52 protein-coding genes (2 of these 52 only partly in view) are annotated in these 57,671 nt (G+C 52.0%); 11 read left to right on the top strand and 41 right to left on the bottom strand.

Going from position 1 to position 57,671, the window contains the following annotated elements; translation table 11 throughout:
* Nucleotides 1-136 carry the start of an NADH-quinone oxidoreductase subunit A gene (locus tag B880_RS0100545; RefSeq protein ID WP_026042334.1) on the bottom strand. The gene continues 302 nt to the left of window position 1, outside the view, so 136 of the gene's 438 nt are visible here — the first part of the coding sequence; it begins with the start codon at nucleotides 134-136; the stop codon falls past the left edge of the window.
* Between the two features lie 658 nt (nucleotides 137-794).
* Nucleotides 795-1,718, bottom strand: coding sequence for a transcriptional regulator LrhA (gene lrhA, locus B880_RS0100535; RefSeq protein ID WP_017345430.1), 924 nt, complete (start codon nucleotides 1,716-1,718; stop codon nucleotides 795-797).
* 962 nt (nucleotides 1,719-2,680) lie between these two features.
* On the opposite strand from lrhA, the gene B880_RS0100530 reads away from it, so the two are divergent.
* Entirely contained in the window at nucleotides 2,681-3,898 is a 1,218-nt protein-coding gene (locus tag B880_RS0100530) for a pyridoxal phosphate-dependent aminotransferase (protein WP_017345429.1), read from the top strand.
* Nucleotides 3,899-3,964: 66 nt separating this feature from the next.
* The gene (gene yfbR / locus B880_RS0100525) at nucleotides 3,965-4,564 is read left to right on the top strand and encodes a 5'-deoxynucleotidase (protein ID WP_017345428.1); all 600 of its coding nucleotides are present in this window, start codon (nucleotides 3,965-3,967) and stop codon (nucleotides 4,562-4,564) included.
* A gap of 59 nt (nucleotides 4,565-4,623) precedes the next feature.
* On the opposite strand, the gene yfbV is transcribed toward yfbR, so the two are convergent.
* The gene (gene yfbV / locus B880_RS0100520; RefSeq protein WP_017345427.1) at nucleotides 4,624-5,076 is read right to left on the bottom strand and encodes a terminus macrodomain insulation protein YfbV; all 453 of its coding nucleotides are present in this window, start codon (nucleotides 5,074-5,076) and stop codon (nucleotides 4,624-4,626) included.
* A gap of 333 nt (nucleotides 5,077-5,409) precedes the next feature.
* Here yfbV and ackA point away from each other — a divergent pair, with 333 nt between their 5' ends.
* Both ackA and pta read left to right on the top strand, forming a co-directional pair.
* Entirely contained in the window at nucleotides 5,410-6,612 is a 1,203-nt protein-coding gene (ackA, locus tag B880_RS0100515; RefSeq protein ID WP_017345426.1) for an acetate kinase, read from the top strand.
* A 68-nt stretch (nucleotides 6,613-6,680) separates the two neighbouring features.
* The gene (pta, locus tag B880_RS0100510; protein ID WP_071524356.1) at nucleotides 6,681-8,834 is read left to right on the top strand and encodes a phosphate acetyltransferase; all 2,154 of its coding nucleotides are present in this window, start codon (nucleotides 6,681-6,683) and stop codon (nucleotides 8,832-8,834) included.
* 41 nt (nucleotides 8,835-8,875) lie between these two features.
* Here pta and B880_RS0100505 read toward each other — a convergent pair whose 3' ends face one another.
* The 5 genes from B880_RS0100505 to yfcF all read right to left on the bottom strand — a co-directional run bounded on the left by B880_RS0100505 (nucleotide 8,876) and on the right by yfcF (nucleotide 16,008).
* Nucleotides 8,876-10,933: a hypothetical protein gene (locus B880_RS0100505; protein WP_157060477.1), complete on the bottom strand. Its 2,058-nt coding sequence runs from the start codon at nucleotides 10,931-10,933 to the stop codon at nucleotides 8,876-8,878.
* Nucleotides 10,934-10,944: 11 nt separating this feature from the next.
* Nucleotides 10,945-12,978, bottom strand: coding sequence for a hypothetical protein (locus tag B880_RS0100500; protein WP_157060476.1), 2,034 nt, complete (start codon nucleotides 12,976-12,978; stop codon nucleotides 10,945-10,947).
* A gap of 33 nt (nucleotides 12,979-13,011) precedes the next feature.
* The gene (locus tag B880_RS0100495; protein ID WP_157060475.1) at nucleotides 13,012-14,556 is read right to left on the bottom strand and encodes a hypothetical protein; all 1,545 of its coding nucleotides are present in this window, start codon (nucleotides 14,554-14,556) and stop codon (nucleotides 13,012-13,014) included.
* Between the two features lie 177 nt (nucleotides 14,557-14,733).
* Complete coding sequence (gene yfcD, locus B880_RS0100490) at nucleotides 14,734-15,252, bottom strand: NUDIX hydrolase YfcD (protein WP_017345421.1); 519 nt, start codon at nucleotides 15,250-15,252, stop codon at nucleotides 14,734-14,736.
* Nucleotides 15,253-15,366: 114 nt separating this feature from the next.
* Entirely contained in the window at nucleotides 15,367-16,008 is a 642-nt protein-coding gene (yfcF, locus tag B880_RS0100485; RefSeq protein WP_017345420.1) for a glutathione transferase, read from the bottom strand.
* A 164-nt stretch (nucleotides 16,009-16,172) separates the two neighbouring features.
* On the opposite strand from yfcF, the gene B880_RS0100480 reads away from it, so the two are divergent.
* Nucleotides 16,173-17,075 carry a TIGR01777 family oxidoreductase gene (locus tag B880_RS0100480; protein ID WP_017345419.1) on the top strand — a complete coding sequence of 301 codons (903 nt, stop codon included), beginning with the start codon at nucleotides 16,173-16,175 and terminating at the stop codon, nucleotides 17,073-17,075.
* A 6-nt stretch (nucleotides 17,076-17,081) separates the two neighbouring features.
* On the opposite strand, the gene B880_RS0100475 is transcribed toward B880_RS0100480, so the two are convergent.
* The 16 genes from B880_RS0100475 to B880_RS0100400 all read right to left on the bottom strand — a co-directional run bounded on the left by B880_RS0100475 (nucleotide 17,082) and on the right by B880_RS0100400 (nucleotide 33,430).
* Complete coding sequence (locus B880_RS0100475) at nucleotides 17,082-19,166, bottom strand: hypothetical protein (RefSeq protein ID WP_017345418.1); 2,085 nt, start codon at nucleotides 19,164-19,166, stop codon at nucleotides 17,082-17,084.
* A 158-nt stretch (nucleotides 19,167-19,324) separates the two neighbouring features.
* Nucleotides 19,325-20,098, bottom strand: a complete 774-nt coding sequence (hisP, locus tag B880_RS0100470) for a histidine ABC transporter ATP-binding protein HisP (protein WP_017345417.1) — start codon at nucleotides 20,096-20,098, stop codon at nucleotides 19,325-19,327.
* Between the two features lie 8 nt (nucleotides 20,099-20,106).
* Entirely contained in the window at nucleotides 20,107-20,823 is a 717-nt protein-coding gene (locus tag B880_RS0100465; protein WP_017345416.1) for an ABC transporter permease, read from the bottom strand.
* Nucleotides 20,820-21,506, bottom strand: coding sequence for a histidine ABC transporter permease HisQ (locus B880_RS0100460; protein WP_017345415.1), 687 nt, complete (start codon nucleotides 21,504-21,506; stop codon nucleotides 20,820-20,822). The genes B880_RS0100465 and B880_RS0100460 overlap by 4 nt, the downstream gene beginning before the upstream one ends.
* A 171-nt stretch (nucleotides 21,507-21,677) precedes the next feature.
* The gene (argT, locus tag B880_RS0100455; RefSeq protein ID WP_026042333.1) at nucleotides 21,678-22,460 is read right to left on the bottom strand and encodes a lysine/arginine/ornithine ABC transporter substrate-binding protein ArgT; all 783 of its coding nucleotides are present in this window, start codon (nucleotides 22,458-22,460) and stop codon (nucleotides 21,678-21,680) included.
* Between the two features lie 251 nt (nucleotides 22,461-22,711).
* Nucleotides 22,712-23,278 (bottom strand): UbiX family flavin prenyltransferase, encoded by a 567-nt coding sequence (locus B880_RS0100450; protein WP_017345413.1) that lies wholly within the window; start codon nucleotides 23,276-23,278, stop codon nucleotides 22,712-22,714.
* Nucleotides 23,279-23,445: 167 nt separating this feature from the next.
* On the bottom strand, nucleotides 23,446-24,963 hold the full coding sequence (gene purF / locus B880_RS0100445; protein WP_017345412.1) for an amidophosphoribosyltransferase: 1,518 nt from the start codon (nucleotides 24,961-24,963) through the stop codon (nucleotides 23,446-23,448).
* Nucleotides 24,964-25,000: 37 nt separating this feature from the next.
* Nucleotides 25,001-25,486, bottom strand: coding sequence for a colicin V production protein (gene cvpA, locus B880_RS0100440; protein ID WP_017345411.1), 486 nt, complete (start codon nucleotides 25,484-25,486; stop codon nucleotides 25,001-25,003).
* Nucleotides 25,487-25,730: 244 nt separating this feature from the next.
* Nucleotides 25,731-26,504, bottom strand: coding sequence for a cell division protein DedD (gene dedD, locus B880_RS0100435; RefSeq protein ID WP_017345410.1), 774 nt, complete (start codon nucleotides 26,502-26,504; stop codon nucleotides 25,731-25,733).
* Nucleotides 26,494-27,759, bottom strand: a complete 1,266-nt coding sequence (gene folC / locus B880_RS0100430) for a bifunctional tetrahydrofolate synthase/dihydrofolate synthase (protein ID WP_017345409.1) — start codon at nucleotides 27,757-27,759, stop codon at nucleotides 26,494-26,496. The genes dedD and folC overlap by 11 nt, the downstream gene beginning before the upstream one ends.
* A 65-nt stretch (nucleotides 27,760-27,824) precedes the next feature.
* Nucleotides 27,825-28,736, bottom strand: a complete 912-nt coding sequence (gene accD, locus B880_RS0100425) for an acetyl-CoA carboxylase, carboxyltransferase subunit beta (protein ID WP_017345408.1) — start codon at nucleotides 28,734-28,736, stop codon at nucleotides 27,825-27,827.
* Between the two features lie 135 nt (nucleotides 28,737-28,871).
* Nucleotides 28,872-29,534 carry a DedA family protein gene (locus B880_RS0100420; RefSeq protein ID WP_017345407.1) on the bottom strand — a complete coding sequence of 221 codons (663 nt, stop codon included), beginning with the start codon at nucleotides 29,532-29,534 and terminating at the stop codon, nucleotides 28,872-28,874.
* A 25-nt stretch (nucleotides 29,535-29,559) separates the two neighbouring features.
* Nucleotides 29,560-30,363, bottom strand: a complete 804-nt coding sequence (gene truA / locus B880_RS0100415) for a tRNA pseudouridine(38-40) synthase TruA (RefSeq protein ID WP_017345406.1) — start codon at nucleotides 30,361-30,363, stop codon at nucleotides 29,560-29,562.
* Nucleotides 30,363-31,373: an aspartate-semialdehyde dehydrogenase gene (locus B880_RS0100410; protein ID WP_017345405.1), complete on the bottom strand. Its 1,011-nt coding sequence runs from the start codon at nucleotides 31,371-31,373 to the stop codon at nucleotides 30,363-30,365. The genes truA and B880_RS0100410 overlap by 1 nt, the downstream gene beginning before the upstream one ends.
* An 83-nt stretch (nucleotides 31,374-31,456) precedes the next feature.
* Complete coding sequence (pdxB, locus tag B880_RS0100405) at nucleotides 31,457-32,593, bottom strand: 4-phosphoerythronate dehydrogenase PdxB (RefSeq protein WP_026042332.1); 1,137 nt, start codon at nucleotides 32,591-32,593, stop codon at nucleotides 31,457-31,459.
* A 57-nt stretch (nucleotides 32,594-32,650) separates the two neighbouring features.
* A complete protein-coding gene (locus B880_RS0100400; RefSeq protein WP_017345403.1) occupies nucleotides 32,651-33,430 on the bottom strand; it encodes an AraC family transcriptional regulator in 780 nt (259 codons plus the stop codon).
* 94 nt (nucleotides 33,431-33,524) lie between these two features.
* Here B880_RS0100400 and B880_RS0100395 point away from each other — a divergent pair, with 94 nt between their 5' ends.
* Nucleotides 33,525-34,427, top strand: coding sequence for a DMT family transporter (locus B880_RS0100395; protein ID WP_017345402.1), 903 nt, complete (start codon nucleotides 33,525-33,527; stop codon nucleotides 34,425-34,427).
* Nucleotides 34,428-34,535: 108 nt separating this feature from the next.
* On the top strand, nucleotides 34,536-35,564 hold the full coding sequence (flk, locus tag B880_RS0100390) for a flagella biosynthesis regulator Flk (protein ID WP_017345401.1): 1,029 nt from the start codon (nucleotides 34,536-34,538) through the stop codon (nucleotides 35,562-35,564).
* Between the two features lie 4 nt (nucleotides 35,565-35,568).
* Here the strand turns inward: flk and B880_RS0100385 are convergent, their stop codons facing one another.
* Nucleotides 35,569-36,012, bottom strand: coding sequence for a rhodanese-like domain-containing protein (locus tag B880_RS0100385; protein WP_017345400.1), 444 nt, complete (start codon nucleotides 36,010-36,012; stop codon nucleotides 35,569-35,571).
* 88 nt (nucleotides 36,013-36,100) lie between these two features.
* On the opposite strand from B880_RS0100385, the gene pdxR reads away from it, so the two are divergent.
* Nucleotides 36,101-37,537 (top strand): MocR-like pyridoxine biosynthesis transcription factor PdxR, encoded by a 1,437-nt coding sequence (pdxR, locus tag B880_RS0100380; RefSeq protein ID WP_017345399.1) that lies wholly within the window; start codon nucleotides 36,101-36,103, stop codon nucleotides 37,535-37,537.
* Here pdxR and B880_RS0100375 read toward each other — a convergent pair.
* Together B880_RS0100375 and fabB are read right to left on the bottom strand one after the other, a co-directional pair.
* The gene (locus tag B880_RS0100375) at nucleotides 37,500-38,684 is read right to left on the bottom strand and encodes an MFS transporter (RefSeq protein WP_017345398.1); all 1,185 of its coding nucleotides are present in this window, start codon (nucleotides 38,682-38,684) and stop codon (nucleotides 37,500-37,502) included. The genes pdxR and B880_RS0100375 overlap by 38 nt on opposite strands.
* A gap of 297 nt (nucleotides 38,685-38,981) precedes the next feature.
* Nucleotides 38,982-40,202 (bottom strand): beta-ketoacyl-ACP synthase I, encoded by a 1,221-nt coding sequence (gene fabB / locus B880_RS0100370; RefSeq protein WP_017345397.1) that lies wholly within the window; start codon nucleotides 40,200-40,202, stop codon nucleotides 38,982-38,984.
* 153 nt (nucleotides 40,203-40,355) lie between these two features.
* Here fabB and mnmC point away from each other — a divergent pair, with 153 nt between their 5' ends.
* Nucleotides 40,356-42,362: a bifunctional tRNA (5-methylaminomethyl-2-thiouridine)(34)-methyltransferase MnmD/FAD-dependent 5-carboxymethylaminomethyl-2-thiouridine(34) oxidoreductase MnmC gene (mnmC, locus tag B880_RS0100365; RefSeq protein ID WP_017345396.1), complete on the top strand. Its 2,007-nt coding sequence runs from the start codon at nucleotides 40,356-40,358 to the stop codon at nucleotides 42,360-42,362.
* 65 nt (nucleotides 42,363-42,427) lie between these two features.
* Here the strand turns inward: mnmC and B880_RS0100360 are convergent, their stop codons facing one another.
* The 6 genes from B880_RS0100360 to prmB form a co-directional block, all read right to left on the bottom strand.
* On the bottom strand, nucleotides 42,428-42,709 hold the full coding sequence (locus B880_RS0100360; protein WP_017345395.1) for a YfcL family protein: 282 nt from the start codon (nucleotides 42,707-42,709) through the stop codon (nucleotides 42,428-42,430).
* Between the two features lie 33 nt (nucleotides 42,710-42,742).
* Nucleotides 42,743-43,288, bottom strand: a complete 546-nt coding sequence (locus tag B880_RS0100355) for an elongation factor P hydroxylase (RefSeq protein WP_017345394.1) — start codon at nucleotides 43,286-43,288, stop codon at nucleotides 42,743-42,745.
* Between the two features lie 66 nt (nucleotides 43,289-43,354).
* Nucleotides 43,355-44,152: a TSUP family transporter gene (locus B880_RS0100350; protein ID WP_017345393.1), complete on the bottom strand. Its 798-nt coding sequence runs from the start codon at nucleotides 44,150-44,152 to the stop codon at nucleotides 43,355-43,357.
* Nucleotides 44,153-44,160: 8 nt separating this feature from the next.
* Complete coding sequence (gene mepA / locus B880_RS0100345; protein WP_017345392.1) at nucleotides 44,161-44,985, bottom strand: penicillin-insensitive murein endopeptidase; 825 nt, start codon at nucleotides 44,983-44,985, stop codon at nucleotides 44,161-44,163.
* A 4-nt stretch (nucleotides 44,986-44,989) separates the two neighbouring features.
* Entirely contained in the window at nucleotides 44,990-46,075 is a 1,086-nt protein-coding gene (gene aroC / locus B880_RS0100340) for a chorismate synthase (RefSeq protein ID WP_017345391.1), read from the bottom strand.
* A 44-nt stretch (nucleotides 46,076-46,119) separates the two neighbouring features.
* Nucleotides 46,120-47,052 carry a 50S ribosomal protein L3 N(5)-glutamine methyltransferase gene (gene prmB / locus B880_RS0100335; protein WP_017345390.1) on the bottom strand — a complete coding sequence of 311 codons (933 nt, stop codon included), beginning with the start codon at nucleotides 47,050-47,052 and terminating at the stop codon, nucleotides 46,120-46,122.
* Between the two features lie 161 nt (nucleotides 47,053-47,213).
* Between prmB and smrB the strand changes: the two genes are divergently transcribed.
* Nucleotides 47,214-47,762, top strand: a complete 549-nt coding sequence (gene smrB / locus B880_RS0100330; RefSeq protein WP_017345389.1) for an endonuclease SmrB — start codon at nucleotides 47,214-47,216, stop codon at nucleotides 47,760-47,762.
* 7 nt (nucleotides 47,763-47,769) lie between these two features.
* Here the strand turns inward: smrB and sixA are convergent, their stop codons facing one another.
* The 3 genes from sixA to fadI all read right to left on the bottom strand — a co-directional run bounded on the left by sixA (nucleotide 47,770) and on the right by fadI (nucleotide 51,889).
* Entirely contained in the window at nucleotides 47,770-48,252 is a 483-nt protein-coding gene (gene sixA, locus B880_RS0100325) for a phosphohistidine phosphatase SixA (RefSeq protein WP_017345388.1), read from the bottom strand.
* Nucleotides 48,253-48,452: 200 nt separating this feature from the next.
* Nucleotides 48,453-50,579 carry a fatty acid oxidation complex subunit alpha FadJ gene (gene fadJ / locus B880_RS0100320; RefSeq protein WP_017345387.1) on the bottom strand — a complete coding sequence of 709 codons (2,127 nt, stop codon included), beginning with the start codon at nucleotides 50,577-50,579 and terminating at the stop codon, nucleotides 48,453-48,455.
* A complete protein-coding gene (fadI, locus tag B880_RS0100315) occupies nucleotides 50,579-51,889 on the bottom strand; it encodes an acetyl-CoA C-acyltransferase FadI (RefSeq protein ID WP_017345386.1) in 1,311 nt (436 codons plus the stop codon). The genes fadJ and fadI overlap by 1 nt, the downstream gene beginning before the upstream one ends.
* 394 nt (nucleotides 51,890-52,283) lie before the next feature.
* On the opposite strand from fadI, the gene fadL reads away from it, so the two are divergent.
* A complete protein-coding gene (gene fadL / locus B880_RS0100310; protein ID WP_017345385.1) occupies nucleotides 52,284-53,564 on the top strand; it encodes a long-chain fatty acid transporter FadL in 1,281 nt (426 codons plus the stop codon).
* A 50-nt stretch (nucleotides 53,565-53,614) separates the two neighbouring features.
* On the opposite strand, the gene mlaA is transcribed toward fadL, so the two are convergent.
* The 5 genes in view from mlaA to B880_RS0100285 are tightly spaced (at most 33 nt apart) and all read right to left on the bottom strand, a layout consistent with a single transcriptional unit that may run on beyond the window.
* Nucleotides 53,615-54,382, bottom strand: a complete 768-nt coding sequence (gene mlaA, locus B880_RS0100305; RefSeq protein WP_017345384.1) for a phospholipid-binding lipoprotein MlaA — start codon at nucleotides 54,380-54,382, stop codon at nucleotides 53,615-53,617.
* Between the two features lie 33 nt (nucleotides 54,383-54,415).
* Nucleotides 54,416-55,627 (bottom strand): c-type cytochrome biogenesis protein CcmI, encoded by a 1,212-nt coding sequence (gene ccmI, locus B880_RS0100300; protein WP_017345383.1) that lies wholly within the window; start codon nucleotides 55,625-55,627, stop codon nucleotides 54,416-54,418.
* The gene (locus B880_RS0100295) at nucleotides 55,624-56,082 is read right to left on the bottom strand and encodes a cytochrome c-type biogenesis protein (protein ID WP_017345382.1); all 459 of its coding nucleotides are present in this window, start codon (nucleotides 56,080-56,082) and stop codon (nucleotides 55,624-55,626) included. Before B880_RS0100295 ends, ccmI begins: the two co-directional genes overlap by 4 nt.
* Nucleotides 56,079-56,636 (bottom strand): DsbE family thiol:disulfide interchange protein, encoded by a 558-nt coding sequence (locus B880_RS0100290; protein WP_017345381.1) that lies wholly within the window; start codon nucleotides 56,634-56,636, stop codon nucleotides 56,079-56,081. The genes B880_RS0100295 and B880_RS0100290 overlap by 4 nt, the downstream gene beginning before the upstream one ends.
* Nucleotides 56,633-57,671, bottom strand: partial view of a heme lyase CcmF/NrfE family subunit gene (locus B880_RS0100285; RefSeq protein ID WP_017345380.1) — the 3' portion only. It continues 917 nt past the right edge of the window; the window shows 1,039 of its 1,956 coding nt (coding positions 918-1,956); its start codon lies beyond the right edge, outside the window; it ends in the stop codon at nucleotides 56,633-56,635. Before B880_RS0100285 ends, B880_RS0100290 begins: the two co-directional genes overlap by 4 nt.

Genomic DNA, 57,671 nt, shown 5'->3' with positions numbered 1-57,671 from the left:
TGTTTTTGTATCTGGCGCGGGCTTTACCACCGAGTAACCAACCGCCGGTTAACATGAAAGCACACAGGCCGAACGCAATAACAATAAATACGACAAACGCCCAATGATGAGCGATTACTTCGCTGGTAGTTGACATTGTCTCTGCTTCTTTTTCAAAAGTGATGTCCGCTTCCTGCTCGTTACACTGGCAGTAAACCCACCACATCAATTCAAGGGAAGGAAATAACCTTGTACTTTTTGCTGTCATTAGCGATTAAGCAGCAATTTTGTGTGGTTATTTACCTCTTTCCATAACCTTTTGTCAACTTAGACAAATGCAATTAAACAAAAACTAACATTTGCAACCCACAGTTAACATCAAGAGCGCTATCGTAACGCTAAATCGCTTCAGTTTGTAGGGTTAATAACAGTGTAGTTGTAAATCAGATGCCTGCATCGTGCATTTAGTAATCATATTCTGGCAGGTATCCGGCAGATTTCCTCCCTTTTTTCAGGGGTATTTTTTGATCCAGAACACAGATTGGGATTTATTGCACAAAAAAACACCATGAAAACCGCTGGCTTTATGGCATTCGCACTGAATTATGGAAATCTTTATTCCAAATGTGAATAAAATGAAATTTATTGAAGTACCGTATTTTGAGGGAGATCTGAATGGCGTTAAAAATGGCGAAAAAACAGCAAGAAAAGATAAAAAAACAGGCCTCAGAGTGAAGTAATCACACCTGAGGCCCGTTATTTACAGTTTTAACAATTCAAGCGTCGCTTAAAGAACAAGCAAAGACTTATTGAATTTACTCTTCGTCGTCCAGCAGCAGGCTGTCTTCAGGATTGGCACTGAGGTTGTACGGGTCATTACTGGACTGCATCGCATTGAAGATCGCCAGAGCCAGCTCATTATCGCTATCTGGGTTACGGCACAGCAGATACTGCGTATCTGGCAATACCGGTAAACCTTCAGCAGCCCCCATCACGCGCAATTCCGGGCTCATCATTTCCACTGGACGTGCCGTCACACCCAAGCCCGCTTTCACCGCAGCACGAACCGCAGCCAAGGTTGAAGCGACGTACGAAATACGCCACGGGATGCCCGCTTCGTTAAGATGATCGATAGCCATGTCACGGTACGGACTTGGTTCATCCAGCAACACCAATGGAATCGCTTCACCGCGCTGGAAAATGTAATCCGCTGCGCAGTACCACAGTGTTGGTGAAGTACGCAGCACCTGGTGGGTAAAGTTACCCGGACTTGAGGTGGTGACAACCAGATCAACTTCACCCTGGTTCAGCATCTCCATCATAAATGGATTACGCTTCACACGAACATCGATGGCCAGTTTTGGATAAACAGAGGTCACGCGGTTCAGCAAGAACGGGAGAATGGTATCGGATGTGTCATCAGACGCACCAATGGTCAGCACGCCCTGGATATTGCTGTACATCAGAGAGGTGCAGGCTTCGTCGTTGAAGCGCAAGATTTTTCTGGCATAGCCCAGCAGTTGGATGCCGTGTTCCGTGAGAAGTTTATTACGTCCATGTCTGGCAAACAGCTCTTTACCTACCAACTGCTCGAGACGTTGCATCTGCTGGCTCACTGCAGATTGTGTTCTGCACACGGCAGCAGCGGCTGCTGCAAACGTATTCAAATCAGCAACAGCAACAAATGTTCTCAGCAGATCGAGATCGAGATTAAGTATCGGACGATTTGCATTAGTCATGTTTTTTTCTTCACTTTATAAGATTTGTAAAAACTACTACCCTGGTGTTATTACACGAGTTATCAAAGAGATAAGTCGCTATGGTGTTCTTTGGCTGCGCGAAGAGAGCACTAAACAAGTTGCCGGTGTTAAACCGACGAGCACATTGTCCCAGAACGGAGGACAACCGCAATACAGGCAGGAACAACTTCTGAAGCCGTCGCGAAAACGATCGACTGCGAGCTGTGAATTTACCTGGCGCCTCGTTTAAAAAAATGACCATACGAGACAATATAAAACGCTTCCGGATAAGCTATCCGTTAGCGATAAGCAACTTCAAATAGTAAATTATACTTAATCATTTTTACCCGGAAAATGGAAATTATTTTGCGTCAATTATCGCAAATTTTGACCAAATGTGATTTTTCGCACATCCTGGCACATCCCTGTTCCGATTTTAAGCCCTCCTTACCTTAAATACCGTGAAAACACACCAAGACCAGGCTTGAATGCGAAAAAACGCCGACTAAACCGTATGGCAAGGTTTACCATATTCAGGGCTGTAAACGCAGGGAGATTTGGCTGAAAACCTGCACGCTTAAGCACATAATGGCAACCCCCGTAAACGCAGCATCGTTTAGCGGTAATCTATAAAAAAATGCTTAACTATTTCGTAGAGTTTACACCTGTATTCAGCGGGGGAAACCCTTGAAAAACTACTTAATTTGCGAGTTAACTTGCGGATAAAATCGTTTACAATACTGCAACGCCACTAAAAGTATAAAAAACGCCAAAAAAGACAAAAAAAAGATAATGAATTTACAAAATCACATTTAGATAAAATTATAATCCATTTTTTTCAAAAAAACAGGCTGAAATGCATAAAACACCCCGTTACCCTTCTTTTGTGGCATGCAGAAGAGTACATTGTCCTGATCGGTGTTGTGCCTGTATCAAGACATGATGTGTAAGGCGAATTAAGAATGAATTTTCAAATAGATAAATCAGGTAAGCTGGAAAACGTCTGCTACGATATTCGTGGTCCGGTATTAAAAGAAGCAAAACGTCTGGAAGAAGAAGGCAATAAAGTTCTCAAACTCAATATTGGCAACCCTGCGCCATTTGGTTTTGAAGCGCCCGATGAAATTCTGGTCGATGTCATCCGTAACCTGCCAAGTGCACAGGGATATTGCGATTCAAAAGGCCTCTATTCCGCACGTAAAGCGATCATGCAGCACTACCAGGCGCGTGAAATGCGCGACATGACGGTAGAAGACATCTATATCGGCAACGGTGTTTCAGAGTTGATTGTGCAGGCGATGCAAGCCTTGCTCAACAGCGGTGATGAGATGCTGGTGCCAGCACCGGATTATCCTCTGTGGACGGCGGCCGTGTCGCTCTCCAGCGGAAAAGCCGTGCACTATCTGTGCGATGAATCCGCTGGCTGGTTCCCGGATCTTGACGATATCCGCAGCAAAATCACCCCACGTACCCGTGGTATTGTGATTATCAACCCGAATAACCCAACGGGTGCGGTATACAGCAAAGAGCTGCTGCTGGAGATCGTTGAGATCGCCCGCCAGCACAACCTGATTATCTTCGCCGATGAGATCTACGACAAAATCCTGTATGACGAAGCACAGCACCACTCCATTGCCGCACTGGCACCGGATCTGCTCACCGTCACCTTTAATGGCCTGTCAAAGACTTATCGCGTTGCCGGTTTCCGTCAAGGCTGGATGGTACTCAACGGACCGAAAAAACATGCTAAAGGTTACATTGAAGGCTTAGAAATGCTGGCTTCAATGCGCCTGTGCGCCAATGTTCCTGCGCAACATGCCATTCAGACCGCGCTTGGCGGCTATCAAAGCATCAGTGAATTCATTGTGCCTGGCGGTCGTCTGTATGAGCAACGTCAGCGCGCCTGGGAACTGATCAATGAAATTCCTGGCGTCAGTTGCGTCAAACCGCAGGGTGCGTTGTATATGTTCCCACGCATTGATGCGAAGAAATTCAATCTGATGGATGACCAGAAGATGGTGCTAGACTTCCTGTTGCAGGAAAAGGTCTTGCTGGTACAGGGCACGGCATTTAACTGGCCGTGGCCAGATCATGTGCGCATTGTAACGCTGCCACGTGTTGACGATCTGGAAATGGCGATCAGCAAATTTGGCCGTTTCCTGGAAGGTTATCGCCAGTAGTCACCTGCGCCAGTTCGCCATGTTTATGGGGAGGTCGATCCTCCCCAACTACGCACAGGATAACGCATGATTCAAAGCCACTTTTTTGCCAATCTCTCCCGCTTAAAACTGATCAACCGCTGGCCGCTAATGCGTAACGTACGCACAGAAAACGTCTCAGAACATAGCTTACAGGTCGCGATGGTGGCCCATGCGCTGGCGGTCATTAAAAACAAAAAATTCTCCGGCAACGTCAATGCCGATCGCATCGGAATGTTGGCGCTCTATCACGATGCCAGCGAAGTGCTGACCGGTGATTTACCCACACCGGTGAAGTATTACAACGCGCAAATCGCCCACGAATACAAAAAGATTGAAAAAATCGCCCAAAAGAAGCTCATTCAGATGTTACCCGAGGAGCTACAGGATATCTGGAGTCCATTACTGGATGAACATCAAGCCAGTCGGGATGAGCACGCCGTAGTCAAACAGGCTGATGCTCTTTGTGCTTATGTGAAATGCCTTGAAGAGCTGTCAGCGGGAAATAATGAATTTTTGACGGCAAAAGCGCGGTTGGAAAAAACACTGCAAGAGCGGCGCTCCCCTGAGATGGACTACTTTATGGAGGTGTTCATCCCAAGCTTTAGCCTCTCTCTGGATGAGATTTCGCAAGATACCCCACTCTAATCGTTCCCAGGCCGGGCCCACTAAACGCGGAGCATAGGCCTGGGAATGGTGACTGGCTTTCAGAGGTCGTCGAGGAAAGTACGATCGAGCTGCTTAAAGGCTCGCTTCAAAACATCGGCCAGCGCCTGATAGGTCGGTTTTCCTTCCACGGGGGCAATAGCCTGTCCCGCCTGTTCGAGTTTAGCGCGCACTTCATGGAACCAACTCAGCAGTGTTGGCGGCAATGGTGTTACCGAGCGCTTACCCAACCACCAGAGTCCCTGCATCGGGAGAGTACAGGCAAACAGCGCCGTTGCTACTGCCGGGCCAAGCTGTCCACCCAGAGCTATTTGCCACGCCATGGCAAATACCGCCAACGGCGGCATGAAGCGAACGGCAAAACGCGTAGCGGTGATAACCCGGTTTTCGGGAAACACCGGAGCCAGGCGCTTATCGTTCGGCCAGGTCTTCATATAGTGTTGTCCACGCTGGAAAATTTGAAACCAACCGTGTGTGCGGGAGTCATTCGCCATTACATACCTCAACTAAAACCACAATAAATAAACTGTTTTTACAGCTACACAACTTTACGTGACATCTTTCAATTATTTTTGCTTTTTAACAGCAACACCCGCTATTCTGTCGCAGTTTTTTAACAATCACTCGGCAAAAGTTGCCAGAAAAACCGTGAAGGCGGGTACTCAAGAACACAAATCAAAATTTCACGTAAAATTTATAAATTTTTTTGCATTGTCGCCGCAAAATCGCTGGCGCATGATGTCCGTCATTATTTTAACTGCGCACATGCTCTACCCTGCTAGGCTGATTGCGCCAATTTTCGCCACACTTAATCAATAGGTACTTCCATGTCGAGTAAGTTAGTACTGGTTCTGAACTGCGGTAGTTCATCACTCAAGTTTGCCATCCTCAATCCTGCGAGTGGCGACGAGTATCTGTCTGGTCTGGCAGAGTGCTTCCATCTCCCGGAAGCCCGTATTAAATGGAAGCTGGAAGGCCAGAAGCAGGAAGCACCGCTAGGTGCTGGCGCTGCGCACAGTGAAGCACTGCACTTCATTGTTAAAACTATTCTGGCACAAAAGCCAGACCTTTCCGCACAAATCGCTGCGATTGGTCATCGCATCGTACACGGTGGCGAAAAATACACGGAATCCGTGCTGATCACCCCTGAAGTGATCCAGGGCATTAAAGATGCCTCCTCTTTCGCCCCGTTGCACAATCCTGCCCATCTCATCGGTATAGACGAAGCGCTGAAAAATTTCCCACAGCTCGCCGACAAAAATGTCGCGGTTTTCGATACGGCTTTCCATCAGACAATGCCGGAAGAGTCTTATCTCTATGCCCTGCCCTACTCACTGTATAAAGATCACAGCATTCGTCGCTATGGCGCACACGGCACCAGCCACTACTACGTCACTCAGCAAGCCGCTGAGTTCCTGAACAAGCCGGTAGACACGCTGAATATCATCACCTGCCATCTTGGTAACGGTGCATCCGTTGCCGCAATCCGTAACGGTATCTGTGTCGACACCTCAATGGGCCTGACGCCGCTGGAAGGTTTGGTCATGGGCACCCGCAGTGGTGATATCGATCCGGCCATCATCTTCTTCCTGCACGATACGCTCGGCATGACCGTTGATGCTATCAATAAGCTGCTGACCAAAGAGTCCGGCCTGCTCGGCCTGACCGAAGTCACCAGCGATTGCCGCTATGCCGAAGATAACTACAACGTGAAAGAAGATGCCAAACGCGCAATGGACGTCTTCTGTCATCGCCTCGCGAAGTACATTGGCAGCTATGCAGCACTGATGGATGGTCGTCTTGATGCCGTGATCTTTACCGGTGGCATCGGCGAAAACGCCGCACTGGTACGTGAACTGGCGTTGAAAAAACTGGCGCTGCTGGGCTTTGAGGTGGATCATGACCGTAACCTGGCGGCGCGCTTTGGCAAAGCCGGGTTTATCAATACAGACGGCACGCGTCCAGCGGTAGTGATCCCTACCAATGAAGAGCTGGTGATCGCACAGGATGCCGCGCGCCTGACCGCCTGATTATCTATACCGTCAGCATCTGGCTGACGGTGTTGTTTTGACACCCTGTAAAACCGGAGAGGTTAACCGTGTCACGTACAATTATGCTCATTCCGACCGGAACCAGCGTCGGCCTGACCAGCGTAAGTCTTGGTGTAATTCGCGCGATGGAGCGCAAAGGCGTGCGCCTCAGCGTGTTTAAACCCGTTGCACAGCCACGCAGTGGCGACGACAGCCTGGACCAGACCACCAGCATCATCCGAAAAAATTCCGCTATCCCAGCCGCCGAACCGATCCGCATCTCGCGCGTCGAGTCCCTGCTGGGTGCAAATCAGCAAGATGTCTTGATGGAAGAGATCATTGCTAACTATCACGAAAATGCTAAAGATGCAGAAGTCGTGTTGGTTGAAGGCCTGGTACCTACCCGCAAACATCAGTTTGCCAACGCGCTGAACTATGAAATCGCTAAAACCCTCAACGCAGAGATCGTGTTTGTCACCGCACTGGGCAACGATTCTCCCGCGCAGTTGAAAGAGCGTATTGAGCTGACACAAAGTGGTTTTGGCGGACGTAAGAATAAAAACATCACGGGTGTGATCATCAATAAGTTGAATGCCCCCGTAGACGATCAGGGGCGTACACGTCCGGATCTGTCGGAGATCTTCGACGAATCAAACAAGGCCAGCGTGGCCAATATCGATCCTAAGCAGCTGTTCGCTAACAGTCCGCTGCCGGTGCTCGGCTGTGTGCCATGGAGTTTTGATCTGATCGCCACCCGTGCGATCGACATGGCCAACCATCTGAAAGCACGCATCGTGAACGAAGGTGAGATTCATACGCGCCGTATCAAGTCTGTGACTTTCTGCGCGCGCAGCATTCCGCATATGTTGCAACTGTTCCGCCCAGGCTCACTGCTGGTCACCTCGGCTGACCGTCCTGACGTTATTGTTGCCGCATGCCTCGCCGCCATGAACGGCATTGAGATCGGTGCCATTCTCCTGACGGGTGGTTATGACATTGACGACAATATTGCGCGTTTGTGTGAGCGTGCCTTCCAGACTGGTTTACCGGTATTTGTGGTCGATACCAATACCTGGCAGACCTCCCTCAGCCTGCAGAGTTTCAATCTTGAAGTGCCGCCAGACGACACACAGCGTATTGAGAAAGTGCAGGAATACGTTGCCGGCTTTATTAGTCCTGAATGGATTGAGTCGCTGACCGCCACTTCAGAGCGTAGCCGTCGCCTCTCACCACCCGCGTTCCGATATCAGCTTACAGAGCTGGCACGTAAGGCCGGTAAGCGTATCGTTTTGCCAGAGGGCAACGAGCCGCGTACGGTCAAAGCTGCCTCGATCTGCGCTGAGCGTGGTATCGCGACCTGCGTCCTGCTGGGTAATCCAGAAGAGATACAGCGCGTCGCTGCGGCGCAGGGTGTGGAACTGGGCAAAGGCATCGAAATTGTTAACCCAGAAGAGGTACGTCAGCACTATGTCGCGCGTCTGGTTGAGCTGCGCAAGAGCAAAGGCATGACTGAAGTGGTGGCTGAGGAGCAGTTGGAAGACAACGTAATGCTCGGCACCATGATGCTGGAACGGAATGAAGTGGATGGTCTGGTATCAGGTGCGGTTCATACCACCGCGAATACCATTCGTCCTCCGCTACAGCTCATCAAGACCGCGCCAAATAGCTCCCTGGTGTCTTCGGTGTTCTTCATGCTGCTGCCAGAGCAGGTGCTGGTCTATGGTGACTGCGCCATTAACCCCGATCCTAATCCTGAGCAACTGGCCGAAATCGCCATTCAGTCGGCTGATTCAGCGAAAGCATTCGGGATTGATCCACGGGTTGCGATGATCTCCTACTCAACGGGTAACTCCGGCGCAGGCAGTGACGTGGAAAAAGTGCGTGAAGCTACGCGTATCGCGCAGGAAAAACGCCCTGACCTCGTTATTGATGGCCCACTGCAATATGACGCGGCGATCATGGAAGATGTGGCAAAATCTAAAGCGCCAAATTCGCAGGTTGCTGGACGCGCCACGGTATTCATCTTCCCTGATTTGAATACCGGTAATACCACCTACAAAGCAGTACAGCGTTCAGCCGATCTTATCTCAATCGGCCCGATGCTTCAGGGGATGCGTAAACCGGTGAACGATCTGTCACGCGGCGCACTCGTCGATGACATTGTCTATACCATCGCGTTAACAGCCATTCAGTCGCAACAGGCTGAGGATGCTGGCGTGTAACTCATTGACCGGGATAACTCAGTTGAATTATCCCGGTTTCTTCATACAATCTCATGCGGAACCTGTACCATCCCTCGCGCATACAGCCTATCCTGAATTTCATTCAGACTATAAGTGCTATTGCTCTTCAAACCAAAATCCCGCGCGAAGCGTAAAGCCTCGATACTATTCTGCGAAGCAACCTGTAATTTATCTTTAGCGGCTACGAATTTTAATGTGCCATCACGGGCACGGTGGTCGCTAAACTGTAATTCCCCATCCCGGAATGAAAAACAGGAACCGCACCATACACTGACATGTTCTCGCCCCGTAAGGCTGACCGTTTCAGTATCATTATCAACATGTTTAGATTCGCTACTTTCAATATAGAATCCTGGGGAATATAAAATACGCGGCGATTTTCCATTCAAGTCAAACGGCGTTATATTTTTAGCATTCAGAAGTTCAATGACCTCTGGTAGCAGGTAATTTTTACCTGCCGTGGCTCCCAACTGGAAAAGGAATGATTGCTCAGGAAAAGGAGGTGAAACCAGCTGTCGATCTGCTGAGGTTCCAACCGGCAAAAATTCCAGTCTGCCGGGTCGGCCACTGTCATCAACATAGCGCAAACAGTCACCATCCAGTAAATAGCAGTTGCGATACAGAACAGGGGCGCTATCACATGGACCCGCTTCAATTTTCACAGGAGATAAGAAGCTCAGCGAATTATCAATCTTAATTTGTCCATAGGGCGGACGGGAACGTTTGGCCGCCTCTTCGCGAATGAAGATATGCCTTGCATCAGTAAAAACAGATCTCTCTTGTTGCGAATAAGACAGACTCGTTTCTAGTCGCGGAAGCGTATTCGCATCAGGGCGAAACGATAGTCCCGTCAAACGCTCCAGCCCGATAATGAATTCTTCAATGTCGGCAGATAAAAAATTGAACCCAGATTCACTATCATTGATTATAAACTGATTCCACTGTTTTTTTATTTCATGAAATCCAGCATTGATGGCATTATCACCGATTGACTGATAGCGAAAAAATGCGATGAATAACCTGTCCGTATTATCTAACTCCTTTACCCTTATAATTTTAAAACTGTTTTGTGCCAGAATCTCATTTCCGGGGATATTTTCATCAATAAGTTTCCTGGTGGGTAGAACCTCTAATGAGATTAATGAACATATTCTGTCACTACCTAGTGCCTCAACATTCATCGATGTTTTATTAATCATCTGATTTAACCCACGAAACTTATTAAATGAAGCCCGTTTAAATTCCAGTGGGAATATTTCATTTACCACCATGCTTGCCATGATATTGGTGTTCTTCCCCCCAAGGTCAGTCAAAGGGTAAGTGAATAAATACTCAAAAAGGGGAACTGTATTAGCAGGAACACAAATACGGATAGCAGGTGAATGAAATTTCATTTTTTTCATCTGCAACTGCAAAGTTTCTACATTGTGAAACCGTAGACAACTCGGTTCTGCAAACGTAACAGGGTGATTTTCTTTGGTCAACCTCCCATCTAACTCTGGTAGCTGAGATGAAGAGTTGTTGAATTCCAACCATTCTGGCAAGCTGCTGTTTTGACTAACAGGCGTAATAATATCGCTATTTAATTTTGGTTGGGCAGTGGTTGTGACTCGGCTATCCGGTAAAAAACGTTTGCTGTTACCCGAGTCACGGCTAAATGAACGCCCTGACATCAGAGCCTCTTTATTATCATTGTTTTTAGCAGGACTGCTGTTTACTGACTCATGGCCCGCCACGGCAACGCTCTTTTGATTCGCACGACTACGCTGCAGCAAACGTAGGCGCGAAATGCTACGCTCAGGTAGACGACTGAGCGGTTTTTGGGCGACTGGAGCTTTAACTTTCGCAGCGCTTGCTACGGTTTTACTGGCTTTTTTAGCCTCTGCCCCTGGAAATGGCCATGCGTCATAATTTTTCAGATTCTCTTCGGCTCTGTGTGCATGGAATGTTCGCGGAAAATCACGCTCTAATTTATTAACTTTAACTTCACCCACGTTTTTTTCATTTAACCTCTCTCCTGAATAATAAAACCCCAATGACAAATGACCGGATCCCAGAAATGATGACGATATTTTCATAACACTCCTATTTATATTACATTCGCATTATCTTGATCATTTTCGCTTTCCAAAACCAAATCAGGAACTTTAATCATTTTCATTCCATACAAAACATCATCAATATCAACAAGCTGATAATATCTATTTTTATCTAACCCAATACGCTGAAAGAAAACCACATCCTCATTTCTGTTAACTGAGGAAATTTGGAAATAACCAGGATTATAAATATCCCTTGTGATATTCAAACTGTGAAAGTCACCGGTTTCTGAGATAGCATCCAGTCTATTATTAATCAGAGAAAAACAGGCGTTGTATTTCGGCCTGGGTAATGAGTAATTGTTATAATCAACACTTAACCCCTCTTCTACTAATGCCGTCTCACCGGCTAAAACCTCAAAAAAGGTTCTGTTGCTATACCCTGTAATGCTTTTATCATCTATAACTTGCAGCATGCCATGTTCAGTTAGTCGTGATGATATCTCCTGCAAAGAATAAGAATCTCGGGCTATAAATAAACTTTCCAGATCACCAGGCTGACTGCTGTTCGAATCCAGATGAATTTTATATTGCTCGTTGCCATCGGGTAGAAAGTTTATTATCCCCCCTTCGCCATCTTGTGATGCATAAATTACAGTATTATTTCTGATGGCAAACGTATTTTTATACAGAACCAATGACTCCTGGCTATTATGCGGATGAAAATACACCGGAGAGAAAACATTGATATTTTTATTGATAATGATTTCTCTGTTACTGTCTTCACCGTCAATCAGCAACTCCTTTTCCATAAACAACATTGTGGTTGTCGTTGCAAATGAGGTCGAATTAGCTATTAACTCACTATGGTTCCCTGCTGAAAGGCTTAAGCCAGTTAACAACTTTAAACCATCAACCAGAGAGTTTAAATCTTTGGCTTTAAAAGAGTACCCTGTCTTTTTATCAGTCAGACTAAATTCCCCATCCTTATTCTCATTGATAGGAACAATATCAGCATTAACTTCAGTATAAACATCACCTGCTAGTATGCAATAAGCAAAATAGAACATATCCTTACCGTCCAGCTGATTGTTTTTTATCACTTTGAACGATCCTGGCGAAAGGATATTTTCCGGATATATTTTCATTTCTTTTATTTTATTTTCTGTCAGGACTGCGAGATTTAGCACAGAGTAGATGCTGTCTTGACCGATGGTTGTATTTCGACCAGTATCACCCTTAAGAAACTGTCCCATCCCCCTAAATTTATTAAGTTCAACCTGTTGAGCATAATCAGGTAACTCTTGTCTGACAGGAAGAGACAACACCATATCATTGTTTATCGATAAAGATTGAGTGAAAAAATATTCAAATATTGCACATGCCTTTTGTTCGACGCAAAACGGAAGGTTAAACTGCATTTTCCTCATTTTGCTCATTTGCAGGCTGGCCTTTTCGACATCATGAAAGTAGAGACATGAAGGGATGATACCAATGCTATCGCCATCACCCGAAAGGGAGATATTAGTTTCATTTATTAAACCACGATTTAACCCGCTGTAAACCATCTTGTTTCTTGATTCTTTTATTTTTGATAAGGTGCCGAAACGATAATTAGCCTCCTTAACTTTGACATACTTTTCATTATCCGCATCGCTTTTATTTTTAACTCTGGTTTTCTTACGATCTATATTTTTCCTGTTCATTTTCCCCATTGAATGATGATGCCCCTCCTGATGTTCTCCAACGGTTCCATGAGAAAGCCCCTGACTGATTGAGGTACTCTGAGCCGGGGGGCGATTCACTAATGAATTAATATTTCTCCTGCCTGAATTTTTGTTTGCTTGCAAACCCGACACTGTGTTTTTTTTATTTATAACACCGGTATTCTTCGCGGATGAAATCTTCGAGTGAACTCCCTGAACGGCTGTACCCTTACCTTTCCTCGCCAGCGGCTGCGGTAAAATCTCACCGTGAAAGTTACCCTCAGTCATTCGGTTATTATCTTCAGGAGAAACTTCACTCTCTACCTGATCGGAAGCAGTTCTATATAGGACAGATGAGTAATTTGAGGTTATATTCAAAATGGTTTCTCTAAATTTTATATTCGATTTTTTTCACTGGCTAACCAATGGTTCAGAAATGTAAAAATTATCTAACCTTGGCACACTATTGGTTTTTCCCACATCGTCACCTATTGCTATATAATAATAGTCCGTCAATATATTACTTATTTCCTCTTTACTGTAAAAATATCCTCTTAAAATACCTTTTTTACTTAAAAAATCTTCCGCTTCGCCATGACTATCATAACGTAAAAGCAGAGGGTTTCTGGGGTGAGTGCGGAAATTTAGTTCCCCTTCAATACCTTTTAGATCGATGTAATTAATTTTATCCCCGGAAAACTTAAAGCACCCCCTGTAAATTAAATCGCCTGATTTTTTATTTGCAGCATCAACCGAAGTAAAGAGATCATCAGCTTCGTTGATCCTTAAGTCCAATAACTCACTACTCGACTGGCTGGTGTCATTTGCGCTAATAAAAAAGTTCCTGTTTGAATTCAACGCTATTTCATATCTGACAGCATATCCTGCAGTATGCTCTACTGGGGTTTCGCTATCAAATTTTAACCCGGTAACACGTTCGATACACGCAATAAAATCATTGAGATTATCACTGGTGAAGTTATATCCCGTATTCTTATCTGTTAATTTATATTTTCCTTTTTCAGTCATAATTTCAGTAATTGCTGCACTACTTCCTCCATCCGCTTGAGAACGATAGCGATACCACACCAGAAGAAGGTTGGTATCCTCCTGACGCCCGCGATATTCAACAAGTTTAAAACTATTTTTCTGCAATATACTGTTATTTGATAGATTGTACTGCTTTAATTTTTTCATACTCACTGCCGAGATAGTCATTGCAGAATAAACACTAGCAATGGTACTACCTGGAATATGATTTTCCCGATCGCGCGGATGGCTATCTTCGCATAAAGCCTGAAAAAAAACGATATCTCCATCATGAATAGTCGCACTGTTTACTGGGAAACTGAAATACATTTCAAATGGAGGAGATAGATTAACCGGAACATTAAAATAGAGCTGCTCTCTACGCCATCGCGAGGCCTGAATCATAGCCAATGTGGTATCTGCGTTGACAAAAGTAGAAAGTCGAGCTGATGGTTGAGCTGAAACAGAACCTGTTTTTTTTTGCTCCGCCATAGAGATAGTTTCACCAGATGAAATCTCAGATTTATCACCGGTAATTTTATGATCATTAAAGTTAGATCCAATAATATTTTCAGCATTTTTATTTTTTGGTCTGTGGATGCTTACAGGGCTTTTTATTTTAATTACGCCAAAAACATCTGAACGGGTAGACATAAGACTTTCTCTGGCTGGTTCCTCTTTTCGGTCGTGTACTTTGGCTACGTCCCGGTTCATCCCTGGTACTTTCCTGCTGCCCGTACGAATCACCATGGGCTTTTGTCTCGATTTAGACAGGAATCGATCTGCATTCTTTACCCTGATCGGCTTTTTATACCCACCACTACTTTTTCTGGCTAATGGTACAGGGAGTATTACCCCATTTTCGTCAGGTATAGAAGTGGTATAAAAAGAGGCGTTAAAACCTGAACTAACTCCCGATAATGACATTGACTTACCTATTTATTGTGGTGATTTTTATATTAAAAATCACATTGAGAACAGAATTATTCATTCGTCACTGTCTCAATAATATAGTTCAAGTTTATAATCAGGGGATTTTGTGACTGAGTAGAAAACAAGACAGAGGGAAAAGGCTGCCGGAGAAGACCGGCAGCAGAAATAGTATCAGGCTTCGCCGTTACGGCTCAGCCAAAGCGCTAAGGCTTTGAGTGAATCATCAGTAAATTCATCGCAGCGTGCAGTAATCTCTTCAGGGGTCATCCAGATAACCTCATCGACCTCCTCTTCCTGCATAGCAAACGGCCCATGAGACACGCAGCTGAACAGTCCGCCCCATACGCGGCAGTGTTCATCCTCAAAATAGAACTTACCGTGATCGGCAAAGGGAACACCAGCAATCCCCAGTTCTTCTTCTGCTTCACGCCGGGCGGACTCGAGCATATCTTCACCGCTTTGCACCACACCACCAGCAGTGGCATCCAGCATGCCCGGCATAAAGTCTTTAATTTCAGTGCGGCGCTGCACCAGAATCTTGCCCATACCATTATGTACTACGATGTAAGTCGCACGGTGGCGTAGGGTCTGTGCACGCATTTGTGCACGGGTTGCTTGTGCGATGACTTCATCGTCTTCGCTGACAATATCAACCCACTCAATACCATCACCGGTTGTTTGATCCGCCATCCTGTTTTTTCCCGTCAGACTGCGCTCCGCTTATCATGCGGGTTAGCGAGTTTATTAGTCGTGTGATGCGTAAGGTAATCACTTCCGCAATTATGTACAAGCCTGGAAAAATCCTCAGCCGTTTCTTCCAGGCTCAGACAGCCACAGTTGTATAGAAGCACGTTGCCACTGGAAAGCTGCATAATCACTCAGCCGCTGTGGTACCGGATCGCCATGCAGTGCCAGTCTGTTTAGCATCACCGCCAGATCGACATCTGCGATTGACCATTCACCAAACACGTTCTGCTGCCCTTCTGGTAACAGTTTTAATGCTGCATCAATCAGTTTTTTTGCCGCTAACGAGGCTGCTTCACTTAAAGGGGCAAAGCGTGCCGCAGCAAAAATCACTGACGTTGGCCGCTCCTCACGTATTGGCAAAAAATCACTGCGTAACCATGCCTGTATCTCTCTGGCACGTGCGCGCTTTTCTACATCACGCGGATAGAGGCGTTCATACTCAGGCGCAGGAAAACGTTCTTCAAGATACTCAGTGATAGCCGAAGACTCACTCAACAGAAATTCCCCCACCTGCAGGCTGGGAACCCTACGCGTCAGTGAAACCGCACGATAGCTGTCTGAGGTTTGTTGCTGGCTTGACAAGTCAACGGAACGTAGCTGGAAATCCAGGCCTTTCTCTTTTAAAGCAACATAAGCGGAAAGGGCATAAGGGCTAAAAAAATCACTATCAACCCACAACGTGATGGCAGGGTAATCCATTGGCGACCTCAGTTGGATAGTTATCAACAGGTTCATCTTTACCCGTTTTTTCTGGCTCAGGCAATCGGCCTTTCCATGTGAAGAGAGAAAAAAACGGATAGCGCACAAACACGTCAGGCAGACTCTTCTATGCTGAAGCTATAACAAGAGCAGGAGAACCGCTAATGCATATTTTACTCACCGGAGGCACTGGGCTAATTGGTCGCCATCTTATCCCGGAACTCTTACAGCAGGGACATCAAGTCAGTGTTGTCACCCGTGACGTAGCAGCAGCACGTGCTGTTCTGGGCGCACAGGTGGCGCTCTGGTCCGGGCTGGAGCAACAGACTGATTTGAATAGCGTCGATATGGTGATCAATCTGGCGGGTGAGCCGATTGCCGATAAACGCTGGAGCGAAAGCCAAAAACAACGTTTATGTGACAGCCGCTGGCAGATAACCGAACGTTTGGTCACGCTGATTAAAGCCAGCTCCCACCCTCCAGCATTGCTGATTTCCGGTTCAGCAATCGGCTTTTATGGCAACAGTGGTGACCTGGTCTTAACGGAAGAGGATGCCGGGCACAACGAGTTTACCCATCAGCTTTGTGCGCGTTGGGAGCAAATTGCGTTGAGAGCACAAAGTGCCGAAACCCGGGTGTGTTTGCTGCGTACCGGCATTGTGTTGACTCCACAAGGTGGTGCCTTAAGCAAAATGACCCTTCCCTTTCGCCTCGGTATTGGTGGTCCGATTGGCAGTGGTAAACAGTACCTCTCATGGATTCATATTGAAGACTGGATTAGCGCGGTGCTCTGGTTGATAACACATCCGCAACTGAGTGGCCCCGTTAACCTTGTTTCACCTTATGCTGTGCGCAACGAACAGTTCGCCGCCATTTTAGGCCAGGCGTTGCATCGTCCGGCCTTTATGCGGACACCTGCAATGGCAATCCGATTAATGATGGGTGAATCTTCCGTCCTGGTTTTAGGTGGTCAGCATGTGTTACCACAAAAGCTTGAAGCGTCTGGTTTCCAGTTCCGCTGGCACAATCTGGAGACATCAATCAGTGATTTACTGAATAAACGGTAATTTTTATCACTCTGACAATGCCATGTTTTGGTAATTAATAAAGTTAGCACTTTCAAGCCTGGTATGTATTTCACTAGCATTATAGTGTACTCCGGGTTTGATATTTACCTCTTGCAAAAAAACACTTTGTGTTATCGAGAGATCGTAATCAATTTTTAAAAGGCCACTCTGCTGAGGAGTAAAAAAAACCTCATCATATTCGCCATTATCATCATAATACTGAAGCAACCCATGCTGAAATGAAAAACAACGGGACAGACACTTATTATACGTAATTGATAAATCTGGTTCTGTGGTCGTCACTTCAGTTTCTGTGGTATTTTCCTGCATTGGCTGTTCCTCACTCGACAACTCAATATCCATATAGAAACCATCGAGTTTCGCTGAGAAATCAATATCATTATTAAATGACAGGTAATTCATTCCTTTTGCCTGCAATTGTTCAATTAACATTTGACGCGTGTAGTTCTGCCCATGTAAAAAACCAGCCTGACTATAATGCCTTGCGTCACCCAAAAGCTGAGGTGAAAGTGAATAATATGAGCTATTTTTTCCTGTTGCGGAAATCCTGAACGCGCCCTCCTCACCTTTTTCATTGATATAAATTAATGAACCCTCTGATAAGGTAAAACTATTTCTGTATAAAGGAATACTCATGTTGTTTTCCTGCCGTACATTTCTTACAGGAGAAAAAAACGTCAACTCTTCGTTAATGTCATCCAGAGAGCAGAACCCCTTCATCGTTGCATTCTGGTTGATAAAAAGAGATTGTGTTTTTATTAAATAATTTTCCTTTACCCCTAAGTCAGATTGTGGTCGATGGATATTATCGTTATAGTAATATTTCAATCCGGTGACTTTACTTAAGCCGTCAATGAAGTTATTAACACTATCTCCGCTCAACATCAAACCAGTAGCCTGATCTTCAAGCATTATAAAATTATCGAAAATATTCACAGGGATAATACCCGCATTAAAACCACTGTGTTCTCGACACTTATTTATATGATAAGCAATGAAATACCCACCGGTACCGGAAGGTGCTGGTGATTTAAATAATTTAAAGGTGTTTTCAGGAATAACAAACCGGGTGCTAATATTTCTCCGCTTGATATCTTCATTCGATATAACTGATAAGGTCAGTAACGAAAGTATCGAGTCTGCTTCATTCTTGCTTATAATCCTATGATTCTCTTCCTGTTTGAATGTTATATCAGGCATTCCACGAAGATTATTGAATTGTGTTATTTCCTGATCATCATGCCTGTTAACATGGCTAAAAACAATCTCCCTTGGCACTGTGCTTTTTTTATGCACGGCATCATGAAATAAATGATCAAACATACTAAATAAGGAGGAGTTCAGACAGAAGTAATTATTTTCTTTTCTATCCCGCATTAACCTCATATATTCATAGCACTCTTGAACATCGGTGACATAGAGACAAGAAAACTTTTCCTCTTGCAAAGGAGGTGCGATAGTCTCATTAGTCGGTGTAACAAGGTCGGATTTGTTTTCAGGCACATCTGTGGTTTGCTCGATGGTGAGGTCTGATTGCAAACCAGAAAAATTTTTACCATGCGCTAAAAAACGATGAGATGGCTGGCTATTTTCAGTAGAATTACTTTTTTTTTCAACTTCCTCACGATCTATTTTCGCCAGTTTATTTTTTTTTCCTACATAGCTGCTGTACGTACCGTAAGAAGTCATGCTTTCTTTCGCTGTACCATCGCTAGCATGGTGATTTCCCTGCGCTGCGCCTGGCACCGCGATTGCATTACGTGCTGCATTATTTAGTCGATATTTCCGTTCCTCTTTTTTTCTTCTTGATATACTTCTCTCTTTGTGGCGAAAAATTCTGCTAAGGGCGATTTTTTTTTGTGCTGAGGATGCCGCTGATTTTACTTTTGCTGCGGGATTGACTTTCGCTTTTGCCGCACTGGCACCCGGTAATGGCCAGGAATAACCAACAACCTCAGCGCTACTGTGTAATTCTCGCCGGGCATGCGTGCGCGGAAAAGCCTTTTCCAGCCCTTTTTCAGCATCACTTGTCGGCGGAAGATATGGAATAAAAGGAGAGGTTCTGATCATTACTCATCTCGTTGACGGATTAAACAGAGCCCTGCGATATCAAATTGCAGGGCTCTGTTTTTCAGGGTTATTAGATAAATTCAGTTTATCTGTAACCTGAGAACGCGATGAGTTCAATGCTGACATCATCAGAACGCAAGCGCCCTGATGATCCATTGTTACTTCAATGAACCTTTTAAAAACTGCTGTAAACGTGGGCTTTTCGGGTTATCAAACAGCTCACCTGGCGCACCCTGCTCCTCAATTTTCCCCTGGTGCAGGAAAATCACCTGGCTGGACACATGGCGAGCAAACTCCATTTCATGCGTTACCACCACCATGGTTTTGCCCTCTTCCGCCAGCTTTTGCATAATGCGCAGCACTTCGCCCACTAGCTCTGGATCGAGCGCCGATGTTGGCTCATCAAACAACAGTACTTCGGGTTCCATCGCCAGCGCACGCGCAATAGAAACACGCTGCTGTTGCCCACCGGAGAGGTGAATCGGATATTTTGCGCGAGCGCGTTCATCAATACCGACCTTCTCCAGATACTTAATCGCTCGCTCACGAGCTTCCGCTTTACTTAAGCCCAGAACCTGAATCGGTGCTTCCATCACATTCTCCAGCACCGTCATATGGCTCCAGAGATTAAAGTGCTGGAACACCATGGTCAGGCGAGTACGTAATGAACGGAGTTGTTCTTTATCAGCAACTTTAAGCTGCCCGTCCTTGTCACGCACCATATTAATCAACTCGTTATTCACCGAGATCGTGCCTTCACTCGGTTTTTCGAGAAAGTTAATGCAGCGCAAAAAGGTACTTTTCCCGGATCCGGAAGAGCCGATAATGCTGATGACATCACCAGCATTCGCCTGCAAGGAGACGCCTTTCAGCACCTCATGTTCACCATAGCGTTTATGCAGTTCAGTTACGCTTAATTTATTGTCAGCCATAGTTGTACTCAATGCGAAGAAGCGGGTTTTACATGTGCCAGCCAACGACGTTCCGCTTTACGGAACAGGGTAATCAGCACATAAGAGATAATCAGATAGAGCACCGCGGCGATGGAAAACGCGGTGAACGGTTGATAGGTGGCGGCGTTGATATCGCGGGCCACTTTCAGCAGATCCGGCACGGTAGCGGTAAACGCCAGTGCGGTAGAGTGCAGCATCAAAATCACTTCATTGCTGTAAGCCGGTAAGGCACTGCGCAGCGCCGAAGGCAGAATAATGCAGCGATAGAGCTTAAACGTTGAAAACCCGTAGGCACGTGCGGCTTCAATCTCGCCGTGATTGACCGAGCGAATGGCACCCGCAAAAATCTCTGTGGTGTAAGCACAGGTATTAAGGGTAAAGGCCAGCAGCGTACAGTTCAGTCCACTGCGGAAGAAGGCATTGAGTAATTCAGTGCCTTTGACCACTTCCAGGGTGTACATACCGGTGTAGAACACCAGCAATTGTACGTAGAGCGGTGTGCCACGGAACACATAGGTAAACAGCCAGATCGGGAAACGAATATAGCGGTTAGGCGAGACGCGGCCAATGGCCAACACCACGGCCAGGCAGCCTCCAAGCAGTACCGAAACGATTAATAGCCACAGCGTCATGGCAACGCCAGTCAGACGGTAGCCATCGGAGTACAGCAACGCCTGCCAGTACTGCTGAATAATATCCATCATAGCTCGGCCCTCTTCACGCCAACGGTATAACGGCGTTCAAGCCACAACAGCACTCCATTCGACAGAGTGGTAAACACCAGATAGATCACACCACAGACAATAGCGAAATAGAACGGCTGCCAGGTACTTTTCCCTGCCAACTGCGTCGCTTTCACCACATCTTCCAGCCCCAGCAGTGAAACCAGCGCGGTGGCTTTTAAAATCACCTGCCAGTTATTGCCGATGGCCGGCAGCGCAAAGCGCATCATGGCCGGGAACAGCACGCGACGGAAAGTCTGTGCGCCGGTCATGCCAAAAGCGGTTGCGGCTTCAATTTGTCCTTTAGGGACGGCCATGAACGCACCACGGAAGGTTTCGGTGAAATAAGCCCCGTAGATAAAGCCCAGCGTGATAATACCGGCCACCATGGGGTCGATATCCAACTGTGCTATTCCCAGCGCGTCCGTTACGGTGTTCAGTGCGATCTGCAAGCCGTAGAAAATCAGCAGCATCAGTACCAGATCGGGCACGCCACGGATAAGCGTGGTGTAGCCTTCAAACAACAAGGCCAACGGCCGATTGCCAGAAAGTTTTGCTCCGGCCCCAATCAGGCCGAGAATCACTGCCAACAACACCGAGCTGAGAGCCAGCTCCAGGGTCACCAGAGTGCCTTTTATAATTACGTCAGAATAGCCATATAACATGGAATTGATCCTGTCGAGAGGTGGAAACGCAGCGCTGTTCAAGCTTCAGAACAGCGATACCCGAAAGACCCGAGCCGCAGCGGAGCAGCCCAATCGTCATGTTTTTCACATTAACGATCGGTACGCTTCCCTGCGGCCCGGAATATCAAGGGTATCGACGACAGGTTTTACTCAGTCACCGTACACATTGAAATCAAAGTACTTCTTCGCCAGTTTATCGTAGGTGCCGTCTTTACGCATTGATTCAAACGCTTTATCGATGGCGGCCTTCAAATCTGTATCATCTTTGCGCAGTCCCATACCGGTACCTACGCCAAAAATCTTATCATCCTTCACGGATGGACCCGCGAACGCATATTTCTGCCCAACTGGCTGCTTCAGGAAACCTTCGCTTGCCTGAACTTCATCCTGGAAGGCCGCATCAATGCGTCCGGCATTCAGATCCTGATAGACCAGGTCCTGGTTTGCATATGGCGTGACGGTCACGCCTTTTGGCCGCCAGTACTCATTGGCATAGGTTTCCTGCGTGGTGCCCTGCAGCAATCCGATGTTTTTACCTTTCAGCGATTCAATGGTCGGCTGTAACGTCGATCCCTTAGGCGCGACCAGACGAGAGTTGGCTGCATAGAGTTTTTCAGTGAAGGCTATCTCTTCCTGGCGTTTTTCCGTAATAGAGAGTGAAGAAATAATCGCATCGATCTTCTTCGCTTTCAGCGAGGGGATAAGCGCATCAAAATCGCTTTCAACATAGGTACATTTGGCCTGGATACGTTTACAGATCTCATTTGCCAGATCGATATCAAAGCCAACCAGTTGCCCCTGAGCATTCTTGGATTCGAACGGTGGGTAAGTTGGGTCCGTTCCGATGCGAATAGAAGACGGCACCGCAGCAAAAACGCTGGTCGCCGCAGTCAAACCGAGCATCAGAGAAAGAGCCAGAACTCGCTTCTTCATAGATAACCTCTGTAAGTGCTTTTTGTTATGTGATCTGTGATGTGTGCGCGGAATAATTTGCATTTTTTATGCCAGAACCGCAAGTTATCAGGCCGCTAAAGGCGCTAAAAACGTGCAGAAATGGCCTACCGCGCAGGCAATATAACAGCAGTGTGGCGAGGAAAATGAGGTGGCGAACATTTTTGGTGCAACCGCTGCACGAAATGTGATCGCACAGCGATTTATGCACCTTTTTGATGCATTTCCTGTTTTTACTCTCCCCAGCGGGTAAACAGGTCTTCAGGCAGGGCAATATCAAATTGATCGAGCACGCGATTGACGGTCTGATCAACCAGATCGTTGATAGAGGTCGGCCGATGATAAAACGCCGGGACCGGTGGCATGATCACTGCCCCCAGTTCTGCGGCGGTGGTCATCATCCGCAAATGACCAAGATGCAGAGGGGTTTCCCTGACGCACAGCACCAGTTTACGCTGCTCTTTCAGCACCACATCTGCTGCTCTGGTCAACAGGCTGTCGCTGTAGCTATGCACAATGCCTGACAGCGTTTTCATGGAACAAGGCACAATCGCCATACCCAGGGTTTTAAACGATCCGGACGAGATGCTGGCAGCAATATCACGCGCATCGTGGACCACATCCGCCAGCGCCTGAACTTCACGCAGTGAGTAGTCACTCTCCAGCGCCAGCGTCTGGCGTGCCGCCTGGCTCATCACCAGATGGGTTTCCACATCAGCAACGGGTTGCAGCACCTGCAACATCCTTACGCCATACAGCGCGCCGCTAGCACCTGAGATGCCAATGATGAGTCTTTTCATAACCAGTCCTTAACGGCCCTACAAAAAGGGTATAGTAGCGTGAAAGTGGGCATTCAGGGGAATTGACGTGTCGAAAGCGCAAAGAATTATCATTCCCTTATCGCGGGCATAAAAAAACCCGGAAAATCCGGGCTTTTTCAACGTAACCGATTGCTAATGCGGGAAAATTAGCCTTCGTTGTGCAATTCCAGGCTTTCCACTTCGTTCTGACGCGCGACTGCTTTAGCATCGTCATTGCGCAGCGACTGGAGGTAATCCAGATAAGGCTGGTCCACATCTTTGGTCACATAAATGCCATTGAACACCGAGCACTCAAACTGTTCGATATCCGGGTTCTCTTCGCGTACCGCTTCAATCAGGTCATCGAGGTCCTGGAAAATCAGCGCATCCGCTTTGATCAACTGGCAAATCTCATCCACTTCACGCCCGTGGGCAATCAGTTCCGTTGGGGTTGGCATATCAATACCATACACGTTCGGGAAACGAATTTCTGGCGCGGCGGAGGCGAGATACACGCGTTTCGCACCGGCTTCACGAGCCATTTCGATGATCTGCTCTGAAGTCGTACCACGAACAATCGAGTCATCGACCAGCAGGACGTTCTTATCACGGAACTCGGCACGGTTGGCGTTCAGCTTACGGCGCACAGCGTTACGACGCAGTTGCTGACCAGGCATGATAAAGGTACGGCCCACATAGCGGTTCTTCACGAAGCCCTGACGATAAGGCTTGTCCAGAATGCGTGCAATTTCCAGTGCCACATCGGTTGAGGTCTCTGGAATTGGAATCACCACATCGATATCGAGATCTTCCCACTCGCGGGCAATTTTCTCGCCGAGTTTTGTCCCCATACGCACACGGGCGCTGTACACAGACACTTTGTCGAGGAACGAGTCTGGGCGAGCAAAGTAAACATACTCGAACAGGCATGGGTTATTTTTAGGGTTTTCCGCACACTGACGGGTAAACAGCTGACCCTCTTCGGTGATGAACACACCTTCACCCGGTGCAACGTCACGAATGAAATCGAAGCCCAGGGTATCCAGTGCCACGCTCTCAGAAGCGACCATATACTCGGTACGGCCATCAGCCAGAACACGTTTACCCATCACCAGTGGACGGATACCGTTTGGATCGCGGAACGCTACCATACCGTGACCGATAATCATCGCCACTACCGCATAGGCACCGCGTACCTGCTGGTGTACTGCTGCGACCGCCGCAAAAATATTTTCAGCTTCTAACGGAAAGTGCTGGAAGCGATCGACTTCCTGCGCAAACACGTTGAGCAGGATTTCGGAGTCAGAGGTGGTGTTAACATGACGGCGACCACGCTCGAACAGCTGCTTGCGCAGTTCGTGAGCGTTGGTCAGGTTACCATTGTGCGCCAGGGTAATACCGTAAGGGGAGTTGACGTAGAAAGGCTGAGCCTCTGACGCGCTGGAGCTGCCCGCCGTCGGGTAGCGCACGTGACCAATGCCCATGTTGCCCTGCAGACGCTGCATGTGACGAGCTTCGAAAACGTCGTTGACCAGACCATTGGCTTTGCGCAGGCGGAAGCAGTTAAGTGCATCAATGGTGCAAATGCCTGCTGCATCCTGGCCACGGTGCTGTAACACCGATAACGCGTCATAGATCGATTGGTTAACCGGCATAAATCCGGTGATACCCACAATACCGCACATGTTGTCATTTCCTCATTAAGCCGCACTCCCGGTGGTATCACCGGGGTAAAAAACTTGACGTGCTTTTCAGGTAATCAAAGAACCACCTGATTATATAGCTGAACTGAGGGATAAGTTGCGACTGTTGCCAGTCGGGGCTTTTGGAAAAGCCGGTGAATGTATCGAGGAAAAACAGCATGGCAGAGACAATCAGCACACCGCGCAATGCCCCGAAACAGACGCCCAACACCCTGTCAGTGCCCGACAGACCGGTTTTTTCTACCAGCGTGCCGATCACGTAGTTCACAATCGCTCCCACAATAAGGGTAGCAACGAACAGCACCGCGATGGCGATCCCGTTACGAACCAGTTCGTCGTTGAAACCTGTGAACCAGACTGCAAGGAAGGGGTAATAATGACTGGCGACAAAAAACGCACATCCCCAGGTGAAGAGGGATAAGGCTTCCCGGACAAAGCCACGAATCAGGCTTACCAGGGCCGAAAAACTAACCACTGCAATAATAACGTAATCAATCCAGTTCATGAACTCTTCCTGCGCCAGTGCCGCTGCACCCCTGCATCCAGTTCGGGGCGCATTCTAACAGAAAAAGAAAACGTTTGCGTAGCGGTTTTCCTTCTCCGTATGGAGAAAAAGGGCGAAGAAAATAAATTTCCTCGCCCCTGAGAGAATCACAATAGTAACCTATTGAATAATAATATTTTTCAGGCACCGTCTGGCTTAACTTTTTGTGCCAGTCTGTGCCTGTTACTGCAATCGTTTAGACAAATTAGCGTGCGCTGTAAGGCTTAACCACACCACTTAAGCCTGAGACGCTACGCAGTTCTCCCAGTGCTTCCTGCATCTTCGCTTTTGAGGCATCCGGGCCGACGTAAATACGGGTGATCTGCCCTGCAACGGGCGTCGAAGGCACTGTCCATGCGCGATAACCCGACAATCGCAGCTGCGCGACAATCTGGTTCACCTTGTCCGCATTTTTCAACGCACCAAGCTGTACGATAAATGCCTGTCCGGTTGGCGCATCGTTCCTGGCGGGCTCTGGCGCTGGACGTTCAGGTGCTGCCACCGGCTCCTGACTGCGCTCTGGCTCCGCACGCTTCACCGTTTCTACCGGTTTTGGTTTCGGTTTAACCGGCTCTGGTGCTTTCGGCTTCACGACCTCCACCGGTTTCGGCTTCACGCTTTCGTTGGCGGTGGTCAGAGTGTCATTTTTCTTCGCCACGCTGGTGTGTATCGGCGGTGGTGTCACTACAGGCTGTTGCCCTGCTGTGGCATTCGCCTGGGCAGCGCTGTTGCTGGCGACAGCGTCCGCGCTGCTCACGGCATTACCCGCACCGGCGGGTGGTTGAGCGGGCAGCGTTTGCGTCACCGGAGGGAGTGCTTCATTGTCCTGCTGATCGCCCGGTTTAGGCACCAGCGGAATCGCCGCAAACTCCTCTTTGAAGTGCTTCTTTTTACCGTCCAGCAGGCCGGGCAGCACAATCACGCCGATAGCGACCAGAATCACCGTACCGACCATGCGATTCTGAAACTTACTTGCCACAGGACTTCTCCGTTTCCAGCAGTGTCATCACCTGAGCCACGGTATGGAACGATCCACACACCAGCACGATGTCCTGCGGTTGAGCCTGCTGAAGCGCCGCATGCCATGCGGAATCCACATCGCTAAACGCCTCAGCACCGGACAGATGCGCCATCAGCTCATCGGCTTTGGCCCCACGAGGCCCTTCCAACGGGGCGCAGTACCAGTGGTCGATTTGCGGTGACAGCGCGGCCAGCGTACCGGCGATATCTTTATCATGCAGCATTCCGACCACGGCGCGGACTTTGCCCTGACGTGGAACCTCTGCCAGGCGGCTTGCCAGGTAGTGAGCAGCATGAGGATTGTGCGCCACATCCAGAATCACACGCGGCGCTTCACTGATGGTCTGGAATCGACCCGGCAAGATCGCGAGCGGCAGATGCTGGCGTATAATCGCTTCACTGACGTTAAGGCCGGAGGCCCGCAGAGCGGCCAGTGCGGTCGCCGCGTTTGGCAACGGCACCTGCGGCAGTGGCAGATCGTTTAACTCGCCTTCAGCATCACGGAATGACCAGTGGTTCGCCGCCGCGCTGTAAGACCATTGAACATCGCGTTGCAACAACTGCGCACCTTTCTCAGCGGCAACGGCAGCGATGCTGGCGGGCATATCTGGTTCACCCACCACAGCGGGTTTGCCCGCACGGAACACACCGGCTTTTTCACGGCCAATGCTTTCGCGATCCGGCCCCAGCCAGTCAGTGTGGTCAAGTGCAATGCTGGTCACTACCGCGACGTCAGCATCGACAATGTTGGTGGCATCGAGGCGGCCGCCAAGGCCCACTTCGAGGATCACTACATCCAGCTGCGCCTGTTGAAACAGGTTCAACGCGGAGAGCGTGCCAAATTCGAAATAGGTGAGTGAGATATCCCCTCGCCCGGCTTCAATGGCAGCAAAACTGGCGGTGTGGTGCGCTTCGCTCAGCTCTGCGCCCTGAATGCGCGCACGTTCGGTATAACGTACCAGATGTGGCGAGCTATACACGCCAACGCGATAGCCCGCAGCCATCAGCAGCGTTTCCAGCGTGCGGCACGTGGTGCCTTTGCCGTTAGTACCCGCGACGGTAAATACAAAGGGGGCAGGTTTTAGCAGGTCCAGACGCTGCGCCACGCGGCGAATGCGGTCCAGCCCAAGTTCGATGGCCTGCGTATGCAGGTTTTCAAGATAATAAAGCCACGTGGCCAAAGGCGACGTGGCTTGAGGAAGCAGATTTTCCATGTGTCCCGTTTGCGATTTTACGGTGCATTGGCGAAAAGCCCGCGAACGGGCTTTTCCATCTCCTGTCAGGCCTCGTTGCTTTGCGGTTCAGCCGTTGTTTCCGGCTGCTCAGCGTGTTGCACCGGAGCAGGCAGGTTCATCATTTTTGCCAGCAGGCTGGCCAGACGATCGCGCATTTCCAGACGACGAATGATCATGTCAATCGCGCCTTTCTGGATCAGGAACTCACTGCGCTGGAAGCCCGGCGGCAGTTTTTCACGCACGGTCTGCTCGATAACGCGAGGACCCGCGAAGCCGATCAGCGCTTTAGGCTCAGCGATGTTGAGATCGCCCAACATTGCGAAGCTCGCAGAAACGCCACCCATGGTTGGGTCAGTCAGTACCGAAATGTACGGCAGACCACGTTCCTGCATTTTTGCCAGTGCAGCACTGGTTTTTGCCATTTGCATCAGCGACATCAGCGCTTCTTGCATACGGGCACCGCCACTGGCGGAGAAGCAGATCAGCGGGCAATTATCTTCCAGTGCCTGCTCAACGGCACGCACGAAACGCGCACCCACTACTGAACCCATGGAACCGCCCATGAAAGAGAACTCGAAAGCAGCAGCCACAACCGGCATACCGTGCAAGGTCCCTTTCATTACGATCAATGCGTCTTTTTCATCAGTCTGTTTCTGTGCTGCCACCAGACGATCTTTATACTTCTTCTGATCGCGGAACTTGAGCAGATCTTTCGGCTCCAGTTCACTCCCCAACTCTACCTGAGAGCCCTGATCCAGCACGCTGTTCAGGCGGTCACGCGCATGCATACGCATGTGGTGATCACACTTCGGGCAGACTTCAAGATTACGCTCCAGCTCTGCGCGGTACAGTACCTGACCACAGCTGTCACACTTCGTCCATACTCCTTCCGGAATGTTGGCACGGCGTACAGGCGTAACGTTGCTTTTATTAAGAATGCGTTCAATCCAGCTCATTGATGACCTTTCTGTTTAAACTGACCTGGTCCAGTCGTCCTGCGGCGACTGAAATCGCCAACAGCCGCCAGTAAATGTCGTTCATTAAACCACAACCGTTTAGCGCTGTGGATAAAAATCTGGTCTTACCCCTTCTCACGGCTGCTTTTGCTGCCGCGCCTGGTAACGATGACGCAGGATTTCCACCACACCTGGCAGAACCGAAAAGACGATAATTGCGACGATCAGGTAGTGAAGATTCTGTTGTATAGCGGGAATGTTACCGAAGAAGTAACCCGCGTAAGAAAAGAGAATGACCCAAGCCAATCCTCCAATAATGTTAAACAATGCGAACTGGCGATAGGTCATTTTACCCATGCCCGCCACAAACGGTGCAAAAGTACGCACAATAGGCACAAAGCGCGCCAGAATAATGGTCTTACCTCCGTGGCGTTCATAGAAGCCATGGGTCTTGTCCAGATAGCTACGGCGGAAGATACGTGAGTTCGGATTACTAAACAGCTTATCGCCGAACAGCCGCCCGATAGTGTAGTTCACCGCATCCCCTAAAATTGCCGCAATCACCAGCAACACCACCATCATATGCACATCCAGTGCGCTGCCCGGTACGGCAGCCAACGCCCCGGCAACAAACAGCAAAGAATCACCCGGCAGGAATGGCGTAACAACCAGACCCGTCTCGCAAAACAAGATGAGAAACAGAATGGCGTAGATCCACACGCCGTACTGCGCCACCAGCGCCTGTAAATGCGCATCAATATGCAAAATAAAATCAATTAACTGATGAATGAGTTCCATGCGTGCTTCCTTTTAACTCTGAACGTTAATCCCCAAAGAATAGTGGTCCCATTGGGGGCTGCGGGAGTGCAAAGTGGTCAGGATAATCCACCGCGACCAGATAGAGCCCTTCTGCTTTCGCTGTAGCCGCCGCCAGCGTGCGATCTTTTGCCGCCAGCAACGTTGCCATCCAGGTTTCAGGCTGATTCCCACAGCCGATCTCCATCAGGCTACCCACGATATTACGCACCATATGGTGCACAAAGGCGTTGGCTTTGATATCAACAATGACATACGCCCCACGGCGCGTCACTTCGATATGCATAATGTTCCGCCACGGTGTACGTGACTGGCACTGCACCGCGCGGAACGAGGTGAAATCGTTTTCGCCGAGCAGGCACTGAGCAGCACGCTGCATCTTTTCGGCGTCGAGATCGTGGTAAAAATGGGTCACACCCTGGCCGAGAATCGCCGGACGCAGTCTGTGATTATAAATAACATAGCGGTAGCGGCGTGCTGTGGCACTAAACCGGGCATGGAACGCTTCCGGCACGGCTTTGACCCAACGCACTGCAATATCATCCGGCAGGTTGGCATTCACCCCTAGCGTCCATGCGCTGTCAGCACGCTGTGACTGGGTTTCAAAATGCACCACTTGCCCGGTGCCGTGGACACCCGCATCGGTACGACCGGCACAGAATACAGTGACCTCATGGTTAGCCACTTTAGAGAGTGCATTCTCCAGCTTCTGCTGAACACTGCGTACCTCTTGCTGCCGCTGCCAGCCGTAGTAACGGCTGCCGTCATACTCAACGCCCAGCGCCAGCTTCAGGATTTGCCCTTCTGACATCAGTAAAAATACTCCTGCACCAGCTTCTCAGCAGTTTTCACCGCCATTAACGCACCACCAAAACGAATGTTATCGGCAACGGACCAGAGCTGAATCAGGTCAGGCATACCGTAGTCATTACGGACACAACCCACGTTCAGCGCGTCATTTCCGGTTGCATCACTCACCTGCGTCGGATAGCTACTCTCTTCACTCAGTTGCACATCATCAGCACGCTCCAGTGCTTCACGCGCTTCTTCCGCTGACAGTGGACGCAGGCTTTCGAGGTGAACAATCTGCGCATTACCAAAGAATACCGGTGCCTGAATGCTGGTGACGGTGATTGGTAAGCCCTCGTCTTGCAACACTTTACGCACCTGATCCACCAGACGACGTTCACTGGCGACACTGCCGGCTTCATCCGCTTGCTGTGGCAGCAGGTTGAAAGCCAACTGGCGGCCAAAGTAGTGATCGTCCGCTGGCACGCCATTTAATAAACGCGCGCTCTCACCGGCCAGCGCATCCACTGCGGCTTTACCATGGCTGGATACAGACAACAGGTTGGTTACCTGAATACGTCCCACCCCTGCCACATCCACCAGCGGTTTAATCGCAGACAGTAGCTGACTAACCTGACTATCAGCCACCGAGATGATGTTACGATTACGGTAATCCGCTAACACATGCGAGTTAACCTCCGGCACCACTAATGGCACATCCGGATCGAGGGCAAACAGCGCACTGCTGTCAATCACCAGACAACCGCTGTTCGCGGCATCCTCGGCGTAACGCGCAGAGGCTTCAGCACCCGCCACGAAAAACGCCAGCTGCGCCTGTGACCAGTCAAACTCTGCGGCATTTTCAACGCGCAGCGTACGACCGTCAAAACGCTGGCTCTCGCCCGCACTGTTTTCACTGGCCAGCAGATATAATTCACCAACCGGGAACTGGCGTTCCGCCAGCAGTTCCAGTACAGCGTTCCCTACTGCGCCTGTAGCGCCCAGCAGCGCAATGTTCCAGCCGTCAGACATGTTGGTTTACTCCAGAAAATGTCATAAAAACAAAGGCGGTGATATCCACCGCCCGGAAATTCAGAATTTGCCTGCTAATTCGCTTACGCTTTGGCGTGCAGGCGAGCATCAAAACCGAGGCGCTGGAGCAATTCTGCCGCGTCAGGGTTATCACACAGGACTTCCAGTGATGACCATTCGCGGCGCTCCTGATACTGCTTGCGCAGGCGATCAAATTCGCCAGGCTGAGCAGCAACATGACGCAGCAATGCATCATCGCGGCGCACATCATACACCAGATGGACCAGACGTTTTAGCGTGGCCTGATCAAGCTCACCCTGAAGGGTAATACGGCCAATATCGGGTGCTGGCAGCAACGTTGACAGGGCCACCTGCTGCGCCTGACCAATAAATGCCGTCCAGGCCTCAAAGACCTGCGTGGTCCCACGCGCTTTACCTTCGAGGGTATATCCGGCGATGTGAGCGGTGCCGATATCGACGAGGTCAAGCAGCTCAAGCGACAGTTCCGGCTCAGGCTCCCAGACATCCAGCACCACGCTGAGATCCTGGCGCGTTTTCAGCACTTCAGTGAGCGCACTGTTATCCACCACTTCACCGCGACAAGCGTTGATCACGATGGCATCAGATTTAAGGCCAAGCAGCAGGGCGCTGTCCGCCATGTGCAGGGTTTTGTGCGCGCCCTGTTTGATTAACGGCGTATGGAAAGTCAGGACATCGGCCTGGGCAGCAACCTCTTCCAGGGACAGAAATGCCTCATTATCTCCGTGCTCCGCACGGGGGGGATCGCAAAGCAGCGTTTTCACGCCCCAGGCGGCCAGACGTTTTTGCAAACGCCCCCCCACGTTACCCACGCCGACAATACCAACGGTACGGTCACGCAGGGAAAAACCATCGCGCTCAGCGAGATATAACAGAGAGGAGAATACATACTCCACCACAGCGATCGCGTTACAGCCTGGCGCGGCGGAAAATGCCACTCCGGCCTCAGTCAGTGAGGATTCATCTATATGGTCGGTTCCCGCCGTGGCCGTGCCAACAAACTTCACTGGTGTCCCCGCCAGCAGCGCGGCATTCACTTTGGTGACAGAACGCACCATCAGCGCATCCGCATCCTGAAGCTGTTCCTGCGGCAGTGGACGGCCCGGTACGGGCACCACATCGCCGATACGACTGAACAGTTCACGGGCATACGGCATATTTTCATCGACGAGAATTTTCACCACAACTTTCCTGTTTGCTGCTGATTAAGGGGGCCTATTCTGGCATAGATTACGGCGTTAACCCAACCGGGCGCGATAACGGTCCGGCGTGGTCCCCGCCTGCTGCTGAAACATCACAATCAACGCCGAAGTGGAGCTATAGCCCAACCCCAGCGCGACGTCTTGCACACTTTCACCCAACTCCAGCAGCGCAATCGCACGTAAAAAACGCAGCCGCTGTCGCCACTCGCTGAATGACATCTGCAACTGCTGCTGACAACGCCGGGCCAGGGTACGTTCAGTGGTATAAACCCGTCGCGCCCATTCCGCCAGCGTGGTGTTATCCGCCGGATTCTCCTCCAGCGCACGTAAAATGGGAGCAAGAAATTTATCGTGTGACTGCGGCAGATAACTCTCCTGTACGGGGGCCAACGCCAGACGATCGCGCAGTACATCGCACAGCCGTAGATCCGCCTCACTGTGCGGGACCTCAAGCTGGCGTTCGGCAAAGTCGTTGATGATGGCATGCACAATCGGATCAACCCGCAGCAGGCACGCCTTTTCCGGTAAGCCCACACAGAGATCGGCCGCAATGTTAAAGGTGCGAAAATACGACTGCTGGCGGTTAAAGCTGCTGTGCTTTTGCTGGGGCGGGATCCAGATGGGAATATCTTTCGGCGTCAGCAAACGTTCATCCTCCACCCGCATTTCCAGGACGTGACAGGTGACAAAAATCACCTGCCCCCACGGATGCGAGTGGGGTTGATATTCGGTGCTGGCATTGGCGCGCTCGTAACGCAGAAAGTAGCGATGCTGCGCAGCGTCTGGCGGAGCCTGATAGATAATGCTCTGAATCATTCTGTCCGGTTACCGATTAATTTTGTCCGATTATGACTATCCATCAAAAACCAGACAAGATTACACTGCCCGCATTCTGATGTGGAGGTTGTTAATGTCGTTTCTTTTTCCTCTGATTGCGGTGCTTATCTGGTCGGTCAATGCGATCGTCAGCAAGTTGTCTGCGGGCGCCATAGATCCCGCCGCTATCTCTTTTTATCGCTGGCTGATTGCGCTAGTGGTGCTAACCCCGTTTGCCTTGCCGGGTGTATTACGCCATCGGCAGCAGATCAAACAGCAGTGGTGGCGTCTGTTAATTCTAGGCCTGCTGGGTATGGTGATGTATCAAAGCCTGGCTTATTACGCCGCGCACAGCGTATCGGCGCTGTTTATGGGGATTCTGAATGCGTTGATTCCACTGTTGACGGTGCTGCTGAGTCTGCCACTCCTGCGCGTTGCACCTACCCTGGGTATTTTATTCGGCAGCCTGCTTTCGTTCTCTGGCCTGGTCTGGCTGGTGAGTCAGGGCAACCTCGCACAGCTGCTGCAACATGGTCTGGGCAAAGGTGAGTTGATGATGTTTATCGCCTCAACCTGCTATGCGCTGTATGGCGTATTGACGCGGCGTTGGGCCCTCCCTCTGCCAAACTGGCAGAGCCTGTATGTGCAGATTGTGTTTGGTGTGCTGTTGCTGCTGCCGGGCTTTATTGCCGCACCGGACGTACAGCTGAACAGCCATAACCTGCCGCTGGTGCTGTTTGCTGGCACCTTTGCCTCTGTCCTGGCCCCCTTCTTGTGGATCAAAGGCGTACAGCACCTGGGTGCCAGTACCACCAGTATTTTTATGAATCTGGTGCCGGTGTTTACCGCGATTATTGCGGTGGTTTTCCTGCACGAGCAGCTGCATCTGTATCACTGGATTGGTGGTGCATTAACGCTGGCTGGCGTAGCCCTCGCCCAGCGGTTACGCACACCACTGCGCTCCGCGAAGAAAACCACGGCGTCAGAAGCCGAATAAGTACAGAAACGTTAACACTCCCCCTGGGATCTCCGGGGGGGTTTTGCTATCATTCCCCTTCTGTTTTTCGGCGCACCCGCCGTTGCTCTGTTTTCCAAGGATTCCGCCATGCAACCTGTTAGCGGCCCCGGTGCGCCTCCGGGCGATCGTGCCTCAGTCAATTCTGCACGCCCGGCTTCTGCTGCTGGCGATCAGCCACTTTCTCCTGCCCAGCGCACCACGCTGGAGAGACTGATCGTTAAAATCACCGCCTTAAGCACCCTGAAAGCCCCGGAGTTATGGGCCGGTATCCGCCATGAAGCCGGTGTGAAAAATGACGCCGAGCTGCAATCACGCCACTTTCCGCTGGCAGAACACTATCTGCAAACGCGTCTTGGTCAGGTGCAGAACAGCCATGCAACGCGCCAACTGCTACAGCAGTTAATGACGCTGCTGCCGCAGGGCAATAATCGCCAGGCGGTGAGTGATTTTATCCGTCAGCAATTCGGGCAGACCGTGTTAAGCGCCTTGAGCCAGGATCAGCTGCGTCAGGTGTTGACCATGTTGCAAAACGGCCAGATGGCGATCCCGCAGCCACAACAAAATCGTGTCAGCGATCGCACCTTGCTTCCGGTAGAGCATCAGACTTTACAGCAGCAGGTGGTAAAACTGGCGGCGGCTACCGGGGAATCCACGGCCTCCATCTGGCACACCACCCTGAAGCTGGTGAGCCTGAAAAGCGGTGATCCGATCCCTTCGCGACTGTTTCCAGCGATCAGCCACTATTTGCAGGCCCGTCAGACCCTGAGCCAGCAGTCGGCTCCCACGCTGCACCACCTTGAAGGTGCGCTACGCCAGCCGCTGACTCCGCCGGAGCAACGCATGTTGGAGGCCCATATCCAACAGCAGTTCCAGGCCACGCCGCAGACCGTATTGACCACCGCCCAGCAGCAAGATGTGCTTAACCTGCTGTTCAGTCGCCGTGCCGATAAACACGCTGACGCAACCGGCGAGCACTCTGCTGCCCTCCCCCAGCCCATTTGGGCTCCCTTCGCCGCGCTGTTGCCCAACAGCTTGCGCAGCGGAAAGCCGGGACTCTCCTTTGCTCTGGTGGTGAGTGTGGTCGTGATTGTGCTCTTGCTTTGGCTACTGTTCTGAAAAATTAACAGCCACACTCTGGAGCCGTGGTCGTGTCCGGCCAGGCTCCCGCTTCACTGCCCACCGTCAACGGATGCCCATCACGCCGCCAGAAATCGAGCCCGCCAATCAGTTCTTTCACGGCAAATCCCAGTTCAGCCAGACGTAACGCGGCTTTGGTTGAACCATTGCATCCGATCCCGTCGCAATAGGTAATATAGACTTTTTCCCGATCCAGCCGCGCGGTACTTTCCGCATCCATCGTGCGATGAGGAAAGTTAATAGCACCGCAAATATGTCCGACAGCATAGTGTTCTGGTGAACGCGCATCGATGACCACAATCGGTGCCTGCCCGGCTGCCAGATCCAGGGCGAGGTCCCAGGCATCGGTGTAGAACGCCAGCTTGTGGCGCAGATAGTCAAGGTGCAGTGGCTGAGCAGCCGGAGGAACATTCAGCACAGCGGACATAATTTTTCTCCTGTTGTGTAAAAGCGCTACTGTACGGCAAACTGGACTTACCCATCAGACCCATTTAGCCATACCTATAAGACCCATTATGTCCACCACGCCGCTGTTACCTCTGTTTTTGCAGCAAGCAGGTTCTTTACGCTCGCGCCTGTGTGTCACACTGCGTACCGCCATCGCACAGGGCCACTTACGCTATCAGCAGAAACTCCCCTCCAGCCGTCAACTCGCCAGCGACCTGGGAATTTCCCGTGTGACAGTGGAAGCCGCCTACGCACAGCTAGAAAGTGAAGGCTACTTGTCGCGCAGTAGCGGACGAGGCACTTTTGTGGCGATTGAGATGGCCCCGGTTTCGCGTGGCGCGCCAGTCGCGCCGCGCCGCCAGTTTTCACAACGCGGCACGGTTTTATTGCGCGGTAACGGTTGTGACGATCCCCCTTTTCCTCAGGCTTTTGCGGCCGGTTCCCCTGATTTACGCGCTTTCCCTCATGCCCTTTGGCAGCGCATCAGTCAACGTACGCAGCGGCTGTTAGGGCAAAAAGCCATGGGTTATGGCGATCCGTTAGGCTATTGGCCGTTACGCCAGGCAGTAGCGGATTATCTGGTGCTGTCTCGTGGGATGCAGTGCGAAGCCAGTCAGGTCATGATTTTGACCAGCTCACAGCAGGCATTACAGCTACTGGCACTGTTGTTACTGGATGCGGGGGATGAAGTCGGCATGGAGGAGCCAGGTTACGCCGGTGCACGGCAGGCTTTCATCGCGGCGGGAGCGCAGTGCCGCGCTCTGCCACCAGACAGTGAAGGCACGCAGTTAACCGCAAACTCAGCCCGGCTGGTTTACCTGACGCCGGGCCATCACTACCCTTACGGCACCGCCATGAGTCTGGCTCGTCGGTTACAGTGGCTGGCCTGGGCTAAAGCGCAACAGAGCTGGATCATCGAAGATGATTATGACAGCGAATTTCACTATGACGACAGGCCGGGCCCCGCGTTGCAGAGTCTTGATCGTACCGGACGGGTTATTACGTTGGGGACGTTTTCGAAAACCCTGTTTCCCTCACTGCGTCTCGCCTGGATGGTACTACCCACTGGTTTGATTGAGGCCTGTGGGCGAGTGCGCAGCGTCATGGATGGCCATAGTGCACTGTTACCTCAGGCGATCACCGCCGAATTTTTATTGCAGGGGCATTTCGCCAGCCACCTGCGTTTGATGCGGCAACTGTATCATAGCCGCCGTGACCTTCTGCGCACACGGCTACAGCAGGAGTTAGCCCCGTGGCTGAAAGCGGTGCCCTCACCTGGTGGATTGCAGCTCACCGCCACACTCAATCACGGCAATGAGGCGCAGCTAACCCAGTTGGCACAGGGGCTGGGGTTGATACTCCCCCGCCTCAGTCCATTATTCGGTGGCGCTGCCACGCAGCAGGGGTGGATTTTGGGATTTGCTGCGCTGACACCCGACGAGATTATCGCCGGGTGTAGCAAGCTGGTTACGCTGTTTTCACGCTATGTGCAAAACGCCAGGTGATAAACATACCGAATGCCGCACAGGCAGCGCCTGCAACATACACCGAGCCATAACCCAGCGCGGTTGCCAGAATGCCCGTCAGTGGGCCACTGGCACCGTAGGCGATATCCTGAAACGCTGAAAAGCCGCCCAGCGCAGTCCCGCGTACCTGAGGCGAGACGCGTTTAATCACTTCAACCCCCAGCGCCGGGAAGACCAGTGAGCAACCAAAGCCAGTGAGGGACGCACCCACCAGCGCTACCCATCCCTGGTTTGCCAGCGCCAGCACCACTAAGCCGACGATTTCAACCAACATCGAAACCAGCGCCACTTTGGTGCCGCCGAGCCTGTCAGGCAGGCCACCAAACAGAATGCGCACCAGCACAAAACTCAGGCCAAAGGCAGTTAAGGTGAAGCCCGCGTTGCCCCATTTTTCAGCCGCAAAGTAGAGTGAAGTAAAGGTGCCGATCACAGCAAATCCGACCCCTTGCAGCGCCAGCGCCATCCCCGGTTGCAGGATGATTTTCACTACGCTAAACAGTGACGGGCGCTCGCCGCCGACCACAGGCGTTGCCCGTACCCAGCTATTTAGCGCCATTGCCAGCAACGGTAACAGGACGGATATCGCCCCCAGCAGCCCAAGCCCCCCTTGCTGATAGATGATTAAACCCAACGGTGCACCTGCCGCCAGCGATCCGTAAATCGCCATGCCGTTCCATGACATCACCAACCCGGATCGCTTCGGCCCCATCAGCCCCATGCCCCACGTCAGGTTGCCGGTTAACAGCAGGCTTTCACCAAAGCCCAGCAGTAAGCGTCCGATTGCCATCAGGCCAAATTTCGCCATCACTGGCAGCGGTAACAGTGCCGCAGCTACATAGGCAACCCCCACTAACGCAATCGCCACCATGCCCTGCTGCACCGTGAGTTTTGCGCCATGCTGGTCTGCACGTCGTCCAGCAAAACCACGGGTAAGCAGCGTGGCGAGGAACTGAATGCCAACCCCCACGCCCACCATGACATTGTTGAGCCCTAGCTCCTGATGGACATACAGCGGAATCACTGGCAGGGCCAGGCCCGCCGTGAGGTAGGTGAGAAATACCGCCAGTGAAGTGCAAGCCACTGGCAGCGTCGATTGAGACTGTGGCTCAGCGATAGTTGAAGTCATTACGCACATTACTCCTTGTTTTCACCAGCAAACTACCAACACAAAATCGCCCGTGAGCGAGACGCCGGGTACGAGCAGTGTTAATGCGGGATTTGTTAAGTTTTTGTTGGAGATCTAATTTTGACAAGCCAGGAGACGTAAGTCAAAGCATTTGAAACATTAATTTCAAGTTAAGTTATTTCAGTATATACATTTCAAAATGATTTGAGATACACAATGCAGCCCAGCCTGATTCAGGGCAAAAAAAATACCCGCCGGCATCGCTGCTGGCGGGTATCTGACTGACGCGAATCCGGATTAAGCTTTCAGCTTACGCATGGTCAGAGTAGCGTTGGTGCCACCGAAACCAAAGCTGTTAGACATCACGGTAGTCAGTGCTGCTTCAGTCGGTTTGGTCACGATATTCAGGCCAACCGCTTTCTCGTCTGGCGTGTCGATGTTGATGCTTGGCGCGATAAAGCCATGTTCCAGCATCAGCAGTGAATAGATCGCTTCCTGTACGCCTGCGGCACCCAGTGAGTGGCCGGTCATGGCTTTGGTCGCCGAAATATATGGGGTGTTATCACCAAAGACTTCGCGAATAGCACCCAGCTCTTTCACATCGCCTACTGGCGTTGAAGTACCGTGGGTGTTCAGGTAATCGATTGGGGTATCAACGCCCTGCATTGCCATCTTCATGCAACGTACCGCGCCTTCGCCTGATGGAGCAACCATGTCTGCGCCATCTGAAGTTGCACCGTAGCCGACGATTTCAGCATAAATATGCGCGCCGCGTGCCAGAGCGTGCTCCAGCTCTTCAACCACAACCATACCGCCGCCGCCAGCGATAACAAAACCATCACGGTCTGCATCATAGGTACGGGACGCCAGTTCTGGCGTTTCGTTGTATTTGGTTGATAGTGCGCCCATGGCGTCAAACTCACAGGACATTTCCCAGGTCAGCTCTTCGCCGCCGCCCGCAAACACAACATCTTGTTTGCCTAACTGGATCTGTTCAACCGCATTCCCGATGCAGTGTGCAGAAGTTGCGCAGGCAGAGCTGATAGAGTAGTTAACACCGTGGATTTTAAACGGTGTGGCCAGGCAGGCAGAAACGCCAGAGGCCATGGCTTTGGTCACAACATAAGGACCAACCGCTTTCAGACCACGCGGGCTGCGCATTGCATCAGCGCCGAACACCTGATAACGCGGTGAACCGCCACCTGAACCGGCGATCAGACCCACACGTGGGTTGTTCTGATACATCTCTTCGGTCAGGCCAGAATCTTTAACCGCCTCTTCCATGGAAAGATACGCGTAGATAGAAGCATCGTTCATGAAACGCACAATTTTGCGATCAATAAGGCCGGTGGTGTCCAGCTTAACGTTGCCCCACACGTGACTACGCATGCCGGCATCTTTCATCTCTTGCGAGAAGGTGATACCTGAACGACCTTCACGAAGGGATGCCAGTACTTCCTGTTGATTATTACCAATACTGGAAACGATCCCCAGGCCTGTAATCACTGCACGTTTCATCAAATATTCCTCTTCCACTTCTTTTGGACTGACGAGCACTCTAGCTTACACTTGTTCGCTGAACAAGTCCGATCAGCCATTACTTTTTGTAAATTTGCTTCCCACCCCCCTGCCCGTTAGAATCGCGCATTGCCTGAAAAATGAGCCTTTATTGTGAAGTTATCCCCGGTTGAACACGCCCAATTAAGCTGGAACGAACAGGGTACACCTGTTTCCCGAGCCTTCGACGACGTCTATTTCTCTAACGACAATGGGCTGGAAGAGACGCGCTATGTCTTTCTCGGCGGAAATCAGTTACCGCAGCGTTTTGCCCAGCATCCGCGCGATCTGTTGATTGTTGCGGAAACCGGTTTTGGTACGGGACTCAACTTCCTCACGCTGTGGCAGGCTTTTGATCACTTCTGCCAGCAACAACCAGAAGCAACATTACAGCGGCTGCACTTTATCAGCTTCGAAAAATACCCACTGACCGCCGCCGATCTCGCCGCCGCGCATGCACGTTGGCCGGAACTCCAGCCCTGGGCGGAGCAGCTACAGCAAGTCTGGCCAGCCGCGCTACCGGGTTGTCAGCGTTTGCTGCTCGCAGGCGGGCGCATCACGCTCGACCTGTGGTTAGGGGATATTAACGCGCTGATAGATACTTTTGATGACAGTTTGCACCATCAGGTGGATGCCTGGTTCCTCGATGGTTTTGCACCGTCAAAAAACCCGGATATGTGGACGCCAGAACTGTTTCACACCATGGCGCGTCTGGCTCGCCCCGAGGGCACCTTCGCGACCTTCACTGCCGCAGGTTTTGTGCGGCGCGGCCTGCAAGAAGCCGGTTTCACCGTTAATCGCGTCAAGGGCTTTGGTCAGAAGCGTGAAATGCTCAGCGGCACACGCCCTGCGCACGCCCCTACTCCCGCTACGGCTCCCTGGTATGCGCGCCCTGCGGCTAAAAGCCGTGAAGTCGCGATTGTCGGCGGCGGTATCTCCAGTGCGCTGCTGGCGCTGGCGTTGTTACGCCGCCAGTGGAAGGTCACGCTCTACTGTGCGGATGCCGCGCCTGCACAGGGAGCTTCTGGCAATCGTCAGGGTGCCCTCTATCCGCTGTTGAATCAGCACGATCCGGCACTGGCCACCTTCTTCCCGGCCGCATTTACCTTCGCACGCCGGTTGTATGACAGCTTACCCGTGAACTTTGAACACAGTTGGCAGGGGGTATTGCAACTGGCGTGGGATGGGCGAAGTGCCGAAAAAATTGGTCAGATGCTCACCATGGCCCTGCCGGAAAGCGTCGCCCATGCCGTAGATACCCCGACCGCTGAAGCCCTGGCAGGTGTGCCTTTAGGTTGCGACGGCATTTTCTACCCGCTAGGGGGCTGGCTCGATCCGGCCGGTTTAACCACCGCCCTGCTGCAATACGCCGAAGCGCAGGGGCTTACCGTGCACTGGCAGCATGAAGTGCAGCAGTTGACCGCCAGTGAGCAAGGCTGGACGCTGCGCTTTAGTCATGGCCAGATTGCACAACAAAATGTGGTGTTGGCCAATGGACACCGTATCGATGAATTAAGCAAAGAACAGGCGTTACCGATTTATGCCGTTGCCGGCCAGGTGAGCCATATCCCCACCACGCCTGATTTGGCAGCACTCAAAACCGTGCTCTGCTATGACGGCTATCTGGCCCCGCTCAGCCCACAACACGGCACACACTGTATCGGTGCCAGCTACCGCCGGGGCGAAACAGCCACGGATTTCAGCCCGGAAGAGCAGCAGCAAAATCGCCAGCGTCTGGTTAACTGCCTGCCCGATCAGGCATGGCCTAAAGCGCTTGATGCCAGCGAAAACAGTGCCCGGGTCAGCGTCCGCTGCGCCTCGCGCGATCATCTCCCAATGACCGGTAGCGCACCCGACTATAGCGGCACGCTCAGCCTGTATGCCGATTTGGCGCAACAGCGTCAGCAAGGGCGGGAGGTGCCAACGGCACCGATTTACTCAGGGTTATATCTGCTGGGTGCGTTGGGATCGCGTGGTATTTGCAGTGCGCCGCTGGCCGCTGAAGTCCTGGCTGCTCAGCTCAGTGGCGAGCCACAGCCGCTGGATGCACGCACGCTGGCGGCCTTGAATCCTAATCGCTACTGGGTAAGAAAATTACTGAAAGGTAAAAAGGTCAACTGACCGAAAAGCGTGCAAGCCCTTGCACGCTAAGCCTCTGGCCCCGTGGTTGCAGGGCCAGTGAGCCATCAGGCGGACTGACGCGCCTGCTGGAAGAGACTTTCCCACATCCCAATCACCAGCGCCTGATCGCGTGGCGAAAGTTCACCCGCAGCAATCGCTTTTTGCAGACTATTGGTAACATGAAACTGTAATGCTTCGGCGCTATGATCGTTCGTTTGCTCAACTTCCGCGACAGAAACGGTCAGATGTCCACGCAGATAGCCCCCCGCAAACAACTCATCATCACTTGCGTGGTCAACCATATCGTCAATCAGCGCCAAAATGCGCGTTTCGAATTCAGCGATCATTTCAAATCCTCAGTTGTCATCATGCTTCCCACTTCACAGGTCTTCCGGCCAGGGAAACTGTGCCGCATGGAGCGGAGGGGTGCCGTAATAGTCCGTTAACGCCGCGATAAAACGCGCCGGGCGAGTGGGAATGCCATTTTCCAGATAAGTCATCACTTGCGTTTGCACTTTACGCTGGAAAGCGATGCGATCGGGCTCACAGTCTCCGTCGAGATTGTCACAACTTACATTGAAGGGAAAGCCTGCGGCAACGCAAAACATCCATTCCAACGCCTGAGGTTTAATTTCGGCGGCTTCAAACTGCTGCTGTGTACTGGCATCGCGCCCGTCCGGGCAGTACCAGTAACCAAAATCTACCAACTTACGCCGCGCTTCACCTGCGATGCACCAGTGCGAAATCTCATGCAGCGCACTGGCATAAAAGCCATGTGCAAACACAATGCGATGCCAGGGAGAAGTGTCATCAGCGGGCAGATAGATCGGCTCATCATCGCCTTTGATCAGGCGGGTGTTGAAATCGTCGCTGAAGCATCCGTCAAACAGCGCAGTCAGCTGGTCGTAATGGTGCGTAGTGGTCATGGTCATTTCAGGCAAAAAAAGTGGGCGTCATTGTCGCATCAGACGCCCGCTGTGACGAGCAGGATTTTACAGGCCAGAGAACCAGGCGAGGATAGCGGTGCCGTGTCCATCCCACAGTAGCTTGGCACTCATCACCACCGAGACCACCACCACCATCGGACGAATCAACTGCTGACCACGGCTCAGGACAAGGCGTGCGCCGAGTCTGGCTCCGCAAAATGCGCCAACCAGCATCACCAAGCCAGTGCCCCACACCAGTTTCCCGCCCAAAATAAAGAACAGCAGGCTGCTGAAATTGGAGGTGAAATTCAGCACTTTCGCATGGGCGGTGGCTTTCGCCAGGTTGTAGCCACACAGGGTGACAAAGCCGAGCGCATAAAATGAACCCGCACCGGGGCCAAAGAAACCGTCATAAAAACCGACGCAGCCACCGCCAATCAGAGCAAAGGGTAAGCCGTACAGACGGCGCTCGCGATCCTCTTCTCCCAGACGGGGCATCAGTAAAAACCACAGGCCAATACTGATGATGAACAGCGGCAAGATCTGACGCAACACATCCGCCCGCAGGTGCTGAATGGTCAGCGTGCCGATGATTGCCCCAATAAAGGTCATCGCGATATTTAATCGCTGTTCACGCAGCTTGACCGCCCCACGGCGAACAAAATAGAGGCTGGCCGAGAAAGAGCCGCCTACGGACTGCAACTTATTGGTTGCCAGTGCCTGCGCCGGGGAGAGGCCCGCCGCTAACAGCGCTGGCACCGTAAGCAATCCTCCACCGCCCGCAATTGAATCAATAAACGCGGCGGCCAGCGCCACAAAAAACAGCGCCACCACCACTAACGGGCTGACAACAAACCACTCCATGGAGATCCTTACAGTAAATGTTTATCCAGCAATACCTGACAAGACGCAGGCAGCGGCGGTGGGAGCGGTTTAGATCGCGGAATAGTGTCCGGCTGCTTTGGCAGGAACCAGCTTTGCAATTCTGCCCCACAGCCATCGCCAGCGGGTGGTGCTGGCTGATCCTGACATTCGCTGCTGCCAACCGGACAACGCAGCCGGACGTGCATGTGCGCCCGGTGCGCAAACCACGGACGCACTTTGTTTAACCACGCCCGATCGCTACCCGCTTCACGGCACAGCTGCTGCTTAATAGCCGGATTGACGAAAATACGTGTGACGTCGCGGTCTTCTGCGGCGAGCTTAATCAGGCTGAACACCTGGGGCTGCCAGTGACGTGCGACGATATTTTTGCCATCTGCCGCCACCAGATCCAGCGGCTGAGGTTTCAGCAACTGCTGTGCGCTCCAGCGCTGTTTCGGTAGCTGTAGCCAGATATCGACATCCAGCCCCGTTTGGTGGCTGGCGTGACCACTGCTAAAACGCCCGCCTGCGGCCATTCCCATATCCCCAATCAACACATTGCCCAGTTGCTGCTGTGCGGCACGCTGACTAAGGCGTTGAATAAACGCCAATAGCTCAGGGTGACCGAAATAGCGGCGTTGATCCGGACGCATCACCTGATAATCCGGTGAGTTGAGCGGTAACGCTTGCGCGCCAACAATACAGCCATTGGCAAAACTGCCAATCGACTGCGGCTGTCCCGCAATCGGTTGATGGATCTGTTGCCACGGCGTTGCCGCCAGGGCTGCGCTGCTAGCCAGCAGCGCCATCAGGGAAAGAAGCAGACGTTTCATGGCGTTACCAGCGTGGCAGCGTTGTCTGAACATCACCGCACTGCCCACGCTGGCGCAGCAGGTGATCCATTAACACAATCGCCATCATCGCTTCGGCGATGGGAACAGCACGAATGCCGACGCAAGGATCGTGACGACCTTTGGTGATCATCTCTACTTCTTCGCCTTCACGCGTCAGAGTGTTGCCCGGAACCGTGATACTGGACGTCGGTTTCATCGCCAGGTTAGCGCTGATGGTCTGGCCGCTGCTGATGCCACCCAAAATACCGCCCGCATGGTTGCTCTGGAAACCGTTCGCGCGGATCTCATCACGATGCTGGCTGCCACGCTGACTGACCACGGCAAAACCGTCACCGATTTCCACGCCTTTTACCGCATTGATGCTCATCAAGGCATGGGCCAAATCAGCATCGAGACGATCAAACACCGGCTCACCCAGTCCTGGTGGCACATTTTCGGCCATCACAGTGACTTTCGCGCCAATAGAATCGCCCTCTTTCTTCAGGCCGCGCATCAGTTCGTCCAATGCTTCCAGCTTGCTGGCATCCGGGCAGAAGAACGGGTTCTCCTCCACGATGCTCCAGTCTTTCAACTCACAGGCCACATCACCAATCTGTGCCAGGTAGCCGCGCACGACAATGCCGTGTTTCATTTGCAGGTACTTTTTCGCAATGGCACCGGCCGCCACGCGCATCGCGGTTTCACGGGCAGATGAACGGCCACCGCCACGGTAATCGCGCAGGCCATATTTCTGTTCGTAGGTGTAATCGGCGTGGCCTGGACGGAACAGATCTTTAATCGCGCCGTAGTCCTGCGAACGCTGATCGGTATTTTCGATCAGCAGGCCAATGCTGGTGCCGGTGGTCACGCCTTCAAACACACCAGAGAGGATTTTCACCTGATCCGGCTCGCGGCGTTGGGTGGTGTAGCGCGAAGTGCCAGGACGACGACGGTCCAGATCGTGCTGGATATCCGATTCAGTCAATGGAATGCCCGGCGGCACGCCATCCACAATACAGCCCAGGGCTATGCCGTGGGATTCGCCAAAGGTAGTTACTCGAAAAAGTTGCCCGATGCTGTTTCCGGCCATGGTGGTTCCTTGTTCGGTGAAGCGGGCGAGCCAGCGCCCGTCAGTCAGTCTTTATATACAGAGAAATGGTGTTGCGCAGCGACGATCTGATCGCGCGTCAGCATAAATACGCCGTCGCCGCCGTTATCGAACTCCAGCCAGGTGAAAGGCACATCGGGATATTGATCCATCATATGCACCATGCTGTTACCGACTTCACAAATCAGCACGCCTTCTGCGGTCAGATAATCCGGGGCGCAGGCAAGAATACGGCGCACCAGCTTCAGGCCATCACTGCCCGCCGCCAGGCCAAGTTCTGGCTCGTGACGATACTCGTTTGGCAGATCGTCCATATCCTCTTCATCCACATAAGGTGGATTGGTGACGATCAGGTCATATTGTACCGCTGGCAGTTGGCGGAACAGATCGGCACGCTGAGGGGTAACATGGTGGATTAAACCATGTTCTTCAATGTTTTGCTCGGCCACAGCCAGTGCATCGGTGGAGATATCCACGGCATCAACTTGCGCTTCCGGGAAAGCATAGGCACAGGCGATGGCGATACAGCCGCTGCCGGTACACATATCCAGAATATGCTCTGGCGCGTGTGGAATCAGACCGGCAAAGCGGTTCTCAATCAGTTCGCCAATCGGTGAACGCGGGACCAGTACGCGCTCATCCACATAAAACTCGTGGCCACAGAACCAGGCTTTGTTGGTCAGATAGGCGACCGGAACACGCTCGTTCACACGACGAATCACACGTTCAACAATACGCTGGCGCTCACTAGAAGTCAGACGGGCGTGACGCATATCTTCCGGAATGTCGAGCGGCAACCACAGGCTTGGCAGCACCAGTTGCACGGCTTCATCCCATGGATTGTCGGTGCCGTGACCGTACCAGATCCCGGCAGCTGAGAAGCGACTGACTGCCCAACGCAGCATGTCCTGAATGGTGTGCAGCTCGCTCACTGCCTCATCGACGAAAATTTTGTCCACGTAGCCCTCCGCAGGCCCTTTTGCTAATCACTTAAATCGGCCGATAGTTTGCCACGAAGTTGGCGATAATTCAGCGTGGCGGTGTGAAAAAGCTGACTTTGCCCTGCGGATAACGGTAAGGTAACGCCCTCTTTCTCTTCGCAGCCATAAGTTAGCCCGAAATGAGCAAAAAACAACCACTGAGCCAGGACGATAAATCGCTGTTTCGCCAACTGATGAGCGGCACTCGGGAGATTAAGCAGGATACGATTGTCCATAAACCTGGGGTAAAAACCCGCGAAGTGCCATTAAAGCGCCTGCTTTCTGAGCAGGCGGATAACAGCCACTACTTTTCTGATGAGTTTCAGCCACGGCTAGCCACGGAAGGGCCAATGCGGTATGTCCGTGCCGATGTCAGCCACTATGAGCTCAAAAAACTCCGTCGCGGTGACTTTTCACCCGAAATTTTTCTCGATCTGCACGGTCTGACGCAGCTACAGGCAAAGCAGGAATTGGGAGCGCTCATTGCCGCTTGCCGCCGCGAACACCTGTTCTGCGCCAGCGTGATGACCGGACATGGCAAACATATTTTGAAGCAGCAGACACCGCTGTGGCTGGCGCAGCACCCGTGGGTGATGGCGTTTCATCAGGCCCCCAAAGAGTTTGGTGGTGATGCTGCGCTGCTGGTGCTGGTTGAAGTGGAAGAGTGGCAACCGCCTGAGTTGCCATAACGCAGAATTACATCGCTTTCGCCAGCTTAGCCGGGCTAACCTGCCACTGCAATTTGCCTTCTCCGCTGATCGCATCGAAGTTGATGCAGGCAATCGCTGAGGTCGCAAACATCGGCGGCGTCTCCTGCGGGCAAAGCTCCGATACCAGATAGCCCACTAACGGCAGGTGAGAGATCACCAGTACCGATTTAACGCCTTCTCCGGCTAATGCCTGCAGGTAGCAGCCCACCAGGCCAGGATCGCCGCCGGGCGTCAGTTCCGCCAGCACTTCCTGCCGTTCAGGCAGATCCAGTGCTTCGCGCACGGTTTGCAGCGTCTGCTGCGCGCGCAAATAGGGGCTGACAAGCACCCGTTCAATATCGGGTGACTGGCTGTTAAGCCAGGCAGCCATCTGGCGTGATTCATCACATCCGCAAAGGGTCAGGGGCCGAACTGAATCGCTTGCTGCTTCCAGGGCCGCATCACCGTGACGCATGATAAAAACTTGCATAAAGCACCGCTGTTGTTGATCGAATTGTCAGAAACTGAGGTTACTGACAGGTCATTCCGGGAATGAACGCTGTGTTTTACCCCAATGCCCGAAGTAGAGTCAACCGGTTGTTTATTAAATAGGCATGAGCCTGACGTGGCTCATCGCTTTCATCACCGCCACTCACCGCTAACACACTGAATCAGTAAGGCCATTTCTGTTTATGAAGAAATGTAAAATTTTTTCTTCGTCGTAGCAGCGCTTAATAACCCTTCACAGGGGGTAAACCGCTCGCCATATTCCTCAGAGAAATAACGCAGTTTCGCTATCACGTCATCAACACCCCGTTGGTCAAGATAACGGAACGGGCCGCCAAGAAAAGCGGGGAAGCCGATGCCAAACACAGCGGCAATATCACCGTCACGCGGGCTGGCAATCACCCCCTCATCCAGACAACGTACAGCTTCGTTTAACATCATCATAGTGCAGCGTTGTGCAATCTGCTGGGCTGTTTGTTGTTGTGTCACGCGAACGCCCAGTAGCGTATAGATAGCCGGATCGGGTTTCTTCCGCTGGAAGGGCCAGCGCGAAGACCCGTACGAGTAGAAGCCCTTGCCATTTTTGCGCCCTTTGCGCCCGTCGTTAATCACCTTTTCCAGCACTGCGGGAGCCGCAAAACGCTCGCCCCACGCCTGCTGTAAAATCGGAGAAATTTTACTGCCGACGTCAATGCCCACTTCATCCAGCAACTGAATCGGTCCCACTGGGAAACCGAACTTCACCAGGGCGCGATCGATATGTTCAATCGGCTCACCTTCTAACAGACAGCGCAGTGCTTCATTGATGTAGGGCGTCAGAATACGGTTGACGTAAAACCCGGCTTTATCTGCCACCACCACCGGGGTTTTACCCTGAAGCCGCGCCAGCGCCAGCGTCGTCGCCACTGTTTTCGCCGATGTGCCGGCATGGGGAATGACTTCAACCAGCGGCATTTTTTCCACCGGGCTAAAGTAGTGCAGCCCGATGATATTTTCGGGTCTGGTTGCCCCCGAGGCGATCGCCTCGATCGGCAGCGAAGAGGTATTAGAGGCAAATACCGTATGCGCCTGGCAGTGCTGCTCCACCTCTTGCACCATCTGTTGTTTCAGTGCCAGATCTTCAAACACGGCTTCAATAACCAAATCGGTATGTCTGAAACCCTGATAGTCGGTGCTGCCGGAAAGGCGAGCCATCTGCTGCTGACGTTGCGCAGGACGGATCTGACGCCGCCGTACCTGCCGCGAGAGCAGATCCCAACTGTAGCGCAGCGCGTGGTTAATACCGTTTACGCTTACGTCTTTGATACGTACCGGTAAGGCCGCTTTTAGCGCCGTTACACTGGCAATGCCGCCCCCCATGGTCCCGCCGCCCAACACGCCAATATGTTCCAGCGGCCCCACCTCCTCCGCGCCCTGCTCTTTTTTCAGCGCGGTAGTGGCAAAGAAAATCCCGCGCAGAGTCTGGGATTCGCGACTCATTGCCAGTTCACCAAAAGCGCGTGCTTCGTCAGCATGGCCTTTCACACTGCCGTGTTCAATGCCGCTGGCAACCACTGCCAGAATGCGCTCTGTGGCGGGATAGTTACCCTGGGTTTTTTGCTCAGTTTGTCGCCGTGCCAGTGCGAAGAACCCGTGACGAATGCCCGGCAGAGTAAACAGGCGCTCACGCCACCCCAACTGGCGCGAGGCGGGTTTACCCTGTAGCACCCGTTGCACCGCCGTTTCGAGCAGAATCGACTGCGGCACCGCATCATCCACCAGCCCTAATTTGCGCGCCTGTTTGGCGCGTAAGGTTTTTCCGGTCAGGATCAACGGCAGTGCCTGCGGTAAGCCAATCAACGCTGGCAGGCGCTGTGTTCCGCCCGATCCTGGCAACAAGCCGAGCTGGACTTCTGGCAATCCCAGCCGGGTTTTATCATCCAGCGAACAGATACGGGCATCGCAGGCCAGCGCTAACTCCAGCCCGCCCCCAAGGCAGGCACCATGAATGGCGGCGACCACGGGAAAAGGCAGCGCAGCCAATGCCGCCATCACTTCTTGTCCCTGACGCGCCAGAGTTTCCGCTTCCTCTGCACTCTGGCAGCGTTCGATCATGCTGATATCGGCACCGGCAATAAAGTTATCGGCTTTACCGGAGACGATCACTAATCCCGCCAGTTGCGGGTCCTGACGCGCCTCGGCCACCACCGCGTTCAGTTCAGCGGCAAACTCCGCACGCAGGGTATTCATTTTCTCGCCAGGCACATTAATGGTAATAATGCCCACGTGATCGAGCCGCATCTGTAGCTGAAACGCGCCTGTCGTCTCCATTACGCCACCTCCAGAACCATAGCTGCACCCAAACCGCCCGCCGCGCAGGCCGTAACCAGCCCTAGCCCGCCACCGCGCCTTCTGAGCTCGTGTAGCGTTTGGGTGATCATTCGTGCTCCCGTCGCCGCAAAAGGATGTCCGTAGGCAATGGAGCCGCCGAGGACGTTGAAAATCTCTTCATTGACTTCACCCAACGCGTGCGGACGATGTAGCACTTCACGCGCGAAACGCTCATCACGAAACATGTTCAAATTGGCGAGGGTTTGCGCAGCAAAGGCTTCATGCATATCAATCAGGGTTAAGTCAGCCAGGGTAATCCCGGCGCGATCCAGCGCACGAGGGGAAGCATAGGCCGGGCCGAGTAGCATATCCTGCCAGACGTCAATGGCACTGAAGGCGTAACTGCGCAGATAACCGAGTGGTGTGATGCCCAGTTCTCGTGCCCGTCCTTCCGTCATCAGAATCACTGCTGCGGCACCATCGGTCAGCGGCGTGCTGTTGGCGGCAGTGACGCTGCCGTGCTTACGGTCAAACGCCGGGCGCAAACGTGCATAATCCGCAGCCTGCGCATCAAAACGGACGTTGTTATCCCTTTCTACCGCCTGCTTCCAGGGAGGAATAAAAGCCGGCATCACTTCCTGCTGCAACACACCAGACTGCCACGCCTGCGCCGCACGCTGATGCGAGCGCAGGGCCAGACTGTCCTGCTGCTGACGTGTAATGCCATGGCTTTTCGCCATCTGTTCGGCGGTATCCCCCATACGCAGCCCGGTGCTGTACTCCGCCACCGCAGGGGGAACCGGCAGGAGATCTTTGGGTCGCAGCCGCTTGAGGACCTGCCACTTTTTGCCGAGGCTACGCGCCTTAGTCAGATCCACCAGCGCGCGCGCCAGCGGTTTACTGACGCCAATCGGCAAGACGGAACAGGAGTCTGCTCCCCCGGCAATCCCGGCGCGGATAGTCCCGGCCAGCAGGCTTTCCGCCACGTTGGCCACCGCCTGAAAACTGGTGGCACAGGCACGACTGACGCTGTAAGCATCGGTGTGCACACTCAAGCCGCTGCTGAGGACGATCTCACGCGCAATATTGGGTGCCTCTGGCATCTGGACCACCTGACCAAACACCAACTGTTCAATGACCTCAACCGGTAGCTCACTGCGCGCCATGAGCTCGCTAACCACCATCCTCCCCAGCTCCAGCGCGGGAATACCGTGGAATTCAGTGGCCTGGCGTAAAAAAGGGGTGCGTAGGCCATGAGTGATAGCAATACGTTCACCCTGCGCGGTACGGAGTGGCTGCGCTGTTGTCATCGTGTCACCTGCATTGCGGAATTAAGGCATCATTGCCAAAGAGGTCAGACCTGATTCAGTGTTAACCACAAGCAGCCTCACTGCCAATGGCGCGTGAAAAAAAGTGCGAGAAATACCACGCTTTTCATTTAATTAAGATCGTCTGCGCGGCCGCACTATTGATTGATCAAAATGATCGGGAAAATCGCGTTTTGCAGCCTGGATCAAATTTTTAGCGTTTAACCGGGGGCGTTTTATTGATCGCGGCAGAAATATTTAAACAACATCATTGCAACATTGACACAGGTCGGACCTATACTTCGCTAACTGGTCTGATATGTAGGTGAATCAGTGATCCCTACAATCCGCCCTCCTTGTTGCGCCGTCTAATAATAATTTATGTGAGGTTGTGGTTATGGCCCCAAAAAACGTTTTTATCAAATCAGCCGTGGCAGCTGCTGTAGCGTTAATGTCTTCTCAAGTGCTGGCAGCCGGTTTCCAGCTCAATGAATTTTCTGCCGCAGGCTTAGGCCGCGCCTACTCCGGTGAAGGCGCAATGGGCGATACCGCCGCCTCAGCCAGCCGCAACCCCGCGACCATGGCCTTAATGGATCGCCCTGAATTCTCTATCGGTGCCGTATTTATCGATCCCGATGTGAATATCAGCGGCACCAGTCCTTCAGGTCGTAGCTTAGATGCTAAGAATATCGCACCGACCCAATGGGTGCCGAATATTCACTATGTGCAGCCGATTAACGATCAATGGTGGATAGGCGCATCAATCACCTCTAATTATGGTCTGGCGACAGAATATAATAACGGTTATACCGCTGGGCCTTATGGCGGTACTACCGATCTCATGACTGGTAACTTTAATATCAGCACGGCCTATCGCCTGAATGAACACTTTAGCTTCGGCCTCGGCGTTGATGCGGTCTATGCCAAAGCGAAAATTGAACGCTATGCGGGCGAATCGCTCTCTTCTCTCGGCGTCCCTGCCAATACACAGATTGCCCATCTGAATGGTAATGCGTGGGGTTATGGCTGGAATGCCGGTGTGCTGTACGAGGTGGATAAAAATAACCGCTTTGGTCTGAGCTACCGTTCAAAAGTTAAAATCGACTTTGACGGCAACTACCGTAGCGACCTCCCGAGCTATATCAACCCAATCAATCAGGCTGCGGGCCTCGGTTTACCTTATGCCACCGGCGGATCGACCATTCCAGGTTCACTTACCCTGAATCTGCCAGAGATGTGGGAAATTTCCGGCTGGCATAAAGTGGCACCGAAGTGGGCGGTCCACTACAGCATGGCCTACACCAGCTGGAGCCAGTTCCAGGAACTGAAAGCCACCAACAACGGCCAGACGCTGTTCTACAAGGATGAAGGCTTCCATGATGCCTACCGCATCGCCCTGGGTACCACCTACTTCTATGATGCGAACTGGACATTCCGTACCGGTATCGCCTTTGATGACAGCCCAGTCCCGGCAGATAAACGTTCCATCTCCATTCCTGACCAGGATCGCGTCTGGTTAAGCGCCGGTACCTCTTATGCGTTTAATGAAGATGCCTCGATTGATGTCGGTGTCTCCTACATGCATGGCCAGCACGTCACGGTGAAAGAAGGGGCGTATACCTTTAACTCCGTGGGTAAAGCGTGGCTGTACGGTGCCAGCTTCAACTACAAATTCTAAGCACAAAAAAAAGGCGACATCTCTGTCGCCTTTTCTCTTCCCACCGTCGCTTACTGCGAATCGATATCTTTTAAATCATCCTGAATCGCACCGGCGTTTGGATTCACTTCCGGCTTCAACTGCCCGCCATTGGCGAGGAAGTCATTGTGCTGGAAGTAAGCGTTACGCACAAAGGCATACGGATCTTTCTGCTGACGCAGGATCGCATCCGAATCCAGCAACTGCGCACGGGTTTCCACCCCTTCCAACGTCCACTTACCGACCGACATCCAGATAGTCAACCAGCTCAACACCGGGTAGACATTATCGACGTAGTCACCGCCATCCTGACGCAGGGTAAAGCTGCCATAGCCCGGTAGCTGCACATAAGGACCATAACCCACATCATAGTGCCCAAGGGTGCTACCGAAACGACGTGCTTCAGTCCGTGCCAACTGCGGATTCGCTTTACCGGCTACATCAATAAAGCCACCCAGACCCAGCGTGGTATTGAGGAAGAAGCGGGTAAAGTGAATCATCGCCTGGCGCGGTTCCCCAACCAGGAAAGCATTCACCATGTCAGCAGGCTCATCCAGGTTACCGAGGAAATTGCTCAGTCCTGAACGTGCCGGTACGGGCACATAATCACGCCATGCAACCGCAACGGGACGCACCACATACGGGTCCATCACGTTGTAGTTGAAGTTAAACATCGCGCGGTTAAAGCCTTCAAGCGGATCGCTACGCTGCTGCGAAGCTTCGCTATCAGAAGGCTTTGAACCGGCACATCCCACCAGAAGTACACTGGCCACAACCAAACTGGTCAGGCGGAAAACCATTCTCATCTCCCTGTACGGTTAATAGTGTTTCGCTCAGGGCTGCTGCTGGTTGATCTCCACAGTCAATGACTGGTGACCATCCCACGGGGTAACCGCGCTCAGGCCAAACCAATCACCCGGTTGAGGGTTGGCTGTGCCATCACGTGAGATACGCACCCGGACCTGCACCTGATGCTGTGCCGAAAGCAGGCGACTTGGCATCATAGCATTGCTGTCATCCAGCGTGAGCGATAACGGGAAATGGCTGAGCGGTAAACGCTTAACAGCCACCGGAACCGGCGAAACACCGTCAGTCACAGAAATATACATCACTCCGCCAGGCGGCAACATTTTTTCTGCCTGTGCTGCCAGCGCAACTTTTACTGCTAAGCCGCTATTTTGCTGTCCGGCATTGGTTTTTGCTTGCTCAATACTGCGCTCAACCATCGTAATTCGCTGATCTCCCGCAGGTAATAACGGTAGCATAGTTTGCCAGGTCGAAATGGCGCTGTCATATTTTTGCAGTTGGAAAGCATTAAATGCAAATAGCCCCAGCACGCGCAGATTCTGTGGCTGCTGCTTACGCAGGTCGTTCAACAGCAGTTCTGCCTGACGGTTATCCTGAGGATCGCTCGATCTTGCCAGGACTTCAGCGTAGTCCTGCTGCAATTCCAGATTTTCTGGTGCCAACTGCAAAGCGTGCTGGAAGGCCAGACGCGCCGTTGTCGCATTGTTCAAGACCATGCCGAGACGGCCCAACATTGCCCAGCCGTTGAGATCGTTGGGTTGCTCCTGCAACTGGCTGCGCAGGCCCAGCTCCAGTCGGCCCAGCTCATCCATAGTTAATGGGCGACCGTGCGGATCCATCAACTGAGCACGCAGCTGAGGATATTCAGCCTTTACCTGGAACCAGGAAGAGACCTGGGCCAGACCGCCGGTTTTCAGGTACATGCCACAGGAAACCAGCACCAGTATCAGCACGCCAGGCAACAGCACCCAGCGGCTACTGTTGTGCGCCTGCATGGCTGCGCTTGAAGGAATATCGGTCAACAGCGTTTGTTGCAGCTCCTGCACCATCTCCGGGCGTTCTGACACTTTGCCCTGCGCTTCATCCTGCTCCAGCTCAATTAAACGCTGCTGATAAAAGTTTTTATTCAGACGATCGCGGTCGCCATCGGTGGCGTTGCGCTGCCGCCAACCTGCTGCCAGAAATAGCGTGCTCGCCGCCACTAACAGCAGCAAAAGGGTAATCCAGAATGCACTCATTGCGTTTTCTCATCACTTTTCAGAAGCGCTGCGAGGCGATTTTGGTCAGCGCTATCCAGCTCAGAGCTGGTTTTTCGCTGACGGCCGCGCAGGATAATCACCAAACCACCCAGTACCACAAACAGCGCCGGTCCAACCCACAAAATCAGGGTCGATGGCTCTACCGGCGGGTTGTAGGTCACGAAGTTACCGTAGCGAGCCACCATATAGTTGACGATTTGCTGACGGCTTTGGCCCTGCTTCATCAGTTCATACACTTTCAGCCGCATATCGGCGGCAATCATCGCCCCGGAGTCGGCGATGCTGTTGTTTTGACATTTGGGGCAGCGCAACGAGGCAGTGATGTCGCGGTACTCTTGCTCCTGCGCCAGGGAGTCAAATTGATAGGTATCGATGGCCGCCCACAGCGAAGCGCTGAACAGCAGGCCGCACAGCAGTAGGATCAGGCGTTTCACGCTCCGGCCTCCTGGCTGTATTTCTGCCACAGCGGCTTCACCTCTTTCTCCCACACCTGAGCGTTCATATCGCCCGCATGGCGATAGCGGATAATGCCTTTACCGTCGATCAGGAAAGTTTCCGGCGCGCCATACACGCCCAGATCCAGCCCTAACATGCCATTGCCATCGTACAGGCTCAGGGCGTAAGGATTGCCGAGGCTATTGAGCCAGTTCACCGCTTTGGTACGGTCATCTTTATAGTTGAGACCCACCACGCGCACGCCCTGCTCTGCCAGCGTATTGAGATACTGGTGCTCTGCACGACAGGTTGGGCACCAGGTGGCCCAGACGTTCAGCAGGATCGGCTTACCGTCTACCAGCGCTTTCTGGTCATAGATTTTGCCCGGCTGGAACAGCGATTCGAGCTTAAACACCGGCACCGGTTTGCCGATCATCGCCGACTCCAGCAGCGTGGGATCGTCACCACCGGCATTGCGTTGCAGCTGCCACAGCAGCGCCGCTGCCAGCAGCAGGAACAGCACCAGCGGAATAAAAAGGATTTTTTTGTTCATGCCAGCTCCTGTTGCCCTTTTTTACGGGCGCGATAACGGGGATCGAACAGGCAGAAAATACCGCCTACAGCCATAAACAGACCGCCAAACCAGATCCAGCGGACAAACGGCTTGTAATAAATGCGCACGGCCCACGAGCCATCGCCCAACTCTTCACCCAGCGCCGCGTAAAGATCGCGGGTGACGCTGCCGCTGATTGCCGCTTCCGTCATCATGGTGCGTGTCGCGGTGTAGAAGCGTTTTTCAGCCTGAAGCACCGCTTCCTGCTTGCCATCACGCGTGACATCAATAATGCCACTGCCACCGCTGTAGTTCGGGCCTTGCAGATTTTGCACGCCACGGAACACAAAGTGATAGTTCTGGATATCGACGCTGTCGCCCGCTTTCATGCGCACATCGCGCTCTACGCTGTACTGGGTACTGAAAGCGATGCCAATCACCGTGACGCCAACGCCTAAATGTCCCAGCACCATGCCCCAGTGGCTGCGTGACAGATGGCGCAAGCCCTGCCAGAAACCGTGGCGATGGGTAGCACGTTCGTGCAGCTCCATCAGAGTCAGGACAATGATCCAGATGGACATCAACAGCCCGACCACCGCCATGGCCGCAATGCGATCCTGCAACAGCCAGGGCAGCAAAATGGAACCCGCTAAGGTCACCACCAGCGCCAGTGCCAGGCGCTTATACAGCTTTTGCGGCTCATCACGACGCCAGCGCACCAGCGGCCCAATACCGAGCAGCAGCGCAAACGGGGCCATGATCCAGCTAAACATGGTGTTAAAGAACGGTTCGCCAATCGAGATACTGCCCAGCCCCAGCTCTTTGTGTACCAGCGGCAGCAGCGTACCCAGCAATACCACTAACATCGCGGCGATCAGCAGAACGTTGTTGCCCAGCAGGAAGGTTTCACGTGACCAGGTTTCATTCTGTACCCGGCTACGGACTTTGCCGCCTTTGATGGCATACAGCAGCAGCGAGCTACCGATAACAATCACCAGGAAGGCGAGGATAAACATCCCGCGCGCCGGATCGGAA

Source organism: Pantoea sp. A4, assembly GCF_000295955.2.
GTDB classification, from domain to species: Bacteria; Pseudomonadota; Gammaproteobacteria; order Enterobacterales; family Enterobacteriaceae; genus Pantoea; species Pantoea multigeneris.
This window is presented reverse-complemented; position numbering and strand designations above follow the sequence as displayed.

Excerpts from the sequence above, each read along its gene's own strand:
- B880_RS0100395 (WP_017345402.1), top strand. The coding sequence starts at position 33,525 with ATGTCGTTTCTTTTTCCTCTGATTGCGGTGCTTATCTGGTCGGTCAAT.
- B880_RS0100400 (WP_017345403.1), bottom strand. The coding sequence starts at position 33,430 with ATGATTCAGAGCATTATCTATCAGGCTCCGCCAGACGCTGCGCAGCAT.
- fabB (WP_017345397.1), bottom strand. The coding sequence starts at position 40,202 with ATGAAACGTGCAGTGATTACAGGCCTGGGGATCGTTTCCAGTATTGGT.
- hisP (WP_017345417.1), bottom strand. The coding sequence starts at position 20,098 with ATGGCTGACAATAAATTAAGCGTAACTGAACTGCATAAACGCTATGGT.
- smrB (WP_017345389.1), top strand. The coding sequence starts at position 47,214 with ATGAGCAAAAAACAACCACTGAGCCAGGACGATAAATCGCTGTTTCGC.
- truA (WP_017345406.1), bottom strand. The coding sequence starts at position 30,363 with ATGTCAGAAGGGCAAATCCTGAAGCTGGCGCTGGGCGTTGAGTATGAC.
- yfcD (WP_017345421.1), bottom strand. The coding sequence starts at position 15,252 with ATGGCGGATCAAACAACCGGTGATGGTATTGAGTGGGTTGATATTGTC.
- B880_RS0100460 (WP_017345415.1), bottom strand. The coding sequence starts at position 21,506 with ATGTTATATGGCTATTCTGACGTAATTATAAAAGGCACTCTGGTGACC.
- pdxR (WP_017345399.1), top strand. The coding sequence starts at position 36,101 with ATGTCCACCACGCCGCTGTTACCTCTGTTTTTGCAGCAAGCAGGTTCT.
- B880_RS0100495 (WP_157060475.1), bottom strand. The coding sequence starts at position 14,556 with ATGTCATTATCGGGAGTTAGTTCAGGTTTTAACGCCTCTTTTTATACC.
- B880_RS0100505 (WP_157060477.1), bottom strand. The coding sequence starts at position 10,933 with ATGAAAATATCGTCATCATTTCTGGGATCCGGTCATTTGTCATTGGGG.
- B880_RS0100450 (WP_017345413.1), bottom strand. The coding sequence starts at position 23,278 with ATGAAAAGACTCATCATTGGCATCTCAGGTGCTAGCGGCGCGCTGTAT.
- fadL (WP_017345385.1), top strand. The coding sequence starts at position 52,284 with ATGGCCCCAAAAAACGTTTTTATCAAATCAGCCGTGGCAGCTGCTGTA.
- fadJ (WP_017345387.1), bottom strand. The coding sequence starts at position 50,579 with ATGGAGACGACAGGCGCGTTTCAGCTACAGATGCGGCTCGATCACGTG.
- ccmI (WP_017345383.1), bottom strand. The coding sequence starts at position 55,627 with ATGAGTGCATTCTGGATTACCCTTTTGCTGCTGTTAGTGGCGGCGAGC.
- mepA (WP_017345392.1), bottom strand. The coding sequence starts at position 44,985 with ATGAAACGTCTGCTTCTTTCCCTGATGGCGCTGCTGGCTAGCAGCGCA.
- B880_RS0100530 (WP_017345429.1), top strand. The coding sequence starts at position 2,681 with ATGAATTTTCAAATAGATAAATCAGGTAAGCTGGAAAACGTCTGCTAC.
- yfcF (WP_017345420.1), bottom strand. The coding sequence starts at position 16,008 with ATGGATTACCCTGCCATCACGTTGTGGGTTGATAGTGATTTTTTTAGC.
- B880_RS0100355 (WP_017345394.1), bottom strand. The coding sequence starts at position 43,288 with ATGACCACTACGCACCATTACGACCAGCTGACTGCGCTGTTTGACGGA.
- argT (WP_026042333.1), bottom strand. The coding sequence starts at position 22,460 with ATGAAGAAGCGAGTTCTGGCTCTTTCTCTGATGCTCGGTTTGACTGCG.
- folC (WP_017345409.1), bottom strand. The coding sequence starts at position 27,759 with ATGGAAAATCTGCTTCCTCAAGCCACGTCGCCTTTGGCCACGTGGCTT.
- B880_RS0100475 (WP_017345418.1), bottom strand. The coding sequence starts at position 19,166 with ATGATCAGAACCTCTCCTTTTATTCCATATCTTCCGCCGACAAGTGAT.
- aroC (WP_017345391.1), bottom strand. The coding sequence starts at position 46,075 with ATGGCCGGAAACAGCATCGGGCAACTTTTTCGAGTAACTACCTTTGGC.
- lrhA (WP_017345430.1), bottom strand. The coding sequence starts at position 1,718 with ATGACTAATGCAAATCGTCCGATACTTAATCTCGATCTCGATCTGCTG.
- B880_RS0100410 (WP_017345405.1), bottom strand. The coding sequence starts at position 31,373 with ATGTCTGACGGCTGGAACATTGCGCTGCTGGGCGCTACAGGCGCAGTA.
- B880_RS0100420 (WP_017345407.1), bottom strand. The coding sequence starts at position 29,534 with ATGGAACTCATTCATCAGTTAATTGATTTTATTTTGCATATTGATGCG.
- B880_RS0100375 (WP_017345398.1), bottom strand. The coding sequence starts at position 38,684 with ATGACTTCAACTATCGCTGAGCCACAGTCTCAATCGACGCTGCCAGTG.
- sixA (WP_017345388.1), bottom strand. The coding sequence starts at position 48,252 with ATGCAAGTTTTTATCATGCGTCACGGTGATGCGGCCCTGGAAGCAGCA.
- ackA (WP_017345426.1), top strand. The coding sequence starts at position 5,410 with ATGTCGAGTAAGTTAGTACTGGTTCTGAACTGCGGTAGTTCATCACTC.
- accD (WP_017345408.1), bottom strand. The coding sequence starts at position 28,736 with ATGAGCTGGATTGAACGCATTCTTAATAAAAGCAACGTTACGCCTGTA.
- yfbR (WP_017345428.1), top strand. The coding sequence starts at position 3,965 with ATGATTCAAAGCCACTTTTTTGCCAATCTCTCCCGCTTAAAACTGATC.
- B880_RS0100360 (WP_017345395.1), bottom strand. The coding sequence starts at position 42,709 with ATGATCGCTGAATTCGAAACGCGCATTTTGGCGCTGATTGACGATATG.
- fadI (WP_017345386.1), bottom strand. The coding sequence starts at position 51,889 with ATGACAACAGCGCAGCCACTCCGTACCGCGCAGGGTGAACGTATTGCT.
- B880_RS0100385 (WP_017345400.1), bottom strand. The coding sequence starts at position 36,012 with ATGTCCGCTGTGCTGAATGTTCCTCCGGCTGCTCAGCCACTGCACCTT.
- B880_RS0100465 (WP_017345416.1), bottom strand. The coding sequence starts at position 20,823 with ATGATGGATATTATTCAGCAGTACTGGCAGGCGTTGCTGTACTCCGAT.
- mlaA (WP_017345384.1), bottom strand. The coding sequence starts at position 54,382 with ATGGTTTTCCGCCTGACCAGTTTGGTTGTGGCCAGTGTACTTCTGGTG.
- flk (WP_017345401.1), top strand. The coding sequence starts at position 34,536 with ATGCAACCTGTTAGCGGCCCCGGTGCGCCTCCGGGCGATCGTGCCTCA.
- yfbV (WP_017345427.1), bottom strand. The coding sequence starts at position 5,076 with ATGGCGAATGACTCCCGCACACACGGTTGGTTTCAAATTTTCCAGCGT.
- B880_RS0100480 (WP_017345419.1), top strand. The coding sequence starts at position 16,173 with ATGCATATTTTACTCACCGGAGGCACTGGGCTAATTGGTCGCCATCTT.
- purF (WP_017345412.1), bottom strand. The coding sequence starts at position 24,963 with ATGTGCGGTATTGTGGGTATCACCGGATTTATGCCGGTTAACCAATCG.
- cvpA (WP_017345411.1), bottom strand. The coding sequence starts at position 25,486 with ATGAACTGGATTGATTACGTTATTATTGCAGTGGTTAGTTTTTCGGCC.
- B880_RS0100350 (WP_017345393.1), bottom strand. The coding sequence starts at position 44,152 with ATGGAGTGGTTTGTTGTCAGCCCGTTAGTGGTGGTGGCGCTGTTTTTT.
- B880_RS0100290 (WP_017345381.1), bottom strand. The coding sequence starts at position 56,636 with ATGAACAAAAAAATCCTTTTTATTCCGCTGGTGCTGTTCCTGCTGCTG.